Genomic DNA, 56,137 nt, shown 5'->3' on the forward strand with positions numbered 1-56,137 from the left:
GGTATACACAAGCTTAAATTAAACGTTGGAACGCGCGTTTTTCTTCTTTGATTTATAGGCTTTCATTGAAATTTTTAAAGCAAGCTGTTTTTGTTTAATTGAAATGAGTTGTCTAGTTACGACCTTATGGGGCTTTGTTGCGTAATTCAGTTTAGAGACAGAGCAGCCCCATTTCGCGTATTTCTTAGTCAATACGACAAGTTTCAGGCATACCTAATCCAGTAAGCTTGTTCAACGCTTTTATCATCGCGTAAGTTTCACCCACCTGTGCATTATAATTTATTAAGCTCAATCGTCCTCCTAGTAACTGTTTAACTCGATACATCGCCGTTTCTGAGAGTGAACGTTTGTGGTATCCATACCGCTCTTTCCAATACTTATTTGAGCCGTATAACTTCTGACAACCCACGGCAATATTTCGAGGGTGACCACGCTCCCAGAAGGCTGCTCCTTCTCTTGGGGGAATAAGCGCAATGGCCCCCTTAATCTTAATAGCAGCGTGACACGCTCTCGTGTCGTAAGCGCCATCACCAGACACCTCAAGGATACTTCGGCGTGTTTGTTTCAGTAAGTTCGGGAGTACTTCTCCATCTGTAACCGTCGATAAACTTAGCTCGGCGGCAATGATCTCATGAGTGTTGGTATCGACGGCAATATGAAGCTTTCGCCAGACTCTACGCTTGCCATCCGTCCCGTGTTTTTTGACTTTCCATTCACCTTCGCCATAAACCTTAAGGCCAGTAGCATCAATAGCTAGGTGCTGTATCGCTCCTCTCGTTTTAGTCTTAAATGAGACCTCAACTTGCTTGGCTCTACGACTGATGCAGGTGTAATGCGGACAACTTAACGGAACATGGGTTAACCTAAATATCGAGTCGATAAATCCTCGCAGCGCTGTCGTGATAGCTAAACCACTGAACCGACGTGGCCTCCCGCGCTTATTCTGTTTGCTTTGCGCCCAACCGCTTATTGCCTCTTCATCAATCTAAAAAGTCAGAGAGCCACGGTTAATGAGTGATTGGTTGTATTGCTTCCAGTTGGTTGTTTTATAAAGAGGTTTAGGAATAGGGCTACGAGAGAGTGGACGTAGCTGATCAGATCGTAGGTTCTTGATTTAGTTCCATTGAATTACGCAACAAAGCCCTTAATATCCGCTCGCTTCGGGCGTTCTCTCGTGAATTAACACTTGAGGAACTTGAAGAAGCACTTAAGAAGTTAACGACCGTCTTTCTTAAACGGCAAGAAACAAAATTCGCTGAAATCGTAAATCACATCAAGGTTGATGTTGAAGCTCTCATAGAAGCTCTATCAGGAAAATCAAAAAAGAACACAAAAGGTAAACGTAAGCCTCGCCCTGCTAAATATAGATACACCGACGGGAACGGCAGAGCACAAACATGGACTGGTCAAAGTCGCACCCCTTCCATAATTCAAGAACAGCTTGATGCTGGTAAATCACTTGATGATTTCTTGATCGCGAAATAGTCGCTTCTTTCCCCCCTCCTGCAGTAGGAAGATTTGATCTTGTTGTTAACAACAAGATCAATATTCATATAGAAACGAAACAGAAGCCTTGTTTAAGTTAGTTCGATAGGCCTGAAACCGAAGGCGGGATCCCCATCCTTATTAATGATAATATTAAACGCAGTATTTGGGAAAAATCTCCTAGATTGAATCATTATCTATAAAAGTTAAGTCCTAAGACACCCAATGAAGGCGATATATAAATGGCAAAAAAAAAACGAGCACTCACTTCACTCACTCTTTTTTACAGCCAAGTTTTCTGCAAGGTGATTGCAGCTTTGTCTGTTCTCATTTTAGCTTCCTATCTTTTTGATATTAAATGGCTCTATCGACCAACAAGCCATGGGGCAGCTACGCATCCTATAACTGCTTTTATCTTTTTACTTCTTTCTTGCGCCTGTATTTGGCGGAAAAAGAGTCTGAAGATAACCAGAAGCCTTGTAAGCCTTGCTTTTTTCATACTTGTCATTCGTTTCTATCAACAAAGTACTGGAATTAATTTAATTGACCCTGTTCTAAGTTATTTCATCTTTTTTGATACCCCACTTCACGCAGAGTCTCCCATCGAGATGGGGTTTAATACATCAGTAATGCAACTTTTTGCTGTCATAGCCATTTTTTTCCTCTTAAATAGACGTCCTTGGTATCTAATACAAATTTTTGCCATTACCGCTATTTTCCTCCCATTTGTCTCAGCCGTTGGTTACGCTTATGGTATTGATTCATTTTATGGCCAGATGTCTCCGGTCACCACTATATTAGGGTTCTTTTTAACCATATCAATTTTTGGTCTCACAGCCCACCGAGGCGCACTTAAAACACTCTTATTACCTACTTTAGGAGCGAAAATAGCGCGTACGCAGTTAATCTTTGGGTTGTTATTTTGCCTAGCTGGCGGCTTTCTCACCACTTATATTTTGGATGATGAAACCAGCGGTTTTGCTATCTATGTAGTGGTGGTCTGTACGTATATCACCTTTACAATGCTGGCTAGTGGTATTACTTATGAGCAATTCGATAAACGTAGACGCCTCCTTGAAAAACAACTCCATAAATCCGCAATTACTGACCGGTTAACTGGATTGTATAACCGATCAGAGTTCGATCAAAAAATCCAAGCAGTATTTGAGCAACAAAACCTGAACCAGGAAATAAATAGTTTACTATTAATAGATATTGATTTTTTTAAGCAATTCAATGATACCTATGGGCACTTACTAGGGGACAAAGTTTTGCAGCTCGTCGCTAATGTTCTGAAAAACAATACACGCTCTTCTGATCTAGTTTGTCGTTATGGTGGAGAGGAATTCACTATTTTACTTCTTCAAACAGATCTTGAAATCGCCAGCAAGATCGCTGATAACTTAAGAATATTGGTGAGTGAACAAAACCTCACAGCCCCCCTAGAATACGAATCAGATCAGCAAGTGACCATCTCTATAGGATGCGCTAGCCTCTCACAAGCGGAGACAGTCAAAGAGGTGATTAAGCTAGCGGATAATGCTTTATATGAAGCAAAGAAACAGGGGCGAAATAGAATATGTCTCGCTCACGATAAGAGTGAACGCAAAACTTATGACAATTTTTAGCGGCATCGAGAAATCCTAAGAGCGGTTTTGTTGCGTAATTAAATTTAGAGATAGAGCTACCCCGTTTCGCATGCTTTTTAGTCAATACGACAAGTTTCAGGCATACCTAACCCAGTAAGCTTGTTCAACGCTTTTATCATCGCGTAAGTTTCACCCACCTGCGCATTGTAATTTCTTAAGCTCAATCGCCCTCCTAGCAACTGTTTAACTCGATACATCGCTGTTTCTGACAGTGAACGTCTGTGGTATCCATACCGCTCTTTCCAATACTTATGTGAGCCGTATAACTTCTGGCAACCCACGGCGAGATTTTTGGGGTGACCACGCTCCCAGAAGGTTGTTCCTTCTGACTCGCTTAATCTTAATAGCTGCGTGCCACGCTCTCGTGTCGTGAGCGCCATCACCAGACACCTCAAGGAGGCTTCGGCGTGTTTGTTTCAGTAAGTTAGGGAGGACTTCTCCATCTGTAACCGTCGATAAACTTAGCTCGGCTGCAATAATTTCATGAGTGCTTGTATCGACTGCAATATGTGCTTTCGCCATAAACCTTAAGGCCAGTAACATCAGTGGCTAGGTGCTGTATTGCTCCTTAAATGAGACCCCAACTTGCTTAGCTCTACGCTGATGCAGGTGTAATGTGGACAACTTAATGGAACATGGAAATCTAAATAGCGAGTCGACAAATCCTTGTAGCGCTCTCAGTGGCATAGAAAACACGCGTTTCACCATGAGTGCTGTCGTGATAGCCAAATCACTGAACCGACGTGGTCTCCCGCGCTTATTCTGTTTGCTTTGCGCCCAACCGCTTATCGCCTCTTCATCAAACCAAAAGGTCAGAGAACCACGGTTAATGAGTGATTGGTTGTATTGCTTCCAGTTGGTTGTTTTGTAAAGAGGTTTAGGAATAGGGCTGCGAGAGAGAGTGGATGTAGCTGACCAGATCGTAGGTTCTTGATTTAGTTCCATTGAACCACATTGGTTATATACTTACTCATAGCAAGCTACCCGCTCAAGCGTATGTGTTTAGCGCTGCCAATATTCAACGAGTCATGAAGAATTAAGGAATTAGCTGCCAAACCGCTACAATGACACTCGCTTCCAAAAGCAAAAGGTTCTCTATTTAATAAAAACTGCGGTTTATTTGCTTGGTTCCGAAATAATGTTTCACGAGTAAAGGCCTAAGTTAAGCCGGATAACCAAACTCGGCGACAAGTATGTACACTATAAGCTCATGGCGTTAGAACAGCGATTGTCAATCTTTTTGGAAAAAAAACTGAGACAATGGTGTCGAGGAATTTTAGAAAGAGCTGGGCAATAGTGACCTCCCCGCAAAAACGCCCGGAGCATAAGATTACTGTTACACAACCAAACTGAATATGAAAACTATGCTTTTTATACCTAACATTTCTCTCTGTGCCCAAAGCTAGTCATGCAGATTAATTTATGGACTGTTGGCCTTTTCTACAGCTTGGTTTGACAGATATTGATTAAAGACCGAATCTAACACCCCCTCATTGACTGGTTTTGTGATGATTTCTGCGCAGCCAACCTCACGCATTTTAGTTAGGTTTTCCTCGAAGGCATCAGCGGTACAAGCGATGACGATGCTATCACTATAGGGTGAAGATAAAGCCTTAATACGTTTCGTAGCCTCAGTACCATCCATAATAGGCATATGGTTATCCATCATGATTACGTCATAAAAGGTTCTGCTTGCTTGCTCAAAACCTTTTTGTCCGTCAAGGGCAATATCACACTTAAAACCTCTTTTCTTTAGGAATTTAGATAGGATGATGCTATTTACACGATTGTCTTCAACAATCAAAGCTTTCAGCCCTTCGCCATTAAATAACTTCATTGGTTCATTTATTTGCTCTCTAGGCTGTGATACAACTTTGACAGGCACGCAAATGATAAAGCGTGTCCCTACACCTACTTTACTTTCCAAGTTAAGCGTGCCATGCATAGTATCTACGAGCTTGGAAATAATAGTTAAGCCAAGTCCAGTCCCTTCCTGTACGGAACAATGACTCGACATACGGGTTATCATCACTGACTCTTGGCCGGCTATACGATGAGGTAATACCTAACTCTTCCATTTTTGCTTTAAACGTCAGCGACTTCATCGGTGCACCATTATCTGAGTGAAGAACCAGTGCTTGATTGAAGCATTGCTCTCGCATCAACGTTCGTTGCAGAAGTTGTGACGCCAGCTCACCGCATTCATGCTCATACACTTCATAACCAACAATTTTTCGACTGTAGATATCCTCAATGACATACAGGTAATAGTGTTGGCCTCGAACCCTTGAAGGTAAGTGATTGATATACAATGCATAAAATTGGTTCGAGTCCGTCGCTGTGTAACTGGTTGGCTTCGTTTGCTTCTGTCTGCTCCGCTGACGACCTCGTTTGTGAAGTTGCCCCTGCGTACTCAGCACTCAATAGTAGATCGACTCAGAGGCGATATACTCACCTCTCTCAAGCAGTGTCAGGACGATTTGAGTTGGAAGCAAGCTTGCGAACTCAGAGCGGTTACACACCTCACGCTCTTCCTGCGACAGCTTGTTAGCAGGCTCTGGTCTGATGCATATGGCCTTTTGTCAGCTTGGACTTCACCTTGCTGATACCAGCGACGATACGTTCTCAAGTCAATTTGAACTTCATGGCAAGCTGGCTCTAAACGGCATCCGCATTGCTTCGCTTCAAGGATAATCGTCACTATGGTCTGCCTTTCATCGGTTGAGGTTAGTCGTCCTCTGGCTCTTCCCCGTAAAAGGCTCTCAGCTTTTTTCTTAGTACCAAGAGGGCGGCCGTTTCAGCGAGTGCTTTTTCTTTGAGTCGTAAATCTTTCTTCAACTCTTTGATTTCAAGTTTGTCAGCTTTAGCCTGCTTCTTTGCTTCAGCTTCCCGCTCTTTACTCGACTTAAACCCTTGCATACATTCGCGGCGCCAGCTTTGGATTTGTTCTGGAAAAAGACCTTTTTCACGAGCATATTGGTTGAGTTCACTTTCTGTCATTGAGTAGGTTTTAGCGATAATGGCAAGTTTAGTTTGAGCAGACCACTGCTCTGATGAAGTGTTGGTATTTGGGACGGCGGCTCCTGAATGTCTGAGTTGCTGGCGCCAATGATACAGGGGCGCAGTGCTAATTCCTTCGTCTTCTGACACTTCTTTAACTGACATCGAATATGGAGGTAATAGCTTCTTCAATATAGCTTCTTTTCTTTCTACTGAGATACGAGACACAATTACTCTTTATCGCCCAAACTGGTTAAATTCTAACAGTGACAACTACCCTGCCAGATAGAGATAGTGTACGGTTTCGAGAATAACTTCAGAGGGAAAGTGGCAGCCTTTAAACATGACGATTCAGAGTGTTGAGTGGAAATTGAACAAATCCTAACCTAAAGCTTCAAAGTTTGCGATAGAACCATTTTCAGGTTGTCGAAGAATTGTGTGGGCAAGTTGATGTGGAAGTTGGCCATATTTCAGCAGATAAAATATACGATACCGATGACGCATTAGCGAGCGAATTTCCAGAAACTGACATAGCGATTCCTCCCAAAGAAAATCTGTATGCTGACGACGCTCATAACCCTAAAAGGGTGAGCAATTTGGTGGTGTACTCTGCATTAAGTCCCACGCGCAGGCAAAAGACAAAGCAGTATGGAAAACGGAATGTCTCAGATAATGCAATGTAGCGTTACAAAACAATTATTGGCCCCAAATTACACAGTAGAGACTTTAACAATCAACAACAGGAAATGATGCAAGCGGCATCAATATTAAATCGATTTATGCAGCTTGGTATGACCGACTATCGAGTCGCCTAATGACATCAAAAGACAAAGTGGGTTGATTACGGAAACAAAGCCACTCAGAAGTGGCTGATGAACCGTACTTTTTGTCGCCCCAATATACAACGAGATTAAAAGATCTCCCTCAGATCATATATTGAAGGTTTCTAAACCTAGATTTGTGTATGGACAACTTTCGTGAGGAACGAGCGAATAGTTGTCCATACACAAATCCGACAAAGCAACGCCAAAGCGTTGCCCGTCAGGTTTATGCATTCGTTACTCTCTATGGCACCAATACTTACGGAAATTGGAAGTCCGTAGTAGGAAAGTAGAAAAACATTGATCGATGAACGTTAAGCTAGTTTTTCTAATATTCTTTATTTTATGTGGATAAGTAGTTTTTTTATTTAATAAATTGAGTTTATCCACATTATCCACAATCTCTATAACAGTATATAACCTCTATATGATCTATAATTTATATAAGATCTATAATTGCTAAAAAACACTTTAAAATCATAATGATATTGAGGTTTTGGCAACATATTATTAGTGTGATTGATCTTGTAGTTAGTCTTGTTGATCTTTTAATTAGTCTGGGGGTAACAAGAAATTAGTGTTATTGATCTAAATTTTAGTGTGAAGGTTACATTTTTTTAGTGTCCAAACAGACTTTATCCCATAAGTCTTGATATTGAGTGTTTCATTTTAGTATTTCTATTAAGGTTACAGGAATTTAGTCTAAAATTGTGAATTACGTTCTTGAGGTTACTGAAATTTAGTCTTATCCTTGTACTACACTAATAATCTGTTACCTGAAACTAATTACTATGACTGACCATCGACAGTTGATCACAACTGAAGACTACCGTGAATTGCCTAATGACTTTTTTAAGAAAAGCCATGCTTTAGTTTTTAGCCAGCTAGGACTGACGGCGAGAGAGCATGATACATTTGCACTCTTCCTCTCTCGACTACACGAAGACCATTGGGTTGCGTATCAGGAAGGTCGACACGTATACGCACCTGAATATACGTTTCAATCTGAAGTGTTAAAGGAGTGGTTTGGTCTTTCAGCAAAGCAGCTTTATCCAACATTAAAGCCGATGGCTAAAAGGCTCTCATCGCGCAAAGTAGGCTTAATGAACGATGCTGATCAAGAATTTGATTTTATGCCTCTTTTTAGTCGAGTTGCGTATAAAAAAGGGGCGCTAATTATGGTGCCTAACGCTGAATTAATGGATGCTTATCTTGCTCAGTCAGCTGGCCACGCTCAAATTAACCATTTATCTTTTCGTCGTTTGAAGTCAGAACATTCTAAGCGCCTTTACACTATTCTATCTCGCTTTAAAAAGCCTGGAATGAAGTTGCATGAGCAATCGATAGCGCAATTACATGGTTTATTCGGTCTCTTAGATGAGCAAGGGAAGTTAACCAAATCCAGTTATACCAACAACAAGGTCTTCATGGAACGATGTATTCGTAAGCCAATCGAAGAGCTTGCTTCTAACGAAGAAGTGAGAAAAGAGCTAAGCTTTTTGGTTGATGAAGAGTCTGGATCGTATGGTTATAAAGCTCGTTATCGAGGAAAGAGTATTGTTGCGCTTGAGTTCCTTTTCCAATGGAAGCAAAAAAGTGACAATAAAGGTGAGGCATTGGAAAGAGCAAAGTTAGCTGAAGAGCTAGCACCTGATAACCCGATGTTAAAACTCGCAAAAGAAGCCTTTAATATTGTACTTTCATACCCTGTCAATGGTGAGTTAAGTAAACACCATAAACTCGCCATTGAAAGTGTTAGGATGGGTATTATCGTAATGCCTGCAGATATGCAGTTTGATTCTATTTTCTATCACAGGTTAGAGTTAATGGAATTATGATTTTCAGGTAACAGATTTTTAGTGTTTTGCAGCTAACACTAAAAATTTGTTACCTTCAGTGATACTGATCTCAAGTTTTATATTCATCAACTTTGTTATGACATCTAAATAATGAGGTGGTTTGTTGTTCATAGGGCAAAACAACCCCCATTGTCCCCATTAAAAACCCCGCTCATTGGCGGGGTTGTTATTTACTTATCTTGCACTTTTTCAGAAACAAACCGTATGATATCGTCATACACATCAACGGGCAATCTACTCAATTCAATCTTAAGCCCCCGCTTATCACTGCTGTGAGATACCTTTGCATACTTGTTCTTGTCATCGAACAGCGCTAATGGTTTAGTCTTCCAGCTTATTTTATCTTTACCCTTTAAAAGCTTCGACTCCATCTGAGCAAGAACTTGCTTTTGTTTATCTTCTACAGAGACTAAATTATCTACATCCACCTTAAGTGAACTGATGAAATGTGCCGTTGTAGTACCTTCTTTATCTAACTGCTTTTCCACTTTAGCCAGCTTAGCGTAGTAACCATTTGGGATCCCTTCGCAATCAGGAAAGACCTCAATCAAACGCTGATCAACTGATGCTGCAGCAAAGCGCTTTCGGCAAGTTTCACGTCCAATATTCAGATAGTCAGCTAGTTCATCGAGCTTCGTAAAGCCTTGTGCTTGCATCACGCTTTTGTAATCAGCTCCCAATTCTCGGTAAGACAAGCGCTTTACAGATTGAGTAGTTTGAATAAAAGCGAGCAAATCAGCTTGGTCGATCTCCCCTTCAATAACCCATAGAGGTAAATCTTTTTTAGCATGGATGCAAGTGAAACGGCGACGTGAGCTATCAAGTAACTGGTAAGTGCCCTGCCCGTCTTTGGTCGCGACGCCTTCAGTATGTACGCCCTCTTCCTGAACGCTTGGTAATATATCACGCACAGCATCAAGCGTAAGCGAATCTTGGCGACGTGGATTTAAAGGGTGAATTGCAGTTTTAACTTCAAGTTCATCTGATTTAACCACCACTCTTTCTGCAGTGGCTGTTTTTCCGCTAGCAAACGTGAATGTTTTTTTAGGGGGTTCGGCTTTAACTCGTTTTCCTAATTGATTGCCTTGGTTAAAGCCGGTTCGCTTGTCTTGAGGTCGTAACATGTTATAGCCCTTTTGTTGCTAGCTGCTTAATTTCAGTGATGAATTGGTGGTACACGGCATTCACCGATGTCATAGCTAAATCAAATTGTTTACCACTACAAATCTGCTCTGATTTTCGAATATCCAGTACTGTACGGTTGCTTTCCGCAGCCGCGACAAACGCTTCAGAGTGACGGATCGCTGTTGATAATAAATGCCCTTGCGCCGCACGCAGCAATTTATCAAACACTTTAACTTCATGAGCGCTCTTCTCATCGAAGTTCACTGGAAGCAATTTAGCCCACTTTAAATTTTTTCCTTGTGATGGTAATGCTCTAAATGTACCTGGCATAGTGGCCATGTAGTTACTCGTTGAGGCAAAATCAAACTCTCGTGGGGTGACTGGAATCAAGACCGCATCAGCCGCCTCATTCACTGCCCAGAGAATTGGAGAGTTCTGTGGGGGCGTATCGATGAAGATTAGGTCGTACTCTTCTTTAAGTATGGGTAAGATTTTTTCACGCAACACACTCAGCAAATTCCGTTGACCTATTTCATCTTGCCCCCAGTAAGAATCGACAAAGCGTTCGTCTGATGGGAAGGCAGGAATCACATCTAAGTTAGGGAGGTGAGTCTTAAACGGAATCGCTTTAACTAACTCGTCATAACGGTAGTCATTAAGGTATTGAGAAAAATCACCTTCGGGCTCTTGGCCTGCTAGCGCGATATCAACAGCTGTCATGTAGACTGATTCATCGTCGGCTTGATGAATCAGGTTTTGGCCTGTTGAGCCTTGGGGATCTAAATCTATCACTAGGCAGCGTGCATTAAGATTAAGATCAAGCGCAGCAGTGGTCGCTAGGGTCACAGTCGTGGTGGATTTGCCAGTGTCCCCTTTATGGTTTTCCACTACAACGGTTGTCGATTCAAAGCGCTGGTTGTACTTAGGAAAGTTCATGAACTCCATCATATTGGCGACGTCGAAGCGATTATACAGGTGAGTGCGTCCTTGGATAATAGGAGCGCCAACGACGCCCTGCTCGGTTGCTTCATCTATTCTAGAATTGAAGGTCACACGAGATAAGCCAAACAGCTCTTGAAGCTCTTTCTTCTTCAATGAGTGATTATAGATAAGCCTATCAACACTCCCCTCAATTTCTTTATCAGTTACTTTGATCTGCATACGCTCTTTGATAACGGCTTTCAGATCTGATTGCTCTTGCTGCATACGTTCACAAACAAGTTCTAATGAATCGATGATGGTGGTCATTGGGTGCCCTTAATGCCTTAATCTTATATAAAGCACTAAGGATGGAAATTAAACCTTTAAAGAGTATTTTTAATTAATAAAGGTTTAAGTTTGATGGGTGTCTAAACGGGGACAATGGGGGTTGTTTTCAAAAAAACCTTATCAAATCACTCTGAATATTATTCTTTCATCTGGTTTAACAGTGGTGGTGCACGAGACTTAATTAAGGGTAATAAGTACGTATTTGAGAGAGCACTAGACGTGATTTTAAAAGAGCGATCTGCTTATCGGCGTTGGGAAATTTAAGCAGGTCCGCTTTTAATAGCGGTCTACCAGTAATAGTCGGTGCTCTATTTACGGTTGAATCCAAAGGATTCTTCAACGTATTGAATAAACTTAAATAACGAGATTAACCTTGTTATTCTTAGCGTGTTCAAGTCACGCCTTAATTGTTAATTATGTTTGGGCTGGGGCGCGGTTGTATCACCTTGACTACATTGAGCTCAGGCTCTTCGGACGTTCTTCCACCGGATTATAAGAGTTAGCGACCATTCATGAGCCTTAACTTAAAGTACTATCAAGCAATAGACCAAACGATTTCAAACGCCTCCCCTCTCTTTATTATTCATTTGACCAAAGCCAAGCCTATTGGCTTACACAAAAAAGAAATGAGTTTTTGGTAGAGTTCATCAAGCCAAAGATAAAACAGCCTCAATATTCTAAATGTAAGAAAGAGCTGAAGACCATGCTGAGTATAGGCAGGAATGCCAAGGGCAACCTAGAGGAAAATTTATGGCAAATGAACGAAATTAACCTCAGTTATCAAGCCAAATTCACTCATTAGGATGAGCTCTACATCATGTTGACCGCTCTCTTTGAACAGCAGTGTTTTGCCTCAATGTTAGAAAATGAAACCTTTTTCTAAGAAGGTTAAAACTCATCGATTAAATACGTTGATTGATAAAGTCCAAGGTACAGGAGCCTATCGAGTGGAAGTGGGTCATATTGATGATCAGGAAGTTATTCATCTGCTACTGCATAGGACTGAAAAGTAAATGCTAGTCGATCTGTTGAAAGTTCGGGAATGTCTTACTGCTCGATTTTTGGTTTATGTCAGTCCTAATAGGGATCCTGATATGAGTGTGGTGATGAAAGCGGTGGAGGGGGGGGATGAATGCATGATTCATTCCCTAGGAAACTATACTTATGCTGCAAAGGTATTGGGACTCGATCGTGGCACAGTAAAAAGGAGGTATGAACGCTTTCTCAAAGAGAAAGGTGAGATGAATTGTATAAGGACATAGGTCATGGTTCATTTATCTGGTCGTTATCACTCCGCTCGGTTTATTCCTTCGCTTTGCTCCTCTGTCGACAACTTGAGTTGCTTTATCGAGCCTGCTCGATGAGCTTCTACGTTTCTGAGAACAATCACCCAAGGCACTTCTCTCTTCGTTCGAGGCACCTCGTCCTCTCTCCTCGTTGATCTCTCTGTCTTTGAATAAGTTCGAATAAGAGCTTGTTTTCTTATGCGCCGATTTCTTTCACTCGCCTCATTTTTGGGTTCGCAGGCTGTTAACCGTCTCTCCCCACAACCTGTTTTTCAAGGGAGGCTTCGCCGCTGTGCGCCCTTGCAAAGCAGAACGATGTTGAGGAGCGGACAGCCAAGCGGCTCCGAAAAGTGATACTCAAACAGAAAGGAAATTCTCATGGCGCAACAAAACTCAATCCCAACTCTCTCTAATTCAAATTCATCGACCAGCGTTTCGCCGCTGGGGCACGAAAGCTCACCAAAAAATGATGTCTCTAGTCCTTTGGCGGTATTGAAGTTGCGCTCTCAAGTCAAAAAGTGTCGTGATGAGGCGAAAAAAAAGTCTGATTGGGTTTCCAAAATCCAGCGTTTGAAAATGTTCAGTCGTCGTCAATCGCCCGAGCAGCAGGCTGATATCGCAGCGTTAAAAGACCAAGGGTTCGTTGAAGCTATCAAGCAGCAGTTTCCGCTATTGGGGTCGCGTCGTTTTGCTTTCCATGAAATCCGTGACTTTTTCATCGAATTAAATGGCGCTGGCTTTGGTGAATGGTTTCTTCACGAGCGAGCGGATCACATCATTCTGTACACCAACTACGGGTCAGTATTTCCAGCATTGCGATTTGTGACAACGGGGAGGGGACGTTTAAGTGCTCAGGGTTTTGTTTTGATGTGCGTTTTGGCGCTTAGGGTGTCACATTAAAATACATTATATGCTGACAGATCCAGGCCCGCGATTTGGGTTGTGTGTAGGAATGAGCTAGCGAAGAACCTGTTAGATCGAATCTGACAGAATCGAGCTAGCGCTTTTGCTAAATTAACAATTTATAAATGACCAAAAAAAACTAATGTTAATATTGACAGGTTTCTCTTGGGATAATATTTTAAAAAAACGAACTGACAGATGAAGTTCTGAAGTTGCCCACTTCGCCTTCTTAGGGAAGCTAGGGCAATTGTAATCAAGGAACGTTGACGTTGTAGTATGCGACATTAGCGAGTTCCTTAAACCTGTTAACACCTGGAACATATGTCTTACGGCGCCTACGTGGTGCAATAGAGTCTGTCTCCGGTCTTGGTGTACTAAACACTAAGAACTATTGCTTATTTATGAGGATAGTATTATGCGTAATGTAGATTTTTCTCCGCTATACCGTCATGCCATTGGTTTTGAACGTCTATTTAACCTAGCGGAGAGTAGCACGAATAAGCCATCTTGTAATGGCTACCCTCCATACAACATCGAGCAGAAAGACGAAAACAACTATCGTATTACGATGGCTGTAGCTGGTTTTTCTGAAGATGCACTAACTCTTACCCAGAACGAAAATATGTTAATCGTTTCCGGTGAAGTTCAGCCTGTAGAAACTAAACCTAATTACCTTTATCAAGGGATCGCAGAGCGTAACTTTGAACGTAAATTCCAGATGGCTGACTACGTAACCGTTAAAGCAGCGAGTATGGGAAATGGTTTACTGCACGTAGACCTCGTCCGTGAAGTCCCAGAAGCAATGCAACCCCGTCAGATCTCAATCCACAAATAATGACTGGGGAAACAGGATCGGATAAGGTGATTTTAGTATTCGATTTTACTAACCTTGTCTAAAAATATTGCTGTTTATCACCACTAGAGTGCAAGACTTAAACGCTTGTACTCATATAGAAGAATAGAATTACATATTTTGCATTAGAAAAAATAATTTTAATAAGAGAGGTCTTATTATGAGTAAAATTATCGGTATTGACTTAGGGACAACAAATTCATGTGTTGCCGTACTTGACGGCGACAAACCTCGCGTACTAGAAAATACTGAAGGCGAACGCACAACAGCCTCGGTAATCGCATACACTGAAGGTGAGACGCTAGTTGGTCAACCTGCGAAGCGTCAAGCGGTTACTAACCCTCAAAACACCCTATTCGCTATCAAGCGTCTAATCGGTCGTCGTTTTGAAGATGAAGAAGTTCAACGCGATATCGAAATCATGCCTTTCAACATTGTTAAGGCTGACAACGGTGATGCCTGGGTTGAAGCGCAAGGCCAAAAAATGGCTGCTCCTCAAGTATCTGCTGAAGTTCTTAAGAAAATGAAGAAAACAGCTGAAGACTTCCTAGGCGAAGAAGTAACTGGCGCAGTTGTTACTGTTCCTGCTTACTTCAACGATGCTCAGCGTCAAGCAACGAAAGATGCTGGTCGTATCGCAGGCCTAGATGTTAAACGGATCATCAACGAACCAACTGCTGCTGCTCTAGCTTACGGTCTAGACAAGCAAGGTGGTGATCGCACTATCGCTGTATACGACCTTGGTGGTGGTACATTCGATATCTCTATCATCGAAATTGATGAAGTAGAAGGTGAGAAAACTTTCGAAGTTCTTTCAACTAACGGTGATACTCACCTTGGTGGTGAAGATTTCGATAACCGCATGATTAACTACCTAGTAGATGAGTTCAAAAAAGAGCAAGGTATCGACCTTAAAACTGATCCACTAGCAATGCAGCGTGTTAAAGAAGCAGCAGAAAAGGCGAAAATCGAGCTTTCTTCTACTACTCAAACTGACGTAAACCTACCTTACGTTACGGCTGATGCGAATGGCCCTAAGCACATGAACATCAAAGTGACTCGAGCGAAGCTTGAGTCTCTAGTTGAAGACCTAGTTCAACGTTCTCTTGAGCCACTAAAAGTAGCTCTTGCAGATGCTGCCCTATCTGTAGGCGAAATCACTGACGTTATCTTAGTGGGTGGTCAAACTCGTATGCCTATGGTTCAAGCTAAAGTAACTGAATTCTTCGGTAAAGAGCCACGTAAAGACGTGAACCCTGACGAAGCTGTTGCAATGGGTGCTGCTGTTCAAGGTGCAGTGCTAGCTGGTGACGTTAAAGATGTTTTACTACTTGACGTTACTCCTCTCTCTTTCGGTATCGAAACGATGGGCGGGGTAATGGCTAAGCTTATCGAGAAAAACACAACTATCCCGACTAAAGCGGTGCAAGTGTTCTCTACAGCTGAAGACAACCAAAGCGCAGTAACTATCCACGTTCTTCAAGGTGAACGAAAGCAAGCGACTTACAACAAGTCTCTTGGTCAGTTCAACCTAGAAGGTATCCAACCAGCTCCACGTGGCATGCCACAAATCGAAGTAACATTCGACCTAGACGCGGATGGGATCCTGAACGTATCTGCTAAAGATAAAGCAACAGGTAAAGAGCAAAAGATCACGATACAAGCATCAGGTGGTTTGTCTGAGGAAGAGATCGAAGCAATGGTACAAGAGGCAGAAGCTAACAAAGAAACGGACAAGAAGTTCGAAGAGCTAGTCATTGCACGTAACCAAGCTGACCAAATGATTCACGGTACTAAGAAGCAAGTAGAAGAAGCGGGTGAAGCTCTACCTGCAGACGAGAAAGTTAAAATCGAAGCGGTTATCGAAGCTCTAGAATTAGCTAAGTCTGGTGACGAAAAAGAAGTGATCGACGCTAAAGTTCAAGAACTTATGCAAGCAGCTCAAAAGCTAATGGAAATTACTCAACAGAAAGCACAAGCACAGCAAGCTGATGAACAACCTAAGCAGGACGACGATGTTGTTGATGCTGAGTTTGAAGAAATGAAGTAACGCCACTGACGGATAATTGCTTTCGAGCTGTTAAACGTTGAGTTATGTATCATGGAGACGTGAACTTATTGGTATTCAGGGCGTAAGAGGTCACTCATACGCCCTTTTTTGTTTGAATGAGAAATTGAGTGAGTTTTTAGCATGTCAAAACGAGATTATTACAGCGTGCTAGGTGTATCTAAGGGAGCCTCGGAGAAAGAGATTAAAAAAGCCTACAAGAAGTTGGCGGTGAAGTATCACCCCGATAAAAATCCCGGAGATGCGACAGCAGAAGCGAATTTCAAAGAAGTAAAAGATGCTTATGAAATTTTAACAGACAAAGAAAAGCGCATTCAGTATGACCAATTTTGTCATACTGAATCTGAGAATCGTGGTTTTGGTGATCACAGTGGGTTCGAAGACTTCTTTAGTGATGCCTTCCGCCAACGTGGCGGCGGCTTTGGTGGAGGGTTTGAGGATCTCTTCTCACAAACTCGTGGTGGACACGGGCGCCCACGCGGACAAAAAGGTCAAGATCACCAATATACGCTTACTGTAGACTTTATTGATGTGGTTCAAGGGGCTGAAAAAACGGTCGAATTGCTAATCAATGGTAAACAGAAAAAAATCAAAGTTAAGATCCCTTCGGGTATTAAAGATGGTGAAAAGATACGTTACTCCGGTAAAGGTGGTTTAGGCGTTAATGGTGGTCCTTCGGGGGATTTATTATTCATTATTGCAACCAGACCACATGGGTTTCTAGACCGCGATGGTAATGACATTATTTGTCACACCAAAGTTGATATGGTTACTGCGGCTTTAGGGGGGGAAGTTACGGTGAATGTGTTAGACAGTCGCTTTAAACTCAAAATTCCAGCGGGTACTCAAACAGGGCGCAAATTCAAGATGACGGGGAAAGGCGTGACAAGTCGTAAAGGTGAAGCGGGCGATCTATTGGTGGAGGTTCAAGTTGAAATACCCAAAAATCTAACCGATGCACAACGTGAGTTGTTAGAACAATTTGGAGCAACGCTTTAGTCATTTAAAGTAAAATGAACAAAACCAGCTCTAGAGCCAAAGCCGTATAATGTGGGGTTGTATCGCAAAATTATGATGAAGTATAAGTGTACTGGTTTTTAGATGTAATTAGGCTGCTAGTGCGTAAAATTGCTCCCAAGCAGATAAGCCTTCAGGATTATCGAGCTGTCCGTTTTTAATTATCGACCACAGTTCCACGCCTGCCTGGGTGGAACTGGCTCTCTCATACAAATTCCCCCCCTAAACACTGATGTATTTTACCTTTCACTTTCCGGTGACTTTGCTCAACTATATTGTTCAGATATTTAACTTGAAATACTTCAATCAAGTTGAGTCTCTTCTCCGTCAGCCAGAGTTGAACATAGATGTTATGCAGCGCTAACGCGTTGGTACCACTCTTATCGATAACCACTTTTTCTGATAAACCATTATAGCCGATTGCCTTGGTAAAGAAGGCGCGAGCCGCTTTCTCATCATGGCGATCGCAGAGTAAAAAATCAATGACATGGCCGTTCGCTTCTCCCACGACACCAGGAAATGGACTGTTTGTTTGAGGATGTAGGGGGGCCAAGTTCTTCACTCTTGTCCCGCGCAAGTTTATTGCTTGGCAGTAACCTGCTTGGTAAACCATTTTGTGCAATGGCCTTATTCAGAAAGGCTTTGGCAGCTGCCTCATCACGGTTCGGGCTAAGGTAGTAATCGATCACGTTTCCAAATTTATCGACGGATCGATAGTGGCGTGATCTACAACAACTCGACGCTCAAGCTGTATCTCTTCAATTTCACGATAACTGAGTTTATAGGCGAGATAATAACGTACGGTTTCAAGAACAACTTCAGAAGGAAAGTGACAGCCTTACACATTAAGAATCAGTTTCATGAGTAGAAATCAAGCAAACCTTAACTTAAATCCTCAAAGTTTGCGACAGAACCTAAATTAGTCACCGTACGGTGCTTCTTTCTTGGATTGTATTATCGATCATATGTTAAATTGACAAAATTAGGCTGGCTTTTGCGCGGTAGGGGACGACTCTAGCTACAACCGCTCGAAAGTCAGCCATTTCTCTTTCCATACCCTAGAGTTTTCTCCTGAAAGTTAATTACAGAATTTAGTTAAATGTTAACGGGTTGTGATGTGTTTTGGTTTCGCTTGATTTTTTGATCCTAAACCTCAAAATGATCAGTTTTCTCTAAATTAGTAATACTGACGCCGCTTCGCTCTGTCGGCTTCATACTGACTCTACATGCAAGTATATAGCAGCCAGCATGAACCATATATAAACAAGAACATATTGAAATTATTGATTAATTCAACATTAATCAATTGGTGAGGATGTTTATTGTGTCGTGATGTGATTCTTATTATACTGGTTAGATATCCAGTAAAAAAGGACTATTTATGAAAAAAATGTTACTTGCGGTGGGAATATCATCAGCGCTATTGGGCTGTACGAACACTGCAACGCCCCCCCCTATTACCAATCATATTGAGATTGGGACAAAGGCAGGGGCACACAGTGTTATTGTGTTAAATTTTAACAATGCTGAAGCGATGTCTGAGTATCAAACCTACGATGTGTATTTATATTTATCTCAGTTGCCGGAAAGTAAGGGGTTTGAGATTTGCAATTTTGAATATGACAATTGTGGTAGTCAGTACTCCGCCTGGCAACATGTATTACGTCCCGAGCAAAATGGCATTTGGCTTAGTTATGATTTCAAGTTTCCTTTGAGCTTAACGCAAAAATACGATGTGAATTTAGCTAATATTCAAACGATAGCTAATCAGGCGTTTTTAGAATGGGATAAGGCAGAAAGTCTTTATACCAAAGAAGTTTCTATGTCAGGTAAAACAGTTCAAATCGAGTCTTTAACAGCAACAGCCCATCAATTACCTTAACCACTCCAGTATGTAGTATCGTGATCAGTTGATTTCGATACTACGGAACGTTTTCCCCCAAAGCCAGTAATTCCGTGTGATACCATGAACAACACGCTCTAATCTGCTTGTGTGTGTATTTCTGACTCTAAGAGGAAAATACACAATGACTAAAGCTAGAGCCAAAGCAAAAAGCCTTACCCCGTCACAAATCCGCAAGTTACTTGTTCGATGCCAACTAATGCAAAACCCTGAGCTAAAGCGTGTGGTTTTGGCCTTGTCTTTTTCGACTTTGCGAGTCTCTGAACTCGCCCAACTCACAGTTGATGATGTACTGATGCCTACTGGCAAAATTAAAGAAGAGATCTACCTTAGAGCTTCACTGTGTAAATGAAGAAAGCCCCGTTCTATCTGGTTAAGTAAATTAGCCAAACAAATGATCCAAGAGTGGGTTGATTACCGAAAGTCACACAATTGGGCGACCACTTTTAACAACACTTATCAGGGGCTAAACCCGCTAAGTAAACTTGTGTTGAACAATCGTGCACGTAGCTACTCGATGAAGCGTAAAACTAGAATAAATCAGGCAGGTGAACAGGTTGATTATCAGGCTTGTGATGTACTGGAGTTGATGATCAGGAATATCTATCAGCGGAGCGGATTAAAAGGCTGTAGTAGCCACACAGGGCGTAGAAGTTACGGTTCGAACATGAATGCTCAAGGGATTGAGTTAAACGCAATACAAAGAGCATTAGGCCATGCTGAACCGTCAATGAGTTTGGAGTACATCGACATTTCAACGAACCAATTATCTAAAGCGGCTGAACTAGCATTGTAGTTATAACAATGTTGACACCAAGATTAAAATATATACAATCACTATTGTTATAACAATGTACACACATAGAGGTTGAGATATGCGCACTCAAGTACGAAAAATTGGCAATAGTCTTGGCAACATAATTCCTGCTACGTTCATTCGTCAGCTTGGTTTGGTTGAAGGGGCTGATATTGAGGTTAAAGCCGATGGTAAAAAAATCACTATCGAACCAATCAAACGCCCGAAGAAACGCTTTCCGTTCAGCGAAAAAGAACTTCTGAACGGCTTAGATGCTCATACGGCACATGCTGACGAATTAGCGGTTGTTTCTGGTAAGGAGTTAGGCGAGTAATGGCTCAGTACATCCCTAAACGTAATGACATTATCTGGTTAGATTTTGAACCCGTGAAAGGCAAGGAGATCGGCAAATACCGTCCTGCTCTTGTCCTTTCAAGTAAAGAATATAATCAGCAAACGGGGTTACTTATCTGTTGTCCGATTAGTACCAGTATTCGAGGTCAAGCTACCGAGGTTCCGGTAATGAATTTGGATAAACCTAGTGTCGTGGCATCAAGTTTGATTCAAACACTCTCTTGGAAAGACCGTAACGCGAAGAAGATAACCACCGCTGAAAACGGTGTGATGGAAGATGTTTTACTAAGACTTATCCCGTTGATTGGGGCTGAGTCTCTGTTTGAAGAATAAACGAGGGAATAATATGCAGTATGAAACAGATCCAAAAGGTTTGTCATGGCCTATCAAACCTTCACTTATCATTGATGATATTGCCGCTGGAATAGTGAATATTTCCTTATCACCAGAAGTTCCGTTATCCACTTTTTCACTTAAGCAATCTTTCGAAAATATGACGTTCAAGGGTGAAGCTAAAGAAAAATGGATCGAGGTGCTTCGCGATATTGCTGACGAACTGGAAAAGCAGGGGTAAATCGTTAATCAAACTACCGATGAAGTATTTAGCAATGACCTACAGTTCCAATTCTCTTCAAATGATGTGTTACTTGTAAGAGACGCTGTCGTCCATGGTTTAGGTATTGCGTGGATTCCGACCTATTATTTTCATGAACTAAACCATGATCAACAAAACCTTTTGCCTCTATTACCCGATTGGCGGGGCTTCGGTAAAGAAGTTTTCATTATGTACAGAGATCGTGACAAGCGGCCGTCAAGAGTTGATGCATTTATTGAACATGTTTTTATCTGGAAGAGCCGTTTTAATATGTTCGCTTAAGATGGGCTTGAATTCGCGAATTGACCTTGAAGCACAGAGGATAATTCCCTAGTAGTAGTTGGTCACTTGAGTAAAATGAATGGCTCGTTTCAAGCATTATCCAGCTTATAGATTTATCTGCTCCAAAGTAAATGTTCAGGTGTTTGATATACTATTTCTAATCAGATAAATGCCAATTAGGGTAATCAATCTAAATTATTTTTGTCCAACAGTTTCTTACGCGAAGCTGTATAGCTCCAATAAGCTCTGGAAACAACGCTCAGGTTGGCGAGGCTTACGCCATGATCAAAGCGTTAAACAAGCTTACAGGGTTAGGTATGCCTAAAACTTGTCGTATTGACGAAGAAACACACAAAGCGGGTCAAATTTGTCTCTCCCCTGAATTACGATACAAAGCCTTCATCAATTGTGGTTCTCTCACCTTCTGAATTGATGAAGGACGAATAGTAAAAAACGTATTATGTAGGGTAGCTGAAAAACGTATTATTCGATTAATCTTAAATTAGACCTTTACAAAGGAGAGGTAATGGGCAATAATGGCGTTGCTCTGTTGTTCAGAGTTATTAAATGAAACATCCAGTTGTAAAAGTAAAACCCTCAGAATTCCTTCGTTATTGTTGTTTTCCTCAGTGTTTCCCTTAGCTTCGTAGATACATTAAATAATTCCAGCTCTCAGCGCATCGCATTTCGCGATTAATTTTTATTTTATATAAGGGACACAATATGTCTAACAAAACAAATGGCGTAGTAAAGTGGTTTAACGAAGAGAAAGGTTTTGGCTTTTTAACTCAAAACAACGGCGGTGCTGACGTCTTCGTTCACTTCCGTGCAATCGCTTCTGAAGGTTTCAAAACTCTTAACGAAGGTCAAGCAGTGTCTTTCGAAGTAGAGCAAGGCCAAAAAGGTCTTCAAGCTGCAAACGTTGTAGCTGCATAAGATTTAAATAAGCGTGAGCGGAAATACCGCTTGCGCTACTTTCCTCATATTAAAGTACTTATTTATAACACCCCACGAAAATATCCAACATTATCCCAATACTTTTTGTATTTGTCGTTACGTTTCTTATTTACTTCGTTTATTATAAATATTATTAATATACTCCAATGGTAGTGTTTATAACATACTGCTAGCTTCGTTATATCTAACGAAAATAAATAAGGTTCAACCATGTCTCGAACAACAGGCCGTAAACTTTTTTGGTTTCAACAACAAAAGAAAAAAACAACGATAAATAAGAAATAGGAATAGTATGAAGATCACATTTAATCTATTTAGAGATAACCTTTCTTGGGATAGGATTATTCACCAACTTAATGGTGATGTTTTAAGGCGACACGTTTTAGTGAGCGGAAACGTGGATGATATGAATGTGAAGTTTTCATATTGCGAAGCGACTTTAACAGGCAGTATTACTGATCAACATGATTGCGTACTTGGTAATTTTAGTGTTTTGGCTTAACTAACAACCTCATCGAAAGCATAAGCTCATAATTAATCTTACTAATAATTGATACACTGTTGTCCGACTGAGTCCTAGCTCTTTGCTGATTGTGTGTTTGATATATAACTTCCTAAACGCTCCCTGATTTCATTGTGAACCGGCAATATATTTTGGTCCGCACATACAAAGCTAAACAGGTTTCTATACCTATAGTTCTCCATTATTTTTCAATCTTGAAAATTCACTGGACCAGCTTTGTCCAAAAATTATTCAGCATCGAGTTGACTAATTATTTTTGTGTCTTAAAATATTTACATGAATATTCACTAAAATAATCCTTTACATATAATAAATAAAATACAATAATGTCCTCGCTCTGCTGTTCAGAGTTATTAAATGAAACATCAGTTGTAAAAGTAAAACCCTCAGAATTCCTTCGTTATTGTTGTTGTCCTCAGTGTTTCCCTTAGCTTCATAGATACATTAAATAATTCAAGCTCCCAGCGCGTCGCAATTTCAGCGATTAATTTTATTATATAAGGGACAATCTATGTCTAATAAAACAACTGGTTCTGTAAAATGGTTTAACGAAACTAAAGGCTTTGGCTTTTTGACTCAAGATAATGGTGGTGATGACGTATTTGTACACTTCAACGCCATTGTTTCAGAAGGCTTCAAGACTCTAATTGAAGGTCAAAAGGTTTTTTTCAATGTAGAGCAAGGTCAGAAAGGCCTTCAAGCAGCAGATGTTGTTGTTGCTTAACTGATATTTAAATAGAGGTGCTTGACACCACCTCTAGACTCTTACCCCCTCAAAATAGCCAATCAATGTTTTTCCTCTGTAAAAGATATATTTTTCACGATCTTATTTTTTGGACAAACGATTAATAAAATAAAATAAAATAAACTAGAAGATAATTATGCCAACATTTAATATTAAGTATATCAACGAGAAAAATAACACATTAAAATTAGAAACTGTCTTTATGCGTGGTTTAAAAGGCGCAAAAATATCAGCATCTTCTTGTGCGCCATTTTGTACAAATAGAATTGAACTTAGAAATATTCTTGGAACACTATTAGCATATAAAGAGAACGGGATTTGGCTTAATGATGCCAGCGTGTAAATTATAACCAAATAGACTCCAATGAATGTATTAAAAGTAAATATAACCTATATTATTAATTAAAAGTATTCAAACCGTATCCCTTTTAAATTCCTATTTAATTCTCATATCTTAACGTCTGTATCGTAATCAGAATGTACTGTGTTTCTACTGACTTGCATCATCAATACTGGATGCCAGGTTAAGATATTTGGTTCTGTCGTAAACTTTGAGTCTTTAAGTTAATATTTTCTTGATTTCTATTCATGATACTGATTCTTAATGTTTGAAGGCTGCCACTTTCCCTCTGAAGTTATTCTCGAAACCGCACGTTATTATTTCGCCTATAAACTCAGTTATCGTGAAATTGAAGAGATTCAATTAGAGCGCGGAGTTGTTGTGGAGCACGCCACTATTAATCGTTAGGTAATCAAATTCACTCCAGCATTAGAGCACAGAGCGAGGCGTAGAAAGAAGCCCGTGTCTGACTCGTGGCGAATGGATGAAAAGTAAAAGGTAAGTGGGCCTACTACTACCGAGCCATTGATAAATTTGGAAAGGTGATCGATTATTATCTTAGTCCGAACCGTAATGAGCCTGCTGCTAAAGCCTTTCTTAATAAGGCCATTGCACAAAATGGTTTACCAAGAAAAGTCGTCATAGATGGAAGTAAGAGTAACTATGCGGCCATTGACTCTATGAATGTTCAGCTCTGGTTAACCGGTTACTTTATGCTCCCACTGGTAGAAATTGATAACATAAAATATCTGAATAATATCGTTGAGCAGAGTCACCTTTGGGTGAAGCAGAAAACGCGTCAAGCACTAGGTTGGAAGTCTATGAAAGGAGCCTTGGCAAGTTTGTATGGACGAGAAGTTTGGACGATGTTGAAACAAGAGCAGATAGATGTTGAAGGTCAGACAGTCTTTGAACGATTTTACGCACTCGCAGTATAATTGTATCTTCAGGGGGGCTATCACGCCTCTAACTCTCGAAAAATATAATTCTTACTCATTTTGCGATACTTAAATGATAGAACCTCTAAACACAAGAGGTCGCACTTTATTGATAAGATATGCAGTATTGAACATAAGCAGGCATAGTGTGAACCCAGATTTAGATACAAGAACGGCTCCCAATTAGGAACCGTTCCCCTTTCAAAAATGATAATGTGCTTTCACACTATCATTCTCCTTTAGCAGCTTTATTATCTTTGGTGCTTGTCTCTTCAGCCTTATGCTCTAATACATCACAGTTTTTATTGATAGTGATAGACTTAGGCTTCATAGCTTCAGGTATCTCTTTCACCAGAGTAATAGTTAACAATCCGTTAGAAAGATCTGCATCCGTAACTTCAACATAATCAGCTAAGTTGAACTTACGTTCGAATGTACGATTGGCGATACCCTGATACAGATATTTATTTTCTTTATCAGCACATTTTTGCCCACGTACACTTAGCACGCTCTTTTCTACTTGAATATCAAGCTCTTCCTGAGTAAATCCGGCTACGGCCAGGGTGATGGCATAGCGATTCTCTTTTAGAACTTCAATGTTATATGGTGGGTAACCGTTGATAGCAGTTTCACTGGTCATGGCATGATCAATTAATGATGCTAGACGGTCAAACCCAACACTACTACGGTATAGTGGAGATAGGTCAATTGAGCTCATAATATATCCTCCATAAGAAGCAATACAAAATAAAAACAAGAGTGATGAAAAGGCCTCTTGATAAGACAACCTTTTCAAGGTTTTTATAGTGTTTACGAACAATTATTTCAATAGTTTTTATATAGCAATTTCTTATTGAATTAGTTTTTTTATATGAAATTGTTATATCCTATCTATAATGACGAGACAAAAATAGTTCATAATTAGACGGTCTCTCTACTCTCTGATGGGCAATATTCCACGATATGAATTACGCGGGTGGCATGGGGTCGCGATCGGTTGGTTGAGTTAGAAATGAAAAAAAGGCAGACTTTCAGTCTGCCTTTTTTGAGTCACAAGAGATTACTATCAAATCAAATGGAAGGTGATTTATGAATGTGACTCTATGTTTATGTGCGGGTTATGTTTGAAAAATCAATATCCATGTGGTGATTTATTTAACGTAATGGTACTTAATCCGCATCAGAGCCTAACCTTTTGGCTTGTGTGATTTTACTCATCGCACTAGATCTTCACAACTAACCTTGCCGTAGCTGTAGTTATCGTTGGCTTCCTAATCTAGCAAAGGCGTTAGCACGTTTTTTTCCAAATATCATTTAGCCTCGTTCTTACTCAGTAGGCTTTACTCCTTAATCATTGTTGCAATGATTAAGGATCTCTATTTAGTGAATGTCCATTAGGGTATTAATTATATTAAGAGAGTTGTGAAAAGTGCTTAGCCGGAGACATGTGCTTACCAAGAACGGCTGTAATAATTATGTGCTCTTGTTTCTGGATGTAATAAATCACATGGCGCTTTAAAGGAAAACGGAAGTAGTTTTGGTCCACCTCAGAAACTTCTATGCCGAGCAACTTGTTGCTCGCCAGTAATTCCATTGATTGCTTTAGTTCTGAAAAGTAAGTAGTCCATTGTGCTTGCCCCCATCGCTCTAATGTATAGCGACGAATCTCAATCAGATCAGATTGCGCTGCAGAAGAAAGCTTATAGTGCGTCATTAATCAAACTTACCTTGGTTAAGTGCATTCATGAAATCGTCACCGTCGACTAGTTTATCTGATAGAGCATCGGCTTCTGCTTGTTCGAAGCGTGATTTCACCACCATCAATTTCAGTGCTTCAAGTTGTTCATATTCTTCACACGACATCATCACCGCAACGGGTGAACCATTCTTATTAATTTGTATAGGTTCACGTTGAACTTTCATTAGTAAGTCACCAAATTTGGTTTTAGCTGTATTCGCAGTAAGTGATTGCATAATATTCCCCTTTTCGCTCATTATAAACGAATCGAACGATTTAACCAATTTGTATGATTCTGTGATTGGAGGTAATCTAATGAGGTGTCCATAAAGGTGTAACTTTATGGACATTGCTCACAATCATCGAATAACTGTTCAGTTAGTCTTTATAATTTAAAGTGAACATGTACACTTGTGTATCAGTATCTTTAAGTTCACTTTTAGGCCATTTTATGAAAATTGGTTATGCTCGTGTTAGCACCCAAGACCAAACGCTCGATGTTCAACTTGAACAACTTAAACGTCTTGGTTGTGACAAAATTTACCAAGAGCAAGCGAGCGGTAAATCCTCTGATAGAGAACAGCTTAACCTGTTGCTGGATTTTGCAAGGGAGGGAGATGTTATTCATGTTACCAAAGTCGACCGTATTGCTCGAAATACCATCGATGCTTTGCAAATTGCCGATCAACTAGCGCAAAAGAAAGCGGGTTTGGTGTTTCATGACTTGGGGGATTTAGATATCAATAGCGATGTAGGTAGAGTCATTTACACGACCATATCAGCGTTTGCTGAAATGGAAAGAAAACGAATATTACAGCGTTGTAATGAAGGCAGAGAGCGTGCTCGCTCTGAAGGAAGGCATCTTGGCCGATTTCCTAATAAGATGCTTCATACACGTATTCAAGAGCTTGCAGGCCAAGGGATGAACAAGCATGCGATCAGTAAAGAGTTAGAGTGCAGTAGGACTACGGTCTATAAGGTTCTAGGAAAAAATATCTCTCTTTAGAATCGCGAATAAAGCTGTTCTTTAAATGAGTAAAGAGCTGACTGACGTTGCTTCGCTCTGTCGGCTTCATACTGACTCTACATGCAAGCATATAGCAGCCAGCACGAACCTATCCCTTGATGAAATAAATAAATTTTCAGAATTTTAATTTAATTATTGTTGCAATGATTAAGAGGCAGAGAGAATGAAAAAAGCAAGAATGAGCCAGGTTCAGAAAGAGGTCTTAAGATGTTTGGCCAAGGCGTTCATCAAAGGAATAAAATAAGGTAAGTCAACCGTCATCAACTTGGCCGTCAATCAAGTGCTTGGTAGAGATATTCACCCAAACAACTTCCGAGTTTCATGTAAAGATCTTGAAGAGTGCGGACTGGTCATGCGCAAAAAAGTGGAGCTAGATTGGTATATCAATATAACGCCTGAGGGGTTTGATAAGGCACTCACTTGGCTTGATTAAACGATGCTTCTGAAACTTATTTTTGTCGGATAGAAGGCACCTGTTACCAGGTGCCACCCTCCTCAGAACCGTACGTGCAACTTTCACTGCACACTAACAAGAATACAAGCAATCACCTTTACATTGTGGAGTTAAGCGTTAGCAGTTCCTATCATTTACACCAAGCAAGTAACCCCTATAACAACCTAGTTCTACAGCGCATCCAGAAATGTCAGCAACTGACTAAGCTCACTTTCATCCACTCTAATCCAGCGTAGCATTTCACTGCGTCTGTCCAACGATTCATTATTATCGAGAATCATTTGATCGGAGACTGTCGGGTCCCGATAGTAGAAAATGGGACTGATATGATGCTTAACCACCCCTTCCAATGTAGGAAAAATACCATTATGTCCATATGGAGCCGTTTTAGATACCGCTACCAATGAAGGCGTTCTAAACGCATATCTATCCCTGTTGTCCAGAGTCACCAGTGCTCGACCAAAATCTTGTCCAAACATGTGGGGACCTTGATTTCCCTGAGGAACACCAATTGAATGAAATGACATATCACTCATTAAGTCCCCAGAATGACAAGAAGCACAACGCGCCTTACCATAAAAAAATATGGCACCGCGTTTTTGCTCTTTTGACAATGAAGACGTATCGCCATTTATGTATTGTTCCCAAGCTGAAGGCGTACAATCCTCACTGATCTTCTGCCTTATGAAGCTTGCCAATGCATTACCAACCATAGGTAATGTCAGGTCTACCGGAGGTATGTTGGCAGACTCCATTGCGGCCAGCAGCATTCGAACATCAGGATCATTTTTTTCGAGTAACCTTTCTTGAATGAAAGTATTTTGGGCGGGTACCTTGTCAGCATAGTATTGTGACTCAACTAGGTCGACATGGCGATTGGTATTGAATCGTTTACTGGTCCCTAGAAACTCGTCACGAGCCAACAGTGGTAAAACTGCCGCGACAGCGAGCGCAGAATCAAAGCCCAACGAGCTCCCCTCTCCAACGGGTGAAAAAATCTGTCCGTCAATAGCTTGAACCTTACCATCCCAAAAGAACGTATTGAATCGGCTATCACCCCGAGCAAAAAGAGTAACAGCGTTACGCGGCACAACTGCGCCACCACTAGCTAACCTCTCCTCACCTTCACCTATCCCTCCAACACCAATCGCTAAAGGTAGCCCATCAGTGAGCGCCTTGTTATCAAGATGGCAATTAGCACAAGTAGTGTCCTTATCCCCACTCAAGACTGGGCGTTCAAAAACAACTTTGCCCACATTTGCCAAATACGAAGGTTCTTTCACCAACGGCTTTGAACAAACATTCCCTTCAAGCTCAAACGCTTGAATAGCTACCCTTAATGTCTCATCCAGAGACATGGCGCTAACCTGGAATGACGCAAACACAACAAGAAGCCAGGCTCTCATTTACCTCTCCCTAAACCTATGTTGCTCTATCAATGGTTCAATTGAGCGTTGGTGCAGCTCTATTGCCTCCAGCCCAAGGTAACCAAGTACAGACTCTGGTACTCGCATTGCAAGCATGATCTTCCGAGTTTTATCATATTCGTGGCACGCCAATAAATGTACTTTTGCTGTTTGGTTCAATGTCTTTGATTCCAATTGCTCAATATACCAAGTCTCATCCATCGCCAGAGAGCACTCAGCGGTTTGCTCCATAAACTGATTTTTATAATAGAAGTATGCAAACACGGGTGAAACCACATAGATTCCTATCCAGGCGATACAACACAGTGAAATAACGAAGTAAAAAACACGCTTCATCGCGCAAGAATCCCTAGTGAATTCAATGTCACCGTATCAAGGGTTTGCGAGACAGGTATATTGTTGTCCACTCGATAGGCATTTAATGCTTTACGAGTTTGCTTGCCCATAATCCCATCGATGATTCCCTTGTAGTAACCACTTGTATAGAGTGCGAACTGAACTCGGATGATAAGCTCCTTACGTTTTTCTAATTCCTCTACAGTAGATACTGGTGGTTTGGTTGCAGGCGCTGTATAACTCGGGGTAGAAGGTTGAGTAAGGGGTTGGGATTTTTGCTTTTTAACTGGAGCACTATAGGTCGCCCCCGCGGACGACCGATGAGAACTATGACTTCTGTGGCTCCGATGCGCAGCGATGTATAGGGGAATAGCCTCATTTAGGGGCGCTAACACAACCTTGTCGAGTAAAAATTCATCTTTAACATCGTGCTCCTCCGGCGCTGCAGTACCTGCGTCGGCACCTGAGTTTAAAGCGAAGAAACCTGGTAGTAAGGCAGCTAGATTGAAATTCCTTTTCATATTATTCTTCTTGGTGATGCATGATACTTTCCACGAGACGATGAGAAATAACCTCCACAACTGTCTTTTAACTGACAATCTGAACACTCACTAGGATAGTAGTTCTTCCAGTCTGATATAGATTTGACAGCGTACGATCTGATTGAAGAAGGTAAATGACAAAGTGGAAAATTAAACAGCGTCGGATTTAACCCGGCAATTTCAGCAGTCAACAGGCCCTTTATCAGGGCGTCTTCATAATCTTCTGGAGCGCACTCTAGCGCTGACCAGTTTCTTTTAGCCCAACCAGTCGCTTCCAGGTTCATTACCGACAACTGCACAACACCAGAAAAAACACGAGCAATGTATTCGGCAACTTGTGGTAACTCACTAGCGTTGTGTTGAGTCGGAATGAAGCGTACTTCCATCTTAATACCTGAGTTTCCAGCGTTGATCATCCCAACGACCGTTTGTGAAAACGCACCATCTCTTCCAACTAGATGATCATGAATTCGGCCTCTCACCGAATAGAGAGGAATACCGAAGGTAATATCGAGGCGACTAGCCATCGAAGCCAACTCTCCAGTAAATTCTAAATCTGAAAATGCCCGCCCATTGGTCAGGACATGTAGGCGAGTATTGGGAGCATGGTCTGAAACAAACGCCAGAAATTTGATAAAAGCATCACCGTACAATAGTGGCTCCCCACCACTAATACCAACATCACCATCAAATCCAAATGCGGCTAGAGCGAGCGCTCCGTATGACAACAACCAGTCATCCTTTTCCTCTCGTGGAGGCTGCGAACAAAATAAGCAAAGGTTATTGCAGCGCTCGGTTACAAGCAGTGTGTTGTGATTGGCTCTTCGCGACAAAATAACGCGCAACTGCCCAAACTGGTTTATGTTGACCACATCGCCATCATCTACAGAATCATGTAAGGTCGCATGAGTGATAACACCAACAAAATCGTCACGAGCAGAATTCAGGGGCGCTTGTTGCTCTTTTGCAAGGAAGATCTGTTCTAAGTAACGACTGTCGCTCGTTCCTTTACCTTTGCGGATTTGATAAAACCCTGGGGTCGAAAATCCGTCTTCTTCCAACGAGAAGGTATCGGGTCGAATGACGTTACTCATATAACCACTCCTTAAGCATCTCACCAATGCCATCTTCTACGTATAGGTGCTTAAGAATTAATGTGAACATTGCTTTGTGATACTGACAAAATCGAGAAAGGCTCTTATCGCCGATTGGCTCTCCAAAAACACTAATGTTTTGACAAGGGTCTGAGCCACAAAACGGTTGGTACGCACAGGAGGCACACCCCGGATGGACAGAAATAAAAGACTGAGACAATATTGATTTGTACAGACTGTTTGACTCGATGACTGGCTCTTGAATGGTTCCAAGTGAAAAATCGATATCGGGGTTGGTTTTTTGAAGCATCCGAGCCTTATCGCTTCCATATATACGACCATCATAATTGAACATGATACAGTTTAGGATTAGGCCACTCGGGGATTTTAGGTCTGCGTATCCACTGTAATCCGCATTAAATATTCGTCTAAGGTGAATCAATGCAGAATGTTCGATGATTCTCTCCCCTGCGAGTCGCTTTCTATTTAAGACCTTCAAGAGTTGTTCATAAAAAGCAATGAACGCCTTAATATCGTACGTCTTAGCATTCCCTTTATTGGCAAAACCGTAAGGGCTTATCGGGCGAACAAACATGTCAGAAAATCCGAGAGCACTATGCGCATCGACGATATCTTCAGGCTTTTGCAACAACGCCTCGGTTACCGTGGTAACGGTAGCAACCCTATCCGGACCTAACCTACGTCTAATTTTTTCAACGCCTTGTTTCACCAGTTCAAAGGAATTTCCACCCTTCAACACTCGATTGGAATTATGTGTGAGCGCCCCCCCATCGAGTGAAGTTGAGAAATTAATAGGTTTGTCTTCACTCCATGTCAAAACGTCATCGCTCAGTAGAGAAAGGCTCGTTGCAATTACTATCTCAAACTGGTCGGCCCCCAGGTTAGAAGCCGCCTCCTGATAGATCTTTTGAACGAGATCAAACCTTAAAAGAGGCTCTCCACCTTGGATTTCCAGCTTGTATGGCGCATTTCCGAGGGAACGGATTCGTTCGAGCAAAAGGGGAATCAAGTCTGGATCTAGGTCGTAGTTACTTGCTTTAACAGAGGCTCGGCTCACTTGGCAATAATGGCATGTGTGATCACATCTTAGCGTTGGCACAATCATAAATATGGGATTGAAGTGGAGCGCCGACATTAAGCGTTTTGACATACCCGAAGCGAGAGAGCTAACCGAAGCAGATTGGTATTCGTCATCACAAATAAAGAGCTTTCTTTCAAGCAACTCATCGATGACAGCATCATCGGTGGAGTTTTTATCTATCAGCGAATTGAGTTCCATTCTGCTCAAGTACGCATGAAACCCGGCCTGATTCGTTAATAACGCAATATCAGAGTCAAGAAACTCGAAGTTAAAAGGCAGTACGTTCATTTCAATAGTTTCTTCTCAACGGAGCTAAGAACAGCTGCGGAAATCCCTTCCAAATAACTACTGGTTTTCTCTGATAATTTTTCTCGAAGCAGATAGTCATTCAACAGGCGTTCGAATTCCAGAATGATATCCTCATCTTGGGATGAAAAATGGACGGCCCACCGTGTGTCTTCATCTGCCAGCTTCCAGGTAGTTAAAGGAGACATCCAATACAAAGCATGCCGGACAACTGACTCTGAGAAAGTAGTTTTTTCTAATTGATGAATTAACATGCACACACCTTCTAATTGGATTTGCTCCCACAAAAGGCACGTTGAGTTTGTCGCTAAAGGAGTGCAAAATAATTATGTAAAGTGAAAATATAGCACCATATGCATTCTAGTGGTTATGATGAGAGTCGCATTTGAGAGGGTTGTTGGCCATTTAATTTTGAGGCATAAGTGCATTGATTTAAAAGAAATAGTTGCAATGATTTTTGTTCGAAAAACAACAGCTCTCTACTCATCGCCTTACTTCGCCACGGTTTAGATGCCTGATTGAAAGTCGTCCCCGAGCCTTGAGCTCTAAAGATAGCTTCCATTATGGAGGTCGCCAGCACTCCTAACAAAACATTTGCCGACATTAAGAGCGGCCAATGTTGTGAGCTTATCGCCAATATAGAATGAAAATATATGTCTTTCTTATCCCTTACTTGGCATTCAGTATATCCTATATCCTATATCCTATATCCTATATCCTATATCCTTTGCTGATGGTTTTAGCTCAAAATCATTTTGGGGCAGATCTGAGCTAGCTGGCACTTTTTGAGAAAAGTGCCACGAGTAAAACTTCAGGTCTATGACGCCTCTGGACAAAACTTTGCCAGTGCTTTTGCTAAATTAGCAAACCACGAATAATCACAGGTATGGCAAAGTTGTTGTGAAGAGCTAGTGCGATGAATAGCATAGCACTAGCAAAAGTATTGGTTTAGGTACGCACTAAGTGCGATTACGCTAAATTACCGAAGATCTTGGTGAATTTCTCAAAGTCTAAGATTGTATTATCTTCAATCCATAAAAAGTAATCACTTTGCCAGAGCTGAGTTTTCTTTGCTGAATTGGAAAACACTTTTGTTTTTAGCTCTCCACGGCTAGATGTCCATGGTGGAAACACTCTGAATGCCATTTTACCTTTAGCTTTATCTGAGGTAATGATTTTTTTATTAATCAAAACAGATAAAGGGAAGATAAACATCCCTCTTTTCGAAGATTCGTAATCATTAACCTCAACAAAAAGATAATCTAGATCATTCTTATCGTAAGGCATGGTTCTTCTAGATTCAGTGCTATTTTCATCTGGTCTCTTCCATATTGATAGAAAATTGCCGGGCCTATCTGGTGTAAGGTTCCCCTTTCGATAGATAACTTTCTTTTTATAGATAGAGAATTCAAGAGCCTCATATTTACTATTCTGAGGGTATTGGTCTAACACTACGGGATGGGTTAATTCATACCCTTTAGATGTCAAATTATGACGTAAGAAAAAATCCACATCAATGAGGTATTTACACTGAGTCAAAATATTTCCTTTTAATAAAAAACGATGCAACATCCTAACTCTTCGAAGGTTCGTAATAAACCATTGGATTACTCTCTAAAACCACCTTGTAAGTTTATGACGCCTTCAAATCGATTGATAGAGCAAGAATTATCGAGTTGCTTTGAGCTAAAAACAGCACTCTAACACCCATTTTTCAATCTTTGTGAGTTCTGGGTGCCAGATTAGTTCTATTTGGTCAAACACTGCTCACCTGTGAATGTAGACTTTTTGGCGAAACCAATTTAGGGGCAGAAGTGTTTTAGAGTAGTCGCACTAAGGCACTCTTGTCCCTGAGCGCTAGAAACAGGCGCTCGCAAGAACCGAAATACTCCGACTAAGATACTCTGTCCCAATCAGAGTCAAACATTATACATTGTTGATTGAGACAGGCTTTCAATTATCCTTTGTAATACTCCGTGTGAGCACACTTCGGGCATGGTGGTAAAGTATCATCATGATCATCTAAGTCGACTCGTTGACCGCATTTCTTACAGGTATAACTACCTTTACCCGGTTTTTCTCCTGTTGTAGCCATCATTGCTCTCCATATATTTAATTAGACTTCGCAGTACGCTCAGGCTCTGCACCTGAACTAAAACAAATATACAACCAAGCGCACATGAGAAATGTGACTAAGTTCGTTTTTCAAACGTTTGTAGCAATAGAGCTAAGGCACCTTTGTCCCTAATAACTATGTTGTTCAGGAGGTTTGGCTACTATCGCAGCCAATAGACGGCTATTGATTACCCACCGAAGGAACGCTCTTCCTTAGGCAGTATTCAACCGACGAATTAGATATCTACCAACTCGGCAATTTTCTCTGCTACAACTTCCATTGAATCCTCAGAAGTATCCAAACCTGTTCTGGATGCTAGCATGGGGCTGATATTTCGTAGGGCTTCATAAGATGTGTTATGTACAATTGGAATAAGTTGGTTGCCAGCTAATAGTGTTGAAAGTTCTTTGTCGGCGACACTCTCTTTTGGAAGCCGCTCCAACATCGCTGGAGTCACCAATACAAGTCCTATTCGAGAGTTGGCCAATCCCTTATCGATAGCGCGCATCATCGGCACACCAAGTCCAAGATCCTTTTCGCTAAACCAAACTTTAACACCTGCTGCTTCAAGTAAATCATGCAATTCTTTAGCTGCGTCTTTACGGTCGCCCCATGCATGGCACAAGAATACATCTCGAAGAGCTGGTTGTTGTGCTGCACGAGTTTCGACTGTTTCGCGTATCGGTGTAAGAGACTGAATTTGAGCGGATGTATAAGATACAGAAGAGCCTGATTTAGACCAACTTGGCTTTTTACTGCTACTTGTTCCGCTACTACTAATGCGAGATGGAGAGTAAGATGAGGTTGAGTATAAACTGTAACCTCCACTTCCATAACGACTATAGCGTCCACCACATGCCGGGCAATTAGCTGCGGCGGCCGCTGAACGATGTCCTCTTGATGGTGCTGTGCATCTAGCCAATTGTTTACCTCTCTATTCAAATGAGTATTAATGTAACCTTCGCAAGGTATTACGACCGAAAAAACACAACATATAGTGTGCCATCAGTCTCACAATGGAATATACGGGGTAACAAAAACCACATTCAAGATAAGGGGGCTTAAAGTTTTGTCTAGATATCAGATTAGTGAATCTTATCTCATTTATATGAAATTGATATTTATGAGCATTACAACCAACATATCGATTCAGCTATCGATAGCTTTTAAGGTCTAGTCACTATTTGCAAATATAAACAAAAGAAATTGAAAACTAACTCGCTTGATGGCTCACATCGCTTTTGTCCCAATGAGTGCTATCACCGTAGAGGTCAAGCACGTCTCTGGACAGAAGCTTGTTAATGCCTTTGCTAAGTTAGCGAGTCATGAATAAATGCAAGTGTAAAAGTCCCTTAACTCATTGCATTGTATTGATTGGAAAGGTCAGATACTGGGTGCTCCCAATTGATGAACAATTCCAAATCATCGCAGGGAGCAACCGTAATACCCTTAAATTATGTATGAAGAGGTGCTAACTGATAGCTCTGGCTAAGAACAGCTAAAAGCACTGTTCTTAGTTGAATTACTTGAAGTAATAAGAAAACACGAGTTCGAGGGTATCAACATCACCTGCTAAATGATGCCATTGTAGATCTGACTTAATTTGACCAAAGTCCAATACATTCACGCCGACGCCTATGTTGGGGTGAACATTATCCTCCACCTCGAAATCTTCCGCGTGGTTCGAACTTGCATCAAGATAACCTAAGCCCAAACTGAAGTACGGGGCGAATTTATCGCCCCAAAGCTGCGTAACTCGATAAACAAAGTTAAAGCTGTAATGTTGGTAATCGACCGTCATATCATTATATTGCGTATGTTCTGCTTTCAAATCGACACTATTTAGCCAACGATAAGTAAACTGGATACTCGCGTTATTATCAAATTGGTACCCTAAGCTACTTCCGAAAGAAAACTGACTGTTACTTTCCTGACTCCACGCGTTGTGGTCAGTATCTGGCTCTAACCATGAAATCCCAGGATTAGCTGTTACATATATTCCGTTATTCTCTTCTGCAGAATGAGCGAAAGGAGAAACACTTAACAATAGTGGGACGACCACTTTAACGGCAAGTGACTTTTGATGTCTAAACAGTGCGAGTATCGTCAATAGCAGCGTGCTTAAGAACCCTATAGAACCACCACTGCTGGTTCCCGCGATAACCTTCCCCCCATAAGGAACACCGGCTTGAATATGAAGATTAACGGTAGCAGGGTAACTATGTCTTGTTCCAATATCTGTAACATCATATTCAAAGCTATCATCGCCTATAAAACCAGCGTCAGGCGTGTAAATGAATTCACCAGTCTCCTTAAGTGTTACCGACCCATGCATTGGTTGTTTATAGATTCGCGCAGTTAAATCGGCATAAAAAGGAGCTTGTGTATTCGCGTCATCTGTATCGTTAAGCAACACACCTGGTGCAACAATAGTATCAATACTGTCTGCGTAAAGTGAGTAGCTATCATTATTAGCAACTGGCGCAGCATTGTTAGGGATAAGAGTCCAACCTGTGGAGAGAATTGTTATTGATACTTTTGCTTGGCTAGTATTGATTGAATAATAAAATTCATCATTGCCATAATAATCAGCATCAGGTTGATACTCAAAACTACCGTCAGCATTCAATGTGACACTTCCATACAAAGCATCTTGGTCTAATGCAGCGGGTGCTGAGTTTTCATTGGTATCATTTTTAAGCACTCCATTTTGACTAGAGACAATCAACTTAGTATCTTGATCAACCTCATAGCTATCTGGGTGAGCATAAAGAGATTCATGTTTTTCGAATGCGCCAATGTCGATTCTCAACCCCTGCGGGCGGGTTTGTTTGAGGTAATCTGATGTGATTGAGCTACCATCGTCATATAGCGCTTTATCGTCGTCGCCTTTATCAACAAGGGCTATTGAAAGCGTGTTTGGAACGAAACAATTAGTTGTAACGCACCCTGCAAGTGACAGGCCAGTGTTAGGGGTATCATCGACACCAGGTGACGAAATAAAGTTATCATTGTTCTCTGCTAATGGGTAAATAGTTGTATCGTCCCAATCTGTTGGATAAATTGCAGAGCCAACATTATTTACACCATCGACTGTAATGAGTAGATTGTTATTGGCTATAAGTTGAGCACTATTGATTAACTCTATATGGGTCGCTTTGTAAGTAGCAGGGTCTACATTTTTAGTAATAGTCGGGTAATACAGCGTGCTATTGGTTAGCGTCAATTTTCCTTTATTGACATAGATTGGCCAACCTCTATTAGCATCCCTTCCATCAAATAAAGTATTTATAATTTGTGCATCAGCTTCATTAAATCTAAAAGTAGAATTAAATAAGCCTTTAAATATACTATCTTTGATGACTGCCGTTGTGCTGCCTGAACTATCTTGACTAACTTGAATAACATGACTCGCTGTGTTTTCATCCAATGGTCCATTAGATTCAAAAGCCGTATTTTCAATAAAAACATTACTATTAAAAATAAGGGTAGGTGCTGATCTTGGGCCAAGATTTTCGAATATAAATGAATCTTTTATTGTAACAATGCCATCTTGAGTAGACATGATGGATGCCTCTCCTTGCCTAGGCACTATCTTATATAGGATAACGTTATTGAGTGTTACATTAGCGTTATCGGAAAAGATAAAACCTGACATGTGTTCTGCCCACACATTTTCAATGGTGACATCAATGGGGCGCCCTGCGGTATTTCGAGGATTGATGTCAAATAAAAGACCAGATGATCTTAGAATCAGATTGTTAGGATCATTCGGATAACCAGTATTAAATGAGCCAGTATCAGAAACCCAGCGTTGATGGTCATTAATGTGGACATAATCATCGCCTAATCCTCGAATGATAATATCATCAGTAATTGTCATTCGGTTGTCGGTTTGACCTGAAGGGACTTCACCCAAATTAGGCGAGATAGGTGCTTGTGCATTATATGAAGCCGGTATTTCGATAGTATCTAAACCAGGATTAGCATTGGCCTTTTCGATGAAATCTCGAAGTGAGCCCATGCCTTGATCACTACTTGTTGTTACCGTATAAGTGGCAGATTGTACGCTCAAAGAGCTAAAAAGTAGTCCAAATAAAATTATTGACTTTGGAGTCATATTACCATCCTTGATATCCATGAAAAAACTAAGCCCAGATTTTTTTAAGTTCCTTGCAACCAACAACTTAGCTCATATATAAGAATGTCACAACTCTCCCTAAGTAATAACTTTTGGAGATGTGTATACTTGGGTGCGGACGGGAGTTTTTTCAAAGTAATGTGTTTGCTTTACACATTAGCTAGTTCTATTACGATCTAGATGGGTTCTAGAACGTTTTGGGGCACTTTCGAGTTAGAAAGTGCCACGGGTAAAAATTCAACCTGAGAGGCTTTTGTCTAGTAGACGAAACAAACGTGCCTGCGATAGTCGCGTTGGCATACCTCTGGACATAAATGTGGTCAGTGACTTTACTAAATTAGCAGTTGACGGATAATCTGAGGTATTGCAAACCCTCTTATCTATTGGCCAAAGCAACTCACCCACTACAATCAAGACTCCTTCTGATCTTGATGATTATGTTCGAAGACCGACTAACTGAATACTTGTAACCAAGATCAGTTACACAGAATTATTTACAGGGTCTTTTTATTGACATGTAAGTAATATTTGGTTATCTTTTGATTATCGATTTGAACTGATTGAATCGATGATAGTAAGAGTAGGATCGTTCGGATTGACTGGAAAGCACAGCTTACCATATATACCCTACCTCCCGCTGCCTTAGTAAGCTTATGCATATACTGTATTAGGGATAAGATGGTGATACATCATATCTTATAATTTCAGATGGTAGCGCCATGCAAGACATGGATAAACAAAGATTCATTTCTTTCAATAGGGATCACGGAACTTTATCAATGGCTCTTCTAACCTAGCGGTTATGAAGAGCCGTCTTGATCTTTAGCCTTCATTTTTGCTTTCTTTTTCTTCTTGTAACTCTTCTTCGCTGCTTTTTTAGCTTTCCCTTCAAATGGTTTTCTTCCAGACAGAATATTTTTAAGCAAAACTAGAAACGGCTTACTTGTATCATCTGGTGTGATTAGTTTTTTGGCACGAAAATCATCATCTGTAACAACGAATGCTGTTTCACAAAACATATTGATGTTTTTGTTGTTAGTTTTATGTAGTGTGAAAAGTACTATGTAGTTTTTATCTTTTTCTACTGATAAAAGCCCTGTAAGTGTTTTTCGGTGATCTCCTTTCTTCGAATGAGGTAAGACACAAATGTTATGGAGATTGCTTTTTAGAAAGTCGATAAAACTAGGAAAAAAGCTTCGGTTCTCTGTGTATTTGTCATTGCAAAAAACGCGCAATTCATTGCTGAGAGTTCTTTCTTGGGTTACTGCTCTATAATTGTTAGAGTAGTGTTCATATCTTCTAAGAAGCTCGCCTGTTTGATCTAATGCTTGAATGCTATCTTTGTCTTGATCAAATGCGCGACTGTATAGGTGGTTTGTGGGAACAATGTTTATATTGAGTTTGATTAAATGCTTTGACTCTGTTTCGAATTCATCTATAACAAACCCCTTATCTTTAAGGTGTGTTAAATCATAGCTAACCATGCTTCCTTGTTCATTTTGAATATTTACAACCCAATGTCCTTCCTGAATATGCACAAGTTACCTCTTAGCATTTGATTTAATGAGTTATAATACTAGAGTGAGTATTGCTTTGTCTTAAACTTTTTATATCTGATGGACTCATTACGAAATCGTTCCAATGTAGAATTGAGCTTGAGATTATTTAACGAGGAAAAATCGTGTCACGTCCATTACTTGATGATGCTGTATTAAAATTGATTGATGCAAAGCTAATGCTCAATGGTCACGTTACCAGTAAAGATATTTACCGTCATTTGGGCTTAGGCCGTCAAAAGGTGAGTAAGGTCTTTCAAGACTATTTAGCGGCTAATCCAGATTCGATGGTCTACGTTCCTGCTAAGAAAAAATATATGGTTACAGATTCCTTCAAGCCGTGTTTTCTTGGTGAAGTTAAAGCCGGTGAGTTTGTTGATGCTTTAATCACTGTTTTTGGAATCTTTAACGTGAGCGAAAACAATAATGACTGACAAATTTAAGTATTTCATAATAGTTAGCCAAGATAGTGAAGATGTAGAGCGTTCAGAAGGGACTATTGCGTATTTTGCTAATCCAGTAGGCAAAGGCGATACAGTCTATTGGGATCATGAAAATGGGAGCAGTGGAGGTGTTATAAAAGTTGTAGAGCACCACCCTACGGTATCTATTCTTATTGTTAAAAAAATAGACTAGAGCCCCCCTGCTCTTACTAGATGTGCTTGTTTTCGTGAGCATATTAACTAAGAGCAAAATGTTTATAGAAGTAATCACTCTCCTTAGTAGTGTCCCCTTACCTCTCACGATGCAGTAAAAGGTGAATGACTTCATCTTTATCTTCACTAACAATTTCAACGCGATAAATCCCTTTGGCTTGCAGTGCTTTAATTAATAATTTCAACCGATGGGTTTTCACTGTCATGGCCAATGGCTTTATTTGATTGCTGTCTTCATCAAATCCTTGCTCTACGCTTTTTTCTTTCATGTAGAGAGTGTCTCGTTCAATCTCTTTTTCTATATCTTCCAGCATCGATGGGAATTGATACTGCTCAAATAACTCCGTTAACATGATATAGAGTTCGTCAGCCTGTGAAAATTTGGCTTGATACTCGAGATTCAGTCGATTGATATCCCATAGCTTTTCTTCAAGGTTACCTGTTCCACTGCGGCCAATACTGAGCATTGTCTTTAGTTCATTTTTACATGTCGAAAACTGAGGGCGCTTTACTTTTGGTTTGATGAACTTTACTAACAGCTCGTTTCTTCTTTTAGTTGTCCAAAATCCGCCTTGCTGACTCATCGTGCAATACAGTCCGAGAAGTGAATTTGTTACAAGTTCATCAAGGGCTTGATAGTGTTTAAGGTTCCGACTCATGAGTTTATTCTATCTAGATAACTGAAGCCTTAGTTTATCAGAAAAGTAGCGTTAACATCTTAGAGAGGCTTATCACGATAATTGGTATTTGGTAAAAGATCTCATAAGTTATTCGGTAGTTACCCCTGAAGTTTTGTGTAAATTATGACCGATCAATTTTGCATGCAAAATCTTGTTTTTTCCTATTGACTTTTTAGTGGCTTATCCGTACTATTAACCTTGTAATCAGGCGTTAACGCCAGTCTCAAAGGAGTAATACTAATGGGTAAAATCGTCGCGATCGGTAATGAAAAAGGTGGAGTTGGTAAGACGACTACGGTTGTTAACTTGGCTTACTACTTTTCTCATGTGCGTAGTAAAAAAGTGTTGGTTGTAGATATGGATCCGCAATGTAATTTGACGGATAAGTATTTTGACCAAAATGACGAGAGCAAAGCAAAACCCGCCTCTATCACTCGTAAAGTCGGTGAGGCGAATGTCATTTCATTTTTCGATGAAGAGTTCTATGGTGAGCCAGTCGAACTCAATTCAAATCTTCATATCTTTGGTGCTACTTTCAACATCAGCAGTCTTAACAACTGTACAAATGATGAAATTGGTTTCTTTGCTCAAAACATAAATAAACTGGCTGAACAATACGACTACGTATTTATCGACACCGCCCCTTCTGTTGGAAACCTGCAATACTCGGCCCTTATCGCGTGTGATGGTTTATTGATTCCTACCACAGCAGAAGAAGACAGTTTTCAAGGTGTATCGAAGATCCTTAAATCCGTAGCGCGTATCAAAAGTACTTATGGTCTGGATGTATCTGTATTAGGTATGTACCTAAACATGGTGAAAAAAGTCCCAACTCAATTGCAAGATTATTTCGCTACCAAGTTGTCTGAGGATTATGGCGACCTGGTATTCAAGACTCAGGTGATCCATACAACTAGGGTTTCAGAAGCCTCAGCGTTCAAGCAAAGCATTATTGAGTACGACGCTAAAAAAGCTGAATACATCAATATCAATGCTTTGATGCAAGAGTTTGAGTTGAAAGCGGAGGCGTTGTCATGAGTAGTAAAAAAGATTTTAAATCTTTAATGAGCAATAAGTCTAAATCGTTGCTCGATGAAGAAATCAACGAGATAAAACCTGGTGAGAGCGTTGTTCTGATCCCTAAAGAGGACATCTATTCATCCGAACAGGTACGCAAATTCTTTGATGAAGAGTACATTGCAGATCTGTCTAAAAACATGGACGATATTGGCCAGCTTCAACCCATTGTTGTGACTCATAAAGATATTCGTGGCTACAAAATACAAGTGGGTGAGTGTCGTTGGAGAGCGGCCAACCTGAGTGATAAAATCACTCACGTAGAGTGTTTGGTGCGTGACCCGGGAACAGTGTTAGCGCAACTATCAGAAAACCTTCATAGAAACGATCTTACTCCTTTTGAAACTGGCCGCGCTTTAGAGCTGCTAATGGAAGAGCAAGGGATTGTTGAGAACAAAGATCTAGCTAATGTTGTGAGCTTATCAGAGTCTCGTATTAGCGCTTTCCGAAAGGCAGCTCAATGCCCTCCTTATATTGAGCTTGCTTATCACAATGGCATTATCCGCGATGTCGATACCGTCAACTCTCTACGTATTGCAGCAGAACTCAGCGAGGCAGAAACAAAGAAACTTCTTAAATCTCCTGTTTCACGTAAAGAAGCTAAAGAGCTTGTAAAAAACCTAAAGGCTTCTAAGAAAGAGGCTAAATCAAAGCAAGCTGATGAAGAACAACCCTCCCCTGAGCATCAAGAAGTAACAAATGAGGCGTCTTTAAATGAAGTCACTCAAACGAAAGTATCAGGTGCTACCCCTACCCCGAAAAATAATGGAATAAGAATATCGTTTGAGGGGGAGCAAGGCTTCATTGATCTCAATGGCCAAGCCGAAAGTGGCCAAATAGTTATTGTACTCGATTCTAGTCCAGGGAAATTGACAGTACCAGCCAGAGATATTGCAGTGATTGGGTATCACTCGATAGAACATGTCCACTAATAAAAAAAAGTTGGCTCAAGTAGTGAATACTCATCGAGCCAGCCTAATTAAGTTGTACTCATTACATTTCGAAGGCAGTGCTACTCAAGCCATTGAACAAATAACGACTAGAGCCGTCGATCGGTCCTATGTTGCTCATAGGCCCCCCCCTCCAGGTGAAGTAATAAAATCTTGGATTATTGAAAGTCGCGCTCCTCAATGGGCTTGTAGAGCCTCCTTTGACTTGTTGATTGAGCTTGATTGGTTGCCAAATACTGATATTGAAAAAGCTATTACAGCTCGCTTTCTTCTCTTGAATGACTACCCAATCAATGAAAGTTGGAAAGTGTTATTAGGCGAGTGGCTAGAACTTGCAAAGCAAGCAAAAAATGAGAACTCCGGCGAATACGAATAACTGAACGTTAGTTGCGGCGTTTTTAAATAATGTAGAAGAACAACGTGAAGACTGAGAACTTGGCGCGCGTATGCTATTTGAGAAGACTAAATCCAAACTTCTCACAGACCAAGAATCAATGAGCGAAGATTGGGCGCGTCGATGCAGTCAATGACACCAATAAAATAAACAGAGAATCCGTCATGATTTTTTCATATGAACAAAGAATTAAGCACTTACATGAGCTTTCTCAATTACCTAGACAATCACTTTGTTTTCAGCTTTTAACGATCATGAACCTTTGTCATCACAACTTGGATAATGACAAGGTCGAACGATTGAAATTAGATGATGAAACCTTTTTCTATGAGGCTAATTCACTGAAAGAGCAACTGCTCGATGTGCCGAGTCTTAGTAATTCCCATAAGGTGCTCTATCTCCTACTCGATGCGGGTTTTATTGAGCGACGAGTGTTAGATAAAGATGGCCAAGTCGTTATTGGTGATAGCTACCAAAGAAATACGGCCAAAATCTATTGGCGTATATCCGACAAAGGGTTAAGTGTTTTCGGTTGATTAAATATTCTAGGAGTTAAGTTATGAACGAAGAACTATTCAAGTATTGGGATTCAGATAAAGCCAAGAAAAAGCAAACCGCGCTCACGCGTTTAAGTAATGGTTTAGCCAAGGAGCTTTTAGGAGACCGAAACACTAAGTCGCTGTTTAGTGATGAAGAAATTGAAGCGATCGAAAAAGCTAGAGAAGCCCTGGATAGTGCTAAATATAAGTTCACTCACCTTAAAGAGAAACGACTTAGAGATGAGCAAGAAAAAAAACGAGCTAAAGACGCTAGACAGGCTTTAGCCAAGAAACTTGCCATTGCATACATTAAAGGCTCAGGTTCGTACCCGCTCACGACTTTTTCTAGAAATCACTTCTACCTATTATGCATGTTGAATGACCTACGAATTGGTTTTACGCTTAGTATCAACGAATTTGATATTGGGGATTACAGTGGTGTGGTAACTCCTGATGAAGAGCATTGCCGACGGATGAAACATTACAATGTTGATACTCTTAAACGAGAGCTAGAAGAACGCGTGATTACTTGGATTCTCGGTGCCTGGACGTATTCTGGAGAGCCAATAAATGAACCTAAAGCGAGACTAGCTGATCTGACTTCAAAGCTCGATGCGGCTTTTGTTGGTAGAGTCGATGAAAGATACAAGGTGCAGATAGAGCATCTTGAAAAATATAACCGAGCTATTGATGCAAAAGTTAAACGATCTGAATTTAAGATTGTTCAAGATTGTTCAAGATTGTTCAAGATTGATTTGAGCGATATCCCTTCTTTACTTCTTTTAACGTTCTTTTCTATCAAACTCAAAGAGCGTTAAAGCGACACTCGATTTTGCATGCAAAATTGGACTAGCACAAACCTTACGCGGGTATGGAAGGATTATGTGTCTATTCTTCAGGGTTAGTATCGATATATGACTACAACGTATTTTGGTGATTTCTCACCGGACGAGTGTTTACGGCGAAATTGCTAAATGTTTAGCTGAATACATCAATGTTGATGCTAATCATGAATGATTTTCCTATCCAAGTTCGATTCAATGCCAGTAAAAGCGTTGATATGGAAATGTGTAAACGATATGAATAGTCTGGTAGTCGTGCCGGCACATTAAGAACTGATGTGCTTTATCAAATGGTACTCGCTATGGTATAGGCTAATTATAACGGTTCGATTAAGAGCGATGAGTTGTAGAAAATCATTGAATTAGTTGATGGTTCATCGTCCCAGGATGAAAATAAAGAGCTAGTTTAAAGGATATGAATGAACTTGGGGGATAGGAGAGTTAGTCTCTTCCTAGAACAATTAAGCCCTGCCTTGGGCGTTACCCTTCGGGCAAGGCTTTTCGCTTGTATCTTTCACCTATGGCCTAAGAGTGGCATCACCCTGATGAGTCACTCCGTGCCGCCCCAGAATGTACCTCTCTACAGTCCCTATCTAAAAGGATATCGCTGCAATCCTAAACGCCTGCGCCTCGTCATTCTTCCTCGTTGCCGCTTGTCGTGCCTCCTCACTCCTTTCACTGACATCCATTAAGTTCGAGTAAGGGCTTGTTGCCTTATGTGCCGATTTTCCTTTCGACTCGCATCATTTGATGGGGCTCGTAGGCTGTTAACCCTCCTCAATCAGAACCTTTTCTGCAAGGGTAAATGAACGCTTCGCGCCCCTGCAGAGAAGAACCCTGTTTGAGGTAGGGACAGCCAAGCGGCTCCATAAAAGTGATACTCAAACAGAAAGGAAACTCCTCATGGCACAACGACACTCAAGCCCAACTCTCTCTAAATCGATGTTCAGCGACCAGCGTTTCGCCGCTGGGCACGAAAGCTCACCAAAAAATGATATCTCCTGTCAGGTCGTTGAACGTGCAGTTCGTTCGACTGTTTCAGCTACGGTTTCAAAAGGACTTATCTGGGTAAATTCCACTGACTTTAATTCGACTGTTCGAGCGGTCAAAGTGCATGAGATTTTACTTAAGGAGTTTGGTTATACCGATTCTTTGATCTTGGAGGAAAGCCAGAAAGGAAAAGGGGTGAGCATTAGCGTATGTGACCGAGTGACGACTGTGAAACAGATGCGAGAAGATTATGCCTACGCGAAAAAAGAAGAGAGAAACGTTGAAACGACCGCTAAGCATCAAGAAATAGCGAAAGACCTTCTGACTAGCTTGTATGGCCAATAACACGGACTGAGCGCCGCCCATCACGACTTTAAATATTAAAAGGGATCTATTATGTCTGTACTTGCTAACTACTCTAATCACAGCCTTTTCTCTGTAGAAGAAAAAGATATCTTGAACCATGCCGCGAGCATTTTAAAATCTAAGTTGTTTGTGTCAGAGCAGACGCCACTCAACTCCCCTGAATTGGTGAAGTCATTTTGTCAGACTTCACTCGCCTCCAATGAAAGCGAAGTGTTTGGGGTGATCTTTCTTGATAGTCAGCATCGAGTTTTACGCACAAAAGAGATGTTTAACGGCACCATTGACGCCGCATCCGTTTACCCGCGTGAAGTGGTCAAGGAGTCACTGGCCACAAATGCAAGTGCAGTCATTTTTTATCATAATCATCCCAGCGGTGATGCCACACCCAGCCAAGCCGATCGACGTATTACTCGACGACTGACCGACGCGTTAGCCTTGGTTGATATTCGAGTACTCGATCACTTCGTTGTGTCTTTTGAAGATGTGGTGTCGTTTGCGGAGCGTGGTTGGATATAGCCATTAGTTGGTGAAAAATGTTTCTCATTCACGCCTATTCTGGCGTGAATGACTTCGGTAACGTAATGCAGTAAACTAAAGACAACTAAATAAGGTTTCTATTATGTCTGAATCAAGCAAAGTCACATTAAGCGTTGAAGAGCTGATCAACCTAACCGCTCATGCTGCCACTCAAGAGCAGTTAAATGATACGCGTAAAGAACTCGATCAGAAGATCGAAGCGGTTCGTCATGAGCTTTCAGATAAAATCGACACGGTTCGCAATGAGCTTTCAGATAAAATCGATACGGTTCGTAATGAAGTGAGTTCCCTTAAAAACCTCATTATTGCAACAGCCTTCGCGATGATTGCGACGGTAGCCGGTGCCGCGTTTTGGGTTGGTAGTCATATCAACGTTTAATGTTCAAATATGTTTTCTGAAATGCCTCTTATCCTAGAGGCATTTTTTTTACCTCGTGATTGCTGTGTACGCTTGGGTTTCTGCGCTAAAAGAGGTTGAGCCAAAGGCTCGACCGCAAGCGGTCGTCAAAACGGCTCTCAGTACCACAGTACGCCCATTGACTCGATGCTTGATTGTATTGCTGTGTATTGATGTCAATTTGTGGTTGCGTGGCTGATAGGGCTCAATTGACGAGTTTTTTATGATGATCGTTTAAAGCGGATTTGAAGCACAGCGTCGTAATAAGGGCTTGGATTGGGCGTTACCCCTACGGGGCAAGGCTTTTCGCTTGTATCTTTCATCTATGGCCTAAGAGTGGCATCACCCTGGTGAGTCACTGCGTGCCGCTCCAGAATGTGCCTCTCTACAGTCCCTATCTAAAAGGATATCGCTGCAATCCTGAACGCACTTCTCTCACTGCGTTCGTTGCGCCTCGTCGTTCCTCCTCGTTGCTTTCCCTGCCTTTGAATAAGTTCGAGTAAGGCTTGTTTTCTTATGCGCCGATTTCCTTTCACTCGCATCATTTACGGGCTCGCAGGCTGTTAACCGTCTCTCCCCACAACCTGATTTGCAAGGGTAAATGAACGCTGCGCGCCCTTGCAAAGCAGAACGATGGTGAGAGAGCGGACAGCCAAGCGGCTCCGAAAAGTGATACTCAAACAAAAGGAAAATCCTCATGGCGCAACAAAATTCAAACCTAACTCTCTCTAATTCAAATTCAGTGACCAGCGTTTCGCCGCTGGAGCACGAAAGCTCACCAAAAAATGATATCTCTAAGCGCGTGAACCCAGTAGGGCTAAGTCGTGATTTTGCCCTATCAGGAGCAACATCTGTGGAAAATATTGTCGTGGTTGCCGCTCATGTAAAAGCAAGAGCCAGGCATTCCAGTGTTTGGCTAGAACTGACGGTTTTATTCCCAGAAACAGAACTCAATAAGCCGTATTGGGGGCAAGGCATCGCGAGAGGTCATGTGATTACTGAAACAAATAAGGTAGGGCTGAATAGTCGTGCTGTCGTCATGGGATGGGTGACAGATAGCCATCAATATATCGAAGTATAAAGACTTGATACCCCTTAGTTATAAAATGGAGACTTAAATAATGAAATATCTCTCACACTATATTCAAGACAAACAAACTCAGGCTTTTAATGATGCTGGGGCGTTCTTTGCTTTTTCTAATCAACAGTTCGATGAGGCAAAAAAAGATAGCGTGAAACACGCATCACTAGGTATGGGGTTAATTTGCCCAGTTGATAATGCCAAGCAATTAATGACTCGTTTAGATTCCATCGCTCAAGAAGGGATCGCCGAAGATATCAAAGAGAACGGGAAAAAGGCGATCATTCGTCGTGAGTTATTTAATCATGAGTGTTTCTACACCAATGATATTTGTGACTGTGTGGAAAAGCTCGAAGGGTATGGCATCACTTACGATGAAATTCATGAAGTGTTTAATCATATTCGTAAAACGGAAGACGTTTATTAAGCGTGAAAATTAAAGCGCCTTGATATTTGCTGTCTCAAATATCAAGGCATGTTCAATTACATCGGAGTTAGATTTAATGAACATTCTGAATGCTACACAAGATAGAGAAGAAACGAAAGCAAAATTTTACATGTGTACGGCCGTGCCGTTTTCGTTAGGTAAAGTGGTCTATACGAATGGTATTGAGCAGTTATTAGATAGTCATGTCGGTGTTAATCTGTCGATTTATTTGCAGTGTCACCAAAGTGGAAATTGGGGAGAGACTTGCATTGAAGATAAAATCACCAATGACGAAGCAACCAAAACAGGCGAGAGAGTGATATCGAATTATACGATTTGTGATCAATCGGTTTGGATAATAACTGAACGTGACCGCAGCGTGACCACAATTTTATTACCTTGTGAATATTGATATCTTAATGGGATGGCATAAAATGAGAGTCCTATTATTAGGGCTCTTTTTTATGATGAAACCATTACTTTATCTTTCGCTGTTATCGCCGTGTTTCAGTTGGGCTTTTTGCTTTGATGAGGCAGGGCGATTTTATAATGTCGACCCACAGCTTTTAAAATCCATTGCCACGGTAGAAAGTAGCCTAAATCCGAACGCGTACAATGAAAATAAAAATAGAGTCGGTGAGGTGGTTAGTCGTGACTTTGGATTGATGCAAATCAATTCCCATTGGTTTGATCGACTATCCGAATTTAATGTGAATGAAACAAACATCTATCATCCTTGCTTTAATGTTCATCTTGGCGCGTGGGTATTAAGTTCTAATTTTTCTAGTCATGGTTATAACTGGAACAGCGTCGGCGCGTATAATGCGGGTTTTTCCAAACGCACCGAAAACGCCAGAAAAATATACATCCAAAAAGTCCAATCGGTTTATTTTAAGATGAACGTTCAATAAAAGGCCTTGCACCATGGTGGTGCAAGGCCTTTAGCTTTTCCTTTCGCTTTCTTCCTTCAATTTCCAGCTCCCCCGCATCCCTCGTTTGTCAGATTCATTCGCCACCTGGTCGGCTTTTGTCTTTCGCTGTCAGTTTTTCCCGTCGCTTTGATTAGGGACTCAGATCATTCGTTCTGAGTTGTTGGTTAGTTGAGTTGGTGACCACACACCACGTCAAATAGAAGTTCGATTTGAATGGTTGTCTGTTGTAAGTGACTGATAGTTAAGGTGTTAAAGTTTTCGCTTTTTTCATGTTATGGCATTTTTGATAACGTTTTTTTGTTCAAAAATGCCCCTGTAAACAGGAGCTAAAAATGAAAAAAATGCCGCTTACTCAGCGATTTATCGAGCGTGTAAAACCGACGTCGATCATACAAGAATACTATGATAGCAAGGTGTCTACACTGTATTTACGAGTCTACCCATCAGGAAGGCGAGTTTTTTTTGTTCGTTTTCAGAGTGACGGATTGAGAAAGAATTCTAAGATAGGCTGTGCGTTAGAGTGCTCACTGCGCCAAGCAAGACGCAAAGCCTTGCAGCTTGTTCATCAAGTTCGAAGTCCGACAATAGAAGTATTACCCACAATAACGGTGCAAGCATTCGGACAAGAGTTTTTTAAGCGTTATCCACGTCACTGGAAGCCTCGTACTTTGAAAAAAAACGAAAGTGCTTTTCGTCTTCATATCGCTCCTTACCTTGGAGATAAGGAGGTGAAATCCATTGATCGAAACGAGGTAGAGCGGTGGTTTGCTCAGTTAAGTCATGTGAAAGGCTCAGCTAACCAAGCGTTAGTCTTGCTGTCGGTCATGATGCAGCAATGTGAAACGTGGGGTTATCGTCCTAAAAATACCAATCCTTGCCGTGGTTTCAAACGTTATAAAGCCGGAGCAGTCGAACGCTACCTTGATAAAGACGAATTACGCCAATTATGGGGGATCTTAGACTCGTTAGAGAAAGATAATCCAGATAAGGTTATGATTATTCGACTTTTAATATATACAGGTTGTCGCTCATCGGAAGTCAGAACATTGCAATGGAAAGAGTACAGAGGTCGTCACTGGCATTTATTAGACAGTAAAACGGGGGCGAAAACAGTGTACCTTTGCACACAAGTCAGGGCTTACCTTGACGCATGGCAATCAGAGAGTGATTACCTGTTTCCGGCTCCTTGCAACATTCAACCCATATCGATAAATCAGTTGACTGAATTCTGGAGGAAAGTTCGCCAGTTAGCAGGATTGGAAGGGGTACGCTTGCATGATTTACGTCATACCTACGCGAGCCTTGCTATTCAGTCGAAGGTGAACTTAGTCGTATTAAGTCGCCTTTTAGGGCATGCGGAAGCGGAAACCACCTTGAAGTATGCGCATTTAGGGCGTGAAGACGTGTGTCAGGCGGCCACGCATGTGGCGAGTGTACTAGTAAAGGGGATGCGCTCATGAAATCACTGTTATTTTCATCGAAGGTGGTTCAATCACTTAACGCCAAAGCTCGAACGTATACAGTGTGGGATACCAAGAATCCAGCGTTAGGGGTTCGGGTGTATGCGGATGGTCGCCGTTTCTATGTGACTTATTTACCCATTCCTAATAAGACGTTAGCGGCAGTGGGGCAATTCACCTTAAAGCAAGCCAGAGACCACGTACAAGCTTTGCAGAGCTCTTTTTTAGAAAAAGAGGCAAAACCGATACGGTTAATCCGTTTTGATGCGTTAGTGAAAGAAGAGTGGACGGAGACGGTCTTAAAGGAATGGAAACCCAGTACGCAAGCGGGGGCGTTGAGCGCCTTAAGAAAACATTTGTTACCAGAGTTTGGTCGTTATCCCGTTGGCCGTATTGATTCGTGTCATGTACACCGTTGGTTTGATGAGCTTAGTCAGAGTTACGCAGGGGCTGCAAATCGTAATCTTGATGTGCTTCGCTCTATCTTCAAATATGCAGTTAAGCAGGGCTACTGCATGAATAACCCTTGTGATGGTATCCAGCAAAACAGAAAAAAGAAGCTCAATCGTTTTTTGAGTTTGGATGAGTTGGCACGATTCCATAAGGCATTGATGGTGGTTAGCCAACAAGGAGATATGGAAGCGTGTTGTTGTCAGGTCTTAAACTTGATTTTGCTTACAGGTTGTCGTGTTTCGGAGGTAACAGGCTTGAAATGGTCTTTTATTAAAGGCAATGAGTGGTACTTACCAGACAGTAAGACGGGGGCGAAGGTAGTGTATGTTGGTAAGGAGGCGCAACAACTTCTTTTAGATATCTCAAATCAAGCTTGGTCGAAACATAGTAAGCCCCACGATGATGTTTTTGCTCCTTTGCGTCGTTTTGTGAGTCGTGCAACTAAGGTCGGGGTGATATGGCAACAGGTGAGAGCTTTAGCGAATATCGAAGATGTCCGTATTCACGACTTGCGTCATACTTTTGCCAGTTATGCGGTATTAGAAGGGTATCCTATTCCTATGGTGTCGAAGTTATTAGGTCACGCACGCATTTCATCCACGCTTCGTTATACACATGTAGATGATGCGCAAGTCTCTGAATCCGCAGAGAGAGTAGGGGACGTTATCACTGAAATAATAACCGTAGAAAGAGAAAGTCATTCTAAGGTTAAGAAGCGTAAATCCAGAGCTCTTAAAGCCAAGCCAAAACCGAAAGCATCCAACATAGTGACCGACGAGCAGATAAGGGACATTAGAAATGAACTCGATTTTTTATCTTGGTAAATAATGAGCGAGTAAACACTATAAGCTGCCTAATTGGTGTTAGGTGGCTTAGGTGTTGAAAATTATTTTTGGACAGAAACGTGTCAGCGAGCTTCCTAAATTAGTGATTTATGAATTACTTCAAGTATTGCAAACCTCCAATCAAGTGGCCGAACTCACTCAGCCACTACAGTCCACTATATTTAGTGCCATACAAGAAATAGAGAAAGGCTTCTTGAGCCTCTTAAAGCTTTTCTCTATAGGTTAAAAGGACAAAAACAGACCAGCGATTGTCGCGCTCATTAAGTTAGATAACGTACCGGCAAGAATGGCATATAAACACAGGCTAGAGATCTCCGAGCGTCTTTCTTTTGCCATACTACCTAGGCCACCTAGCAACATAGCTGCAGCTGAGAAATTAGCAAAACCACACAGTGCAAAGGTGATGATTGCCGTAGTACGTTCAGATAACGGGTTGTCGATTAGGAATTCAGTAAAATTAACGTAGGCGACAAATTCATTGAGTACTAATTTTTGACCAATGAACGTTGCCGCACTAAACGCTTCTTCTAGTGGTATACCAATGATCACAGCAAGAGGCGAAAATAGGTAGCCAAGTATGAGTTCTAATGATAGTTCAGGCAGCCCAACAAATCCGCCGACTAAACCTAGCAGGCCATTTAAAAGGGCAATTAAAGCAATAAATGCTAAAAGCATACCACCCACATTAATCGCCAAAGCTACCCCATTAGATGCTCCCTCAGCGGCTGCATCAATAACATTGCTTGGCTTGTAAGCTTCTATTGATTCACTTACCTCACTATTTTTACGGTCAGCGTCCAACTCTTCAGGTTTCTTAGTTTCTGGCAATAAGATCTTGGCAAACAACAAGCCACCAGGCGCTGCCATAAATGATGCCGCAATCAGATACTCCATGTTTACGCCCATTGCAGCAAATCCACCTAGTACTGTACCGGCGATAGATGCAAGGCCACCACACATCACCGCGAATAACTCTGACCGACTAAGTTTATTAATATACGGCGCAATGACAAGAGGTGCCTCAGTTTGACCGACGAAGATATTTGCGGTTGCTGACATCGACTCAAATTTACTCGTACCTAGCAATTTCTGAAGGCCTCCTCCAAGGAAACGAATGAATATCTGCATAATGCCAAAATAGTACAAAACGGATACTAGGGCAGAAAAGAATACAATTACTGGCAATACGCGAATGGCAAAGACGAAGCCGCCGCCACCAAATATTTCAAACATCTTATCACTGGCTAAACCACCAAATAAGAATCCAATACCATCAGCAGAATAACCAAGAACAGCATTGATTCCATTTGATACATACTGGAGAAGATCTTTACCTATGGGTACAAACAGAACGAATGCACCGATTAAAAATTGAATAATAAATGCGCCAAGAACCGTTCTTATATTTATAGATTTTCGGTTCATAGAAAAGGCATAAGCGATACCGAGTAACGCTACCATGCCAAGTAGACTAAAGAGGATTTGCATAGAAATGTCCTTGTTCTTTCAAATAAAAACGGCAGACCTAAATAGCCTACCGCTCTGTTGGGATTAATGATTGATCCAGTGCTCACAAGCTAGCTCAGCCACCATCATTTCAATGTCGTATGGTACCGGCTGCGGTATCTTAGAGAGCGATTTAGCATTAAGCGCGATACGCTCAAGACTTAGCGTTTGAAGTGCGAGCCCTAAATCCATAATTTCGATTGGGTTACCATCACCGGCAGATAGGTTGACTAAGTTGGCATCAGAGAGGACAAACAACTCTTTATCTTCACCTTCTATTTGATAGGCTGTTACGTGTGGGCGAATACGATTAATTCCCTGACTCATATCTTTGAGTTCAGACAGATTAATTTCACGTTGGAAATGACCTGCGTTTGCAATAATTGTCTTATCACGCATGAGCTCGAAGTGCTCTTTACGCAAAACATCATCACGGCCAGTGATAGTCACAACCATGTCAGCATCAGGCAATGCCTTTTCAAGTGTTGAGGTGTAGAAGCCTTCCATATGCGCTTCAAGCTTCGTGAGCGAGTTACTTTCAACGACTGTGACATGAGCGCCCATACCACGAAGACGTTGGGCAGTACCAGAGCCACAGTAACCATAGCCGATCACAATCACTTTCTTGCCATGAAGCATCACGTTTGTTGCTCGCATCATGCCGTCAACGACAGAAGATCCAACGCCAAAGCGATTTTCGATGATACGTTTAGACATGGTGTCGTTAATGATCAACGTTGACCACTTATCAGACTTAAAGTCTTCACGTAGACGGTTAGCCCCTGTGGTCGTTTCTTCTGTTGCACCTAACAGTGAACTTTGTAGATGCTCAAACTCAGGGTGAGTGAACACAAGCTCATGTAAATCGGCACCATTATCAGCAATGATGTCTGGATTAAAACTAAGAACATTTTCACAATAGCGAATGTGGTCTTCAAATGACTCATTACGATGAGAAAATACGTGAACGCCGTAATCTTTCACCAGTGCTGCTGCGGTTTCATCTTGGGTTGATCCTGGGGAACCGGTCAAAACTACTTTGGCTCCACCTTTTGTCAAAGCTTCCATCCATACGCCAGTTTTAGCTTCTACGTGAAGGCAAATACCGATGGTTAATCCCTTAAATGGTTGTTCTTTCTCTAAGCGTTCGATAAGACTTCGCATAATTGGCATGTGTGCACGCGCCCAGTCAATTCGTTTCGTACCTTCTGGTGCAAGAGTTAGGTCTGCTACGTCATGGGTGATATTCGTCATTTCAGTATCCTTTTGTGGAAATTGGTATGGACACAGAATGAGTGAAATTGAGGTTTAGAAAAACAAAGCTACGTGGAAAGATTGTTCTTATAGAGAAACTATAATGTGAGGTGTGCAAAGGAACTCGTGAGCTCTTTTAGTAGT

At 41.2% G+C, this 56,137-nt stretch carries 62 protein-coding genes and 5 pseudogenes; 40 read left to right on the forward strand and 27 right to left on the reverse strand.

Annotation, left to right across the window (positions count from 1 at the left end; genetic code table 11):
- Positions 1 to 184: 184 nt before the first annotated feature.
- Positions 185 to 1,066, reverse strand: a pseudogene (locus BCU75_RS16020) (IS5 family transposase).
- 56 nt (positions 1,067 to 1,122) lie between these two features.
- Between BCU75_RS16020 and BCU75_RS16025 the strand changes: the two are divergent.
- Together BCU75_RS16025 and BCU75_RS16030 are read left to right on the forward strand one after the other, a co-directional pair.
- Entirely contained in the window at positions 1,123 to 1,485 is a 363-nt protein-coding gene (locus BCU75_RS16025; protein WP_069595600.1) for an H-NS family nucleoid-associated regulatory protein, read from the forward strand.
- Between the two features lie 242 nt (positions 1,486 to 1,727).
- Positions 1,728 to 3,113: a GGDEF domain-containing protein gene (locus tag BCU75_RS16030; RefSeq protein WP_017096766.1), complete on the forward strand. Its 1,386-nt coding sequence runs from the start codon at positions 1,728 to 1,730 to the stop codon at positions 3,111 to 3,113.
- A gap of 77 nt (positions 3,114 to 3,190) precedes the next feature.
- Here BCU75_RS16030 and BCU75_RS24595 read toward each other — a convergent pair whose 3' ends face one another.
- From BCU75_RS24595 to BCU75_RS16045, 5 genes and pseudogenes are all read right to left on the reverse strand, one after another.
- Positions 3,191 to 3,514 carry a hypothetical protein gene (locus tag BCU75_RS24595; RefSeq protein ID WP_241905390.1) on the reverse strand — a complete coding sequence of 108 codons (324 nt, stop codon included), beginning with the start codon at positions 3,512 to 3,514 and terminating at the stop codon, positions 3,191 to 3,193.
- 7 nt (positions 3,515 to 3,521) lie between these two features.
- Positions 3,522 to 3,677: pseudogene (locus BCU75_RS24600) on the reverse strand (transposase); the annotation flags it as partial.
- A gap of 6 nt (positions 3,678 to 3,683) precedes the next feature.
- Complete coding sequence (locus BCU75_RS24605) at positions 3,684 to 4,079, reverse strand: transposase (RefSeq protein ID WP_102258085.1); 396 nt, start codon at positions 4,077 to 4,079, stop codon at positions 3,684 to 3,686.
- A 475-nt stretch (positions 4,080 to 4,554) separates the two neighbouring features.
- Positions 4,555 to 5,163: an ATP-binding response regulator gene (locus BCU75_RS16040; protein WP_339385710.1), complete on the reverse strand. Its 609-nt coding sequence runs from the start codon at positions 5,161 to 5,163 to the stop codon at positions 4,555 to 4,557.
- Positions 5,063 to 5,554 carry a DDE-type integrase/transposase/recombinase gene (locus BCU75_RS16045; protein WP_102466225.1) on the reverse strand — a complete coding sequence of 164 codons (492 nt, stop codon included), beginning with the start codon at positions 5,552 to 5,554 and terminating at the stop codon, positions 5,063 to 5,065. The genes BCU75_RS16040 and BCU75_RS16045 overlap by 101 nt, the downstream gene beginning before the upstream one ends.
- A 145-nt stretch (positions 5,555 to 5,699) precedes the next feature.
- Here BCU75_RS16045 and BCU75_RS24705 point away from each other — a divergent pair, with 145 nt between their 5' ends.
- Positions 5,700 to 5,828 (forward strand): hypothetical protein, encoded by a 129-nt coding sequence (locus BCU75_RS24705; RefSeq protein ID WP_261382809.1) that lies wholly within the window; start codon positions 5,700 to 5,702, stop codon positions 5,826 to 5,828.
- A 33-nt stretch (positions 5,829 to 5,861) separates the two neighbouring features.
- On the opposite strand, the gene BCU75_RS16050 is transcribed toward BCU75_RS24705, so the two are convergent.
- Positions 5,862 to 6,362: a transposase gene (locus BCU75_RS16050; RefSeq protein ID WP_102466226.1), complete on the reverse strand. Its 501-nt coding sequence runs from the start codon at positions 6,360 to 6,362 to the stop codon at positions 5,862 to 5,864.
- A gap of 1,384 nt (positions 6,363 to 7,746) precedes the next feature.
- Here BCU75_RS16050 and BCU75_RS16060 point away from each other — a divergent pair.
- Positions 7,747 to 8,793, forward strand: coding sequence for a replication initiation protein (locus BCU75_RS16060; RefSeq protein ID WP_102466497.1), 1,047 nt, complete (start codon positions 7,747 to 7,749; stop codon positions 8,791 to 8,793).
- A 191-nt stretch (positions 8,794 to 8,984) separates the two neighbouring features.
- Here BCU75_RS16060 and BCU75_RS16065 read toward each other — a convergent pair whose 3' ends face one another.
- Positions 8,985 to 9,938, reverse strand: a complete 954-nt coding sequence (locus tag BCU75_RS16065) for a ParB family protein (RefSeq protein ID WP_102258082.1) — start codon at positions 9,936 to 9,938, stop codon at positions 8,985 to 8,987.
- Position 9,939: 1 nt separating this feature from the next.
- The gene (locus BCU75_RS16070) at positions 9,940 to 11,187 is read right to left on the reverse strand and encodes a ParA family protein (RefSeq protein WP_102474451.1); all 1,248 of its coding nucleotides are present in this window, start codon (positions 11,185 to 11,187) and stop codon (positions 9,940 to 9,942) included.
- Positions 11,188 to 11,842: 655 nt separating this feature from the next.
- On the opposite strand from BCU75_RS16070, the gene BCU75_RS24775 reads away from it, so the two are divergent.
- From BCU75_RS24775 to BCU75_RS16105, 5 genes are all read left to right on the forward strand, one after another.
- Complete coding sequence (locus BCU75_RS24775; RefSeq protein WP_371700257.1) at positions 11,843 to 12,010, forward strand: hypothetical protein; 168 nt, start codon at positions 11,843 to 11,845, stop codon at positions 12,008 to 12,010.
- Positions 12,011 to 12,872: 862 nt separating this feature from the next.
- Positions 12,873 to 13,394: a hypothetical protein gene (locus tag BCU75_RS16090; protein WP_241904472.1), complete on the forward strand. Its 522-nt coding sequence runs from the start codon at positions 12,873 to 12,875 to the stop codon at positions 13,392 to 13,394.
- Positions 13,395 to 13,812: 418 nt separating this feature from the next.
- On the forward strand, positions 13,813 to 14,232 hold the full coding sequence (locus BCU75_RS16095) for an Hsp20 family protein (protein WP_017091829.1): 420 nt from the start codon (positions 13,813 to 13,815) through the stop codon (positions 14,230 to 14,232).
- 178 nt (positions 14,233 to 14,410) lie between these two features.
- A complete protein-coding gene (gene dnaK / locus BCU75_RS16100; protein WP_102258078.1) occupies positions 14,411 to 16,300 on the forward strand; it encodes a molecular chaperone DnaK in 1,890 nt (629 codons plus the stop codon).
- A gap of 141 nt (positions 16,301 to 16,441) precedes the next feature.
- Positions 16,442 to 17,317: a DnaJ C-terminal domain-containing protein gene (locus BCU75_RS16105; RefSeq protein WP_102466499.1), complete on the forward strand. Its 876-nt coding sequence runs from the start codon at positions 16,442 to 16,444 to the stop codon at positions 17,315 to 17,317.
- 223 nt (positions 17,318 to 17,540) lie between these two features.
- Here BCU75_RS16105 and BCU75_RS24850 read toward each other — a convergent pair.
- Positions 17,541 to 18,173 (reverse strand): annotated as a pseudogene (locus BCU75_RS24850) (DDE-type integrase/transposase/recombinase); the annotation flags it as partial.
- Positions 18,174 to 18,716: 543 nt separating this feature from the next.
- Here BCU75_RS24850 and BCU75_RS16120 point away from each other — a divergent pair.
- The 12 genes and pseudogenes from BCU75_RS16120 to BCU75_RS16170 all read left to right on the forward strand — a co-directional run bounded on the left by BCU75_RS16120 (position 18,717) and on the right by BCU75_RS16170 (position 24,768).
- Complete coding sequence (locus tag BCU75_RS16120) at positions 18,717 to 19,217, forward strand: hypothetical protein (RefSeq protein ID WP_102466501.1); 501 nt, start codon at positions 18,717 to 18,719, stop codon at positions 19,215 to 19,217.
- A 145-nt stretch (positions 19,218 to 19,362) separates the two neighbouring features.
- A complete protein-coding gene (locus BCU75_RS24610; protein WP_241904473.1) occupies positions 19,363 to 19,590 on the forward strand; it encodes a hypothetical protein in 228 nt (75 codons plus the stop codon).
- A 15-nt stretch (positions 19,591 to 19,605) separates the two neighbouring features.
- Positions 19,606 to 20,034, forward strand: a complete 429-nt coding sequence (locus tag BCU75_RS24615; protein WP_277868920.1) for a tyrosine-type recombinase/integrase — start codon at positions 19,606 to 19,608, stop codon at positions 20,032 to 20,034.
- Positions 20,035 to 20,113: 79 nt separating this feature from the next.
- Positions 20,114 to 20,368 (forward strand): AbrB/MazE/SpoVT family DNA-binding domain-containing protein, encoded by a 255-nt coding sequence (locus tag BCU75_RS16130; protein WP_017098243.1) that lies wholly within the window; start codon positions 20,114 to 20,116, stop codon positions 20,366 to 20,368.
- Complete coding sequence (locus BCU75_RS16135) at positions 20,368 to 20,721, forward strand: type II toxin-antitoxin system PemK/MazF family toxin (protein WP_017098244.1); 354 nt, start codon at positions 20,368 to 20,370, stop codon at positions 20,719 to 20,721. The genes BCU75_RS16130 and BCU75_RS16135 overlap by 1 nt, the downstream gene beginning before the upstream one ends.
- A gap of 13 nt (positions 20,722 to 20,734) precedes the next feature.
- Positions 20,735 to 20,962, forward strand: a complete 228-nt coding sequence (locus BCU75_RS16140) for a hypothetical protein (RefSeq protein ID WP_017098247.1) — start codon at positions 20,735 to 20,737, stop codon at positions 20,960 to 20,962.
- Positions 20,963 to 21,265 carry a LysR substrate-binding domain-containing protein gene (locus BCU75_RS16145; protein ID WP_261382753.1) on the forward strand — a complete coding sequence of 101 codons (303 nt, stop codon included), beginning with the start codon at positions 20,963 to 20,965 and terminating at the stop codon, positions 21,263 to 21,265. It begins immediately after the preceding gene.
- Between the two features lie 723 nt (positions 21,266 to 21,988).
- On the forward strand, positions 21,989 to 22,201 hold the full coding sequence (gene cspE / locus BCU75_RS16150; RefSeq protein ID WP_076649063.1) for a transcription antiterminator/RNA stability regulator CspE: 213 nt from the start codon (positions 21,989 to 21,991) through the stop codon (positions 22,199 to 22,201).
- A 313-nt stretch (positions 22,202 to 22,514) separates the two neighbouring features.
- A complete protein-coding gene (locus BCU75_RS16155; protein WP_076678507.1) occupies positions 22,515 to 22,724 on the forward strand; it encodes a hypothetical protein in 210 nt (69 codons plus the stop codon).
- A gap of 532 nt (positions 22,725 to 23,256) precedes the next feature.
- A complete protein-coding gene (locus tag BCU75_RS16160; RefSeq protein WP_076678506.1) occupies positions 23,257 to 23,469 on the forward strand; it encodes a cold-shock protein in 213 nt (70 codons plus the stop codon).
- Between the two features lie 157 nt (positions 23,470 to 23,626).
- Positions 23,627 to 23,833, forward strand: a complete 207-nt coding sequence (locus BCU75_RS16165) for a hypothetical protein (RefSeq protein WP_076678505.1) — start codon at positions 23,627 to 23,629, stop codon at positions 23,831 to 23,833.
- A 261-nt stretch (positions 23,834 to 24,094) separates the two neighbouring features.
- Positions 24,095 to 24,768, forward strand: a pseudogene (locus BCU75_RS16170) (IS6 family transposase).
- Between the two features lie 229 nt (positions 24,769 to 24,997).
- Here BCU75_RS16170 and BCU75_RS16180 read toward each other — a convergent pair.
- The 3 genes from BCU75_RS16180 to BCU75_RS16190 all read right to left on the reverse strand — a co-directional run bounded on the left by BCU75_RS16180 (position 24,998) and on the right by BCU75_RS16190 (position 26,742).
- Positions 24,998 to 25,486, reverse strand: coding sequence for an Hsp20 family protein (locus tag BCU75_RS16180; RefSeq protein WP_017098606.1), 489 nt, complete (start codon positions 25,484 to 25,486; stop codon positions 24,998 to 25,000).
- A 693-nt stretch (positions 25,487 to 26,179) separates the two neighbouring features.
- Positions 26,180 to 26,482, reverse strand: a complete 303-nt coding sequence (locus BCU75_RS16185; RefSeq protein ID WP_076678503.1) for a type II toxin-antitoxin system RelE/ParE family toxin — start codon at positions 26,480 to 26,482, stop codon at positions 26,180 to 26,182.
- On the reverse strand, positions 26,482 to 26,742 hold the full coding sequence (locus BCU75_RS16190; RefSeq protein WP_016799688.1) for a type II toxin-antitoxin system Phd/YefM family antitoxin: 261 nt from the start codon (positions 26,740 to 26,742) through the stop codon (positions 26,482 to 26,484). Before BCU75_RS16190 ends, BCU75_RS16185 begins: the two co-directional genes overlap by 1 nt.
- Before the next feature lie 215 nt (positions 26,743 to 26,957).
- Here BCU75_RS16190 and BCU75_RS16195 point away from each other — a divergent pair, with 215 nt between their 5' ends.
- Together BCU75_RS16195 and BCU75_RS24620 are read left to right on the forward strand one after the other, a co-directional pair.
- A complete protein-coding gene (locus BCU75_RS16195) occupies positions 26,958 to 27,512 on the forward strand; it encodes a recombinase family protein (protein ID WP_016799687.1) in 555 nt (184 codons plus the stop codon).
- A 184-nt stretch (positions 27,513 to 27,696) separates the two neighbouring features.
- Positions 27,697 to 27,966: pseudogene (locus tag BCU75_RS24620) on the forward strand (hypothetical protein).
- 191 nt (positions 27,967 to 28,157) lie between these two features.
- Here the strand turns inward: BCU75_RS24620 and BCU75_RS16205 are convergent.
- The 11 genes from BCU75_RS16205 to BCU75_RS16260 form a co-directional block, all read right to left on the reverse strand.
- Complete coding sequence (locus BCU75_RS16205; protein ID WP_102466502.1) at positions 28,158 to 29,393, reverse strand: His-Xaa-Ser system-associated MauG-like protein; 1,236 nt, start codon at positions 29,391 to 29,393, stop codon at positions 28,158 to 28,160.
- On the reverse strand, positions 29,394 to 29,750 hold the full coding sequence (locus tag BCU75_RS16210) for a TIGR03982 family His-Xaa-Ser system protein (RefSeq protein ID WP_016799684.1): 357 nt from the start codon (positions 29,748 to 29,750) through the stop codon (positions 29,394 to 29,396). It abuts the gene before it with no gap.
- Positions 29,747 to 30,271 (reverse strand): His-Xaa-Ser repeat protein HxsA, encoded by a 525-nt coding sequence (gene hxsA, locus BCU75_RS16215; protein WP_102474452.1) that lies wholly within the window; start codon positions 30,269 to 30,271, stop codon positions 29,747 to 29,749. The genes BCU75_RS16210 and hxsA overlap by 4 nt, the downstream gene beginning before the upstream one ends.
- Positions 30,268 to 31,386 carry a His-Xaa-Ser system radical SAM maturase HxsC gene (gene hxsC / locus BCU75_RS16220; RefSeq protein WP_016799682.1) on the reverse strand — a complete coding sequence of 373 codons (1,119 nt, stop codon included), beginning with the start codon at positions 31,384 to 31,386 and terminating at the stop codon, positions 30,268 to 30,270. The genes hxsA and hxsC overlap by 4 nt, the downstream gene beginning before the upstream one ends.
- Positions 31,379 to 32,776 carry a His-Xaa-Ser system radical SAM maturase HxsB gene (gene hxsB / locus BCU75_RS16225; RefSeq protein WP_102474453.1) on the reverse strand — a complete coding sequence of 466 codons (1,398 nt, stop codon included), beginning with the start codon at positions 32,774 to 32,776 and terminating at the stop codon, positions 31,379 to 31,381. The genes hxsC and hxsB overlap by 8 nt, the downstream gene beginning before the upstream one ends.
- On the reverse strand, positions 32,773 to 33,048 hold the full coding sequence (hxsD, locus tag BCU75_RS16230; RefSeq protein WP_102466504.1) for a His-Xaa-Ser system protein HxsD: 276 nt from the start codon (positions 33,046 to 33,048) through the stop codon (positions 32,773 to 32,775). The genes hxsB and hxsD overlap by 4 nt, the downstream gene beginning before the upstream one ends.
- Positions 33,049 to 33,763: 715 nt before the next feature.
- The gene (locus tag BCU75_RS16240; RefSeq protein ID WP_076649410.1) at positions 33,764 to 34,246 is read right to left on the reverse strand and encodes a MepB family protein; all 483 of its coding nucleotides are present in this window, start codon (positions 34,244 to 34,246) and stop codon (positions 33,764 to 33,766) included.
- A gap of 505 nt (positions 34,247 to 34,751) precedes the next feature.
- Positions 34,752 to 34,892 carry a zinc ribbon-containing protein gene (locus BCU75_RS24855; RefSeq protein ID WP_371715301.1) on the reverse strand — a complete coding sequence of 47 codons (141 nt, stop codon included), beginning with the start codon at positions 34,890 to 34,892 and terminating at the stop codon, positions 34,752 to 34,754.
- A 253-nt stretch (positions 34,893 to 35,145) separates the two neighbouring features.
- Positions 35,146 to 35,832 (reverse strand): toll/interleukin-1 receptor domain-containing protein, encoded by a 687-nt coding sequence (locus BCU75_RS16250; RefSeq protein WP_102466505.1) that lies wholly within the window; start codon positions 35,830 to 35,832, stop codon positions 35,146 to 35,148.
- Positions 35,833 to 36,432: 600 nt separating this feature from the next.
- The gene (locus tag BCU75_RS16255; RefSeq protein ID WP_016800261.1) at positions 36,433 to 39,030 is read right to left on the reverse strand and encodes an Ig-like domain-containing protein; all 2,598 of its coding nucleotides are present in this window, start codon (positions 39,028 to 39,030) and stop codon (positions 36,433 to 36,435) included.
- An 821-nt stretch (positions 39,031 to 39,851) separates the two neighbouring features.
- On the reverse strand, positions 39,852 to 40,589 hold the full coding sequence (locus BCU75_RS16260; RefSeq protein ID WP_016787189.1) for a hypothetical protein: 738 nt from the start codon (positions 40,587 to 40,589) through the stop codon (positions 39,852 to 39,854).
- Between the two features lie 143 nt (positions 40,590 to 40,732).
- On the opposite strand from BCU75_RS16260, the gene BCU75_RS16265 reads away from it, so the two are divergent.
- Together BCU75_RS16265 and BCU75_RS16270 are read left to right on the forward strand one after the other, a co-directional pair.
- Positions 40,733 to 41,041 (forward strand): hypothetical protein, encoded by a 309-nt coding sequence (locus BCU75_RS16265; protein ID WP_102466512.1) that lies wholly within the window; start codon positions 40,733 to 40,735, stop codon positions 41,039 to 41,041.
- The gene (locus BCU75_RS16270; protein WP_016787191.1) at positions 41,034 to 41,243 is read left to right on the forward strand and encodes a hypothetical protein; all 210 of its coding nucleotides are present in this window, start codon (positions 41,034 to 41,036) and stop codon (positions 41,241 to 41,243) included. Before BCU75_RS16265 ends, BCU75_RS16270 begins: the two co-directional genes overlap by 8 nt.
- 97 nt (positions 41,244 to 41,340) lie before the next feature.
- Here BCU75_RS16270 and BCU75_RS16275 read toward each other — a convergent pair whose 3' ends face one another.
- Positions 41,341 to 41,922, reverse strand: coding sequence for a DUF2913 family protein (locus BCU75_RS16275; RefSeq protein ID WP_102332448.1), 582 nt, complete (start codon positions 41,920 to 41,922; stop codon positions 41,341 to 41,343).
- Positions 41,923 to 42,183: 261 nt separating this feature from the next.
- Between BCU75_RS16275 and BCU75_RS16280 the strand changes: the two genes are divergently transcribed.
- The 15 genes from BCU75_RS16280 (at position 42,184) to BCU75_RS16350 (ending at position 53,459) form a co-directional block, all read left to right on the forward strand.
- Positions 42,184 to 42,981 (forward strand): ParA family protein, encoded by a 798-nt coding sequence (locus BCU75_RS16280; protein WP_017098126.1) that lies wholly within the window; start codon positions 42,184 to 42,186, stop codon positions 42,979 to 42,981.
- Positions 42,978 to 43,952, forward strand: a complete 975-nt coding sequence (locus BCU75_RS16285; RefSeq protein WP_102466513.1) for a ParB/RepB/Spo0J family partition protein — start codon at positions 42,978 to 42,980, stop codon at positions 43,950 to 43,952. The genes BCU75_RS16280 and BCU75_RS16285 overlap by 4 nt, the downstream gene beginning before the upstream one ends.
- The gene (locus BCU75_RS16290; RefSeq protein ID WP_102466514.1) at positions 43,942 to 44,346 is read left to right on the forward strand and encodes a hypothetical protein; all 405 of its coding nucleotides are present in this window, start codon (positions 43,942 to 43,944) and stop codon (positions 44,344 to 44,346) included. The genes BCU75_RS16285 and BCU75_RS16290 overlap by 11 nt, the downstream gene beginning before the upstream one ends.
- 182 nt (positions 44,347 to 44,528) lie before the next feature.
- Positions 44,529 to 44,900, forward strand: a complete 372-nt coding sequence (locus tag BCU75_RS16295) for a hypothetical protein (protein ID WP_102466515.1) — start codon at positions 44,529 to 44,531, stop codon at positions 44,898 to 44,900.
- Positions 44,901 to 44,923: 23 nt separating this feature from the next.
- On the forward strand, positions 44,924 to 45,721 hold the full coding sequence (locus tag BCU75_RS24625; protein ID WP_241904477.1) for a hypothetical protein: 798 nt from the start codon (positions 44,924 to 44,926) through the stop codon (positions 45,719 to 45,721).
- Positions 45,722 to 46,648: 927 nt separating this feature from the next.
- A complete protein-coding gene (locus tag BCU75_RS16305) occupies positions 46,649 to 47,080 on the forward strand; it encodes a hypothetical protein (protein ID WP_016799665.1) in 432 nt (143 codons plus the stop codon).
- 51 nt (positions 47,081 to 47,131) lie between these two features.
- Positions 47,132 to 47,617, forward strand: a complete 486-nt coding sequence (gene radC / locus BCU75_RS16310; protein WP_016799664.1) for a RadC family protein — start codon at positions 47,132 to 47,134, stop codon at positions 47,615 to 47,617.
- A gap of 103 nt (positions 47,618 to 47,720) precedes the next feature.
- Positions 47,721 to 48,017 (forward strand): hypothetical protein, encoded by a 297-nt coding sequence (locus BCU75_RS16315; protein WP_016800122.1) that lies wholly within the window; start codon positions 47,721 to 47,723, stop codon positions 48,015 to 48,017.
- A 715-nt stretch (positions 48,018 to 48,732) separates the two neighbouring features.
- Positions 48,733 to 49,116, forward strand: coding sequence for a hypothetical protein (locus BCU75_RS16320; protein ID WP_102466516.1), 384 nt, complete (start codon positions 48,733 to 48,735; stop codon positions 49,114 to 49,116).
- Between the two features lie 40 nt (positions 49,117 to 49,156).
- A complete protein-coding gene (locus BCU75_RS16325; RefSeq protein ID WP_102466517.1) occupies positions 49,157 to 49,543 on the forward strand; it encodes a DUF7659 family protein in 387 nt (128 codons plus the stop codon).
- 76 nt (positions 49,544 to 49,619) lie between these two features.
- Entirely contained in the window at positions 49,620 to 49,955 is a 336-nt protein-coding gene (locus BCU75_RS16330) for a type I restriction endonuclease subunit M (protein ID WP_102466518.1), read from the forward strand.
- A gap of 55 nt (positions 49,956 to 50,010) precedes the next feature.
- Complete coding sequence (locus BCU75_RS16335; protein ID WP_372315769.1) at positions 50,011 to 50,454, forward strand: lytic transglycosylase domain-containing protein; 444 nt, start codon at positions 50,011 to 50,013, stop codon at positions 50,452 to 50,454.
- A gap of 353 nt (positions 50,455 to 50,807) precedes the next feature.
- Positions 50,808 to 51,935 carry a site-specific integrase gene (locus tag BCU75_RS16340; RefSeq protein ID WP_102466519.1) on the forward strand — a complete coding sequence of 376 codons (1,128 nt, stop codon included), beginning with the start codon at positions 50,808 to 50,810 and terminating at the stop codon, positions 51,933 to 51,935.
- The gene (locus BCU75_RS16345) at positions 51,881 to 53,212 is read left to right on the forward strand and encodes a tyrosine-type recombinase/integrase (protein ID WP_241905389.1); all 1,332 of its coding nucleotides are present in this window, start codon (positions 51,881 to 51,883) and stop codon (positions 53,210 to 53,212) included. Before BCU75_RS16340 ends, BCU75_RS16345 begins: the two co-directional genes overlap by 55 nt.
- A gap of 52 nt (positions 53,213 to 53,264) precedes the next feature.
- The gene (locus tag BCU75_RS16350) at positions 53,265 to 53,459 is read left to right on the forward strand and encodes a hypothetical protein (protein WP_102474454.1); all 195 of its coding nucleotides are present in this window, start codon (positions 53,265 to 53,267) and stop codon (positions 53,457 to 53,459) included.
- Here the strand turns inward: BCU75_RS16350 and BCU75_RS16355 are convergent.
- Both BCU75_RS16355 and BCU75_RS16360 read right to left on the reverse strand, forming a co-directional pair.
- The gene (locus BCU75_RS16355) at positions 53,456 to 54,721 is read right to left on the reverse strand and encodes a NupC/NupG family nucleoside CNT transporter (protein ID WP_054543035.1); all 1,266 of its coding nucleotides are present in this window, start codon (positions 54,719 to 54,721) and stop codon (positions 53,456 to 53,458) included. The two genes, BCU75_RS16350 and BCU75_RS16355, sit on opposite strands and share 4 nt — an antisense overlap.
- Before the next feature lie 63 nt (positions 54,722 to 54,784).
- Entirely contained in the window at positions 54,785 to 55,993 is a 1,209-nt protein-coding gene (locus BCU75_RS16360; RefSeq protein ID WP_054543034.1) for an adenosylhomocysteinase, read from the reverse strand.
- Positions 55,994 to 56,137 lie beyond the last annotated feature (144 nt).

Origin of the sequence: Vibrio splendidus (assembly GCF_002873455.1) — a bacterium.
GTDB lineage: Bacteria > Pseudomonadota > Gammaproteobacteria > Enterobacterales > Vibrionaceae > Vibrio > Vibrio splendidus_J.

What these genes read in the sequence shown, in the direction of transcription:
- hxsB (WP_102474453.1), bottom strand. Translation starts at nt 32,776, where the DNA reads ATGAACGTACTGCCTTTTAACTTCGAGTTTCTTGACTCTGATATTGCG.
- BCU75_RS16140 (WP_017098247.1), top strand. Translation starts at nt 20,735, where the DNA reads ATGCAGTATGAAACAGATCCAAAAGGTTTGTCATGGCCTATCAAACCT.
- BCU75_RS16060 (WP_102466497.1), top strand. Translation starts at nt 7,747, where the DNA reads ATGACTGACCATCGACAGTTGATCACAACTGAAGACTACCGTGAATTG.
- BCU75_RS16280 (WP_017098126.1), top strand. Translation starts at nt 42,184, where the DNA reads ATGGGTAAAATCGTCGCGATCGGTAATGAAAAAGGTGGAGTTGGTAAG.
- BCU75_RS16315 (WP_016800122.1), top strand. Translation starts at nt 47,721, where the DNA reads ATGTCTGAATCAAGCAAAGTCACATTAAGCGTTGAAGAGCTGATCAAC.
- BCU75_RS16355 (WP_054543035.1), bottom strand. Translation starts at nt 54,721, where the DNA reads ATGCAAATCCTCTTTAGTCTACTTGGCATGGTAGCGTTACTCGGTATC.
- BCU75_RS16135 (WP_017098244.1), top strand. Translation starts at nt 20,368, where the DNA reads ATGGCTCAGTACATCCCTAAACGTAATGACATTATCTGGTTAGATTTT.
- BCU75_RS16030 (WP_017096766.1), top strand. Translation starts at nt 1,728, where the DNA reads ATGGCAAAAAAAAAACGAGCACTCACTTCACTCACTCTTTTTTACAGC.
- BCU75_RS16040 (WP_339385710.1), bottom strand. Translation starts at nt 5,163, where the DNA reads ATGATAACCCGTATGTCGAGTCATTGTTCCGTACAGGAAGGGACTGGA.
- BCU75_RS16105 (WP_102466499.1), top strand. Translation starts at nt 16,442, where the DNA reads ATGTCAAAACGAGATTATTACAGCGTGCTAGGTGTATCTAAGGGAGCC.
- BCU75_RS16120 (WP_102466501.1), top strand. Translation starts at nt 18,717, where the DNA reads ATGAAAAAAATGTTACTTGCGGTGGGAATATCATCAGCGCTATTGGGC.
- BCU75_RS16285 (WP_102466513.1), top strand. Translation starts at nt 42,978, where the DNA reads ATGAGTAGTAAAAAAGATTTTAAATCTTTAATGAGCAATAAGTCTAAA.
- BCU75_RS16330 (WP_102466518.1), top strand. Translation starts at nt 49,620, where the DNA reads ATGAACATTCTGAATGCTACACAAGATAGAGAAGAAACGAAAGCAAAA.
- BCU75_RS16255 (WP_016800261.1), bottom strand. Translation starts at nt 39,030, where the DNA reads ATGACTCCAAAGTCAATAATTTTATTTGGACTACTTTTTAGCTCTTTG.
- BCU75_RS16325 (WP_102466517.1), top strand. Translation starts at nt 49,157, where the DNA reads ATGAAATATCTCTCACACTATATTCAAGACAAACAAACTCAGGCTTTT.
- BCU75_RS16195 (WP_016799687.1), top strand. Translation starts at nt 26,958, where the DNA reads ATGAAAATTGGTTATGCTCGTGTTAGCACCCAAGACCAAACGCTCGAT.
- BCU75_RS24595 (WP_241905390.1), bottom strand. Translation starts at nt 3,514, where the DNA reads ATGGCGCTCACGACACGAGAGCGTGGCACGCAGCTATTAAGATTAAGC.
- BCU75_RS24855 (WP_371715301.1), bottom strand. Translation starts at nt 34,892, where the DNA reads ATGATGGCTACAACAGGAGAAAAACCGGGTAAAGGTAGTTATACCTGT.
- BCU75_RS16090 (WP_241904472.1), top strand. Translation starts at nt 12,873, where the DNA reads ATGGCGCAACAAAACTCAATCCCAACTCTCTCTAATTCAAATTCATCG.
- BCU75_RS16190 (WP_016799688.1), bottom strand. Translation starts at nt 26,742, where the DNA reads ATGCAATCACTTACTGCGAATACAGCTAAAACCAAATTTGGTGACTTA.
- cspE (WP_076649063.1), top strand. Translation starts at nt 21,989, where the DNA reads ATGTCTAACAAAACAAATGGCGTAGTAAAGTGGTTTAACGAAGAGAAA.
- BCU75_RS16295 (WP_102466515.1), top strand. Translation starts at nt 44,529, where the DNA reads ATGATTTTTTCATATGAACAAAGAATTAAGCACTTACATGAGCTTTCT.
- BCU75_RS24610 (WP_241904473.1), top strand. Translation starts at nt 19,363, where the DNA reads ATGACTAAAGCTAGAGCCAAAGCAAAAAGCCTTACCCCGTCACAAATC.
- radC (WP_016799664.1), top strand. Translation starts at nt 47,132, where the DNA reads ATGTCTGTACTTGCTAACTACTCTAATCACAGCCTTTTCTCTGTAGAA.
- BCU75_RS16160 (WP_076678506.1), top strand. Translation starts at nt 23,257, where the DNA reads ATGTCTAATAAAACAACTGGTTCTGTAAAATGGTTTAACGAAACTAAA.
- BCU75_RS16205 (WP_102466502.1), bottom strand. Translation starts at nt 29,393, where the DNA reads ATGAGAGCCTGGCTTCTTGTTGTGTTTGCGTCATTCCAGGTTAGCGCC.
- dnaK (WP_102258078.1), top strand. Translation starts at nt 14,411, where the DNA reads ATGAGTAAAATTATCGGTATTGACTTAGGGACAACAAATTCATGTGTT.
- BCU75_RS16070 (WP_102474451.1), bottom strand. Translation starts at nt 11,187, where the DNA reads ATGACCACCATCATCGATTCATTAGAACTTGTTTGTGAACGTATGCAG.
- BCU75_RS16340 (WP_102466519.1), top strand. Translation starts at nt 50,808, where the DNA reads ATGAAAAAAATGCCGCTTACTCAGCGATTTATCGAGCGTGTAAAACCG.
- BCU75_RS16065 (WP_102258082.1), bottom strand. Translation starts at nt 9,938, where the DNA reads ATGTTACGACCTCAAGACAAGCGAACCGGCTTTAACCAAGGCAATCAA.
- BCU75_RS16180 (WP_017098606.1), bottom strand. Translation starts at nt 25,486, where the DNA reads ATGAGCTCAATTGACCTATCTCCACTATACCGTAGTAGTGTTGGGTTT.
- BCU75_RS16290 (WP_102466514.1), top strand. Translation starts at nt 43,942, where the DNA reads ATGTCCACTAATAAAAAAAAGTTGGCTCAAGTAGTGAATACTCATCGA.
- BCU75_RS16155 (WP_076678507.1), top strand. Translation starts at nt 22,515, where the DNA reads ATGAAGATCACATTTAATCTATTTAGAGATAACCTTTCTTGGGATAGG.
- BCU75_RS16210 (WP_016799684.1), bottom strand. Translation starts at nt 29,750, where the DNA reads ATGAAGCGTGTTTTTTACTTCGTTATTTCACTGTGTTGTATCGCCTGG.
- hxsC (WP_016799682.1), bottom strand. Translation starts at nt 31,386, where the DNA reads ATGAGTAACGTCATTCGACCCGATACCTTCTCGTTGGAAGAAGACGGA.
- BCU75_RS16320 (WP_102466516.1), top strand. Translation starts at nt 48,733, where the DNA reads ATGGCGCAACAAAATTCAAACCTAACTCTCTCTAATTCAAATTCAGTG.
- hxsD (WP_102466504.1), bottom strand. Translation starts at nt 33,048, where the DNA reads ATGTTAATTCATCAATTAGAAAAAACTACTTTCTCAGAGTCAGTTGTC.
- BCU75_RS16275 (WP_102332448.1), bottom strand. Translation starts at nt 41,922, where the DNA reads ATGAGTCGGAACCTTAAACACTATCAAGCCCTTGATGAACTTGTAACA.
- BCU75_RS16185 (WP_076678503.1), bottom strand. Translation starts at nt 26,482, where the DNA reads ATGACGCACTATAAGCTTTCTTCTGCAGCGCAATCTGATCTGATTGAG.
- BCU75_RS16095 (WP_017091829.1), top strand. Translation starts at nt 13,813, where the DNA reads ATGCGTAATGTAGATTTTTCTCCGCTATACCGTCATGCCATTGGTTTT.
- BCU75_RS16270 (WP_016787191.1), top strand. Translation starts at nt 41,034, where the DNA reads ATGACTGACAAATTTAAGTATTTCATAATAGTTAGCCAAGATAGTGAA.
- BCU75_RS24705 (WP_261382809.1), top strand. Translation starts at nt 5,700, where the DNA reads ATGCATATGGCCTTTTGTCAGCTTGGACTTCACCTTGCTGATACCAGC.
- BCU75_RS16360 (WP_054543034.1), bottom strand. Translation starts at nt 55,993, where the DNA reads ATGACGAATATCACCCATGACGTAGCAGACCTAACTCTTGCACCAGAA.
- BCU75_RS16165 (WP_076678505.1), top strand. Translation starts at nt 23,627, where the DNA reads ATGCCAACATTTAATATTAAGTATATCAACGAGAAAAATAACACATTA.
- BCU75_RS16335 (WP_372315769.1), top strand. Translation starts at nt 50,011, where the DNA reads ATGAAACCATTACTTTATCTTTCGCTGTTATCGCCGTGTTTCAGTTGG.
- hxsA (WP_102474452.1), bottom strand. Translation starts at nt 30,271, where the DNA reads ATGAAAAGGAATTTCAATCTAGCTGCCTTACTACCAGGTTTCTTCGCT.
- BCU75_RS24605 (WP_102258085.1), bottom strand. Translation starts at nt 4,079, where the DNA reads ATGGAACTAAATCAAGAACCTACGATCTGGTCAGCTACATCCACTCTC.
- BCU75_RS24625 (WP_241904477.1), top strand. Translation starts at nt 44,924, where the DNA reads ATGAACGAAGAACTATTCAAGTATTGGGATTCAGATAAAGCCAAGAAA.
- BCU75_RS16305 (WP_016799665.1), top strand. Translation starts at nt 46,649, where the DNA reads ATGGCACAACGACACTCAAGCCCAACTCTCTCTAAATCGATGTTCAGC.
- BCU75_RS16130 (WP_017098243.1), top strand. Translation starts at nt 20,114, where the DNA reads ATGCGCACTCAAGTACGAAAAATTGGCAATAGTCTTGGCAACATAATT.